The organism is Sulfuriferula sp., from assembly GCF_054605375.1.
In genome coordinates this window covers 115344-173014 of sequence record NZ_JBTSEG010000002.1, presented here as the reverse complement: position 1 = coordinate 173014, position 57671 = coordinate 115344, and the positions used below count along the sequence as shown (strand labels likewise).

Below are 57671 nucleotides of genomic sequence, written 5' to 3'. Positions count from 1 at the left end.
CTTGGCACCTTCCTCGATCACTGTATCGTCCAGCGCGCCACGATCCACCGTGGTATTGGCGCCGATTTCCACGTCGTTACCGATGACCACACGGCCAATCTGGGGTATTTTCAGCCAGCGCCCGTCATCCGGCGCAAGACCAAAGCCATCCGAACCGATCACGCAGCCGGAATGCAAAATAACCCGATCCCCTATTACGCTGCCGTGATACACACTGACATTGGCATACAGCAGACAAGCACTGCCGATGATACTGTCCCTGCCCACCACGCAACCCGCACCGACAATGCTGCCCGCACCGATTCTTGCCCCTTGCTCCACCACCGCATTGGCACCGATGCTGGCGTCGTCGGCGATGCAGGCCTCTGGATGGACAACGGCTGAGGAATGCACACCAGGCACAGCGGCGTATGGCGGGTTGAAAAGCGCTGAAACACGGGCGAAGTAAGTGTAGGGATTATCGGCAATGATGCGCGGTTTGCTACTGGCTTGCGCAGCATCGCGTCCCATTATGAATGCGCCTGCGGCCGACCCGGCTAGCTGACTACGGTATTTCAAATTGGCAAGAAAGCTGATCTGGTGGGGTTGGGCGCTACTCAATGTCGCAATCTGGCTAACGCGTGTGCACGCATCCCCAAGCACTTCGCCTCCCAGGCGCTCAACGATTTCTGCCAATGTGTAAGACACGTCCGGCATAGGGCGTCCGGCCAGGATTATTTGTCGCTTAGTGCGCGAATGATTTTGTCGGTGATGTCGATTTTGGGGCTGAAATAGACCGCCTCTTCAAGTATGACATCGTATTTTTCGGCCTCGCCGTAGGCATGAATTGCCTTACGCGCACGATCCTGCACCTTGGACAACTCTTCATTGCGACGTACATTGAGATCCTCGCGAAATTCACGCAAGGTGCGCTGGTAATCACGATTCAGGTTGGCCAGATCACGCTCCTTACTGCGCCGCTCTACATCCGACTGAATGGCCCCGTCCTTTTCCAGTTGAGCCTGCAGATCACGGGCCTGCTTGGCCATTTTTTGCAAGGCTGCCTCGCGCGGCGCAAATTCCTTTTCCAGTCTTTTTTGTGCCTGCAGCGCAATCGGTGCCTCACGGAATACGCGCTCGGTATTCACGAAACCGATTTTAATATCAGCTGAAGCAATCCCGGACGTCATCACACCAGCACACAATATAATTACTGCCAAAACCTTGTTCACTTATTGCTCCTTAAAACACGGTGCCCAACGTAAACTGGAACACTTGCGTCCTGTCATCAGGCTTGGGATTGAGGGGCTTTGCCAGGCTGAACTTGAGCGGGCCAACCGGGGAAATCCAGCTCAGCGCAACGCCAGTGGAATAACGCAGATCCTTGAAATTGAAACTGGAATAACGCCCCAGATAATCATCTGGCCCCCAAGTCGAGCCTGCATCTGCAAAAACACTCACGCGCACTGACTGATCATCTTTCATACCGGGCATGGGGAAAAACAATTCCGCATTACCCACTACGCGCTTATTACCACCGGCGGCAACCACACCGTTAATCGGGTCATTCAGTTTGGGTCCCAAGGTAGAGGTATCGTAACCACGCACCGAACTCACGCCACCCGCATAGAAATTCTTGAAGAACGGTAGCGGCTTGCCTGCGTAACCATTGCCAAAGCCGATTTCGCCATTCAGCATCAGGGTAAAGTTCTTGCTCAATGGATGGAACCACTGTTGCTGATAAGACAGTTTGTAATATTCAAGGCTGCCCGGCGGTATGCCCACCTCGCCGTAGACTCGCTGCAACATGCCTTTGGTTGGATACGTCAAACTGTCCCGGCTATCGCGTGCCCACCCCAGATCGGCGCGAATGGTGTCGTTACCGCTGCCAAACTGGTTGACGAAATCCTGATACTGCTTGGGACTATTGCTGTCTACCGTCAGGTCAAAGCGCTCGTACGCCAATCCCAGATTGATGCTGTCCTTTTCATTCAATGGGATACCCAGGCGTACTCCCACCCCTTTGGTAGAGTTCTGATAGGTGGCCACACTACTCAGCGAGGTGGTATTGATATCGCGCCGGTACAGGTCATAACCAAGGCTCAGACCATCCGGTGTGAAATAAGGGTTGGTATAAGATACCGAATAGACCTTGTTGATCTTGCCGCTGTTGACCTGCAGGGACAATTGGTTACCGGTGCCGAACAGGTTGTTTTGCGAAATCGAACCCGACAGAATCAGGCCTTCTGAAGACGAGAATCCTGCGCCCACCATGATGCTGCCTGTGGCTTTTTCCGTCACGCCCAGGTCAATATCCACCTGATCGGTGGTACCGGCCACGGCAGGCGTGGTAAGACTTACACCAGGATTAAAATAACCGAGGCGCTCAACCCGCTCGCGCGAACGCTTGATTTTATCGCCCTGATACAATGCACCTTCCATTTGCCGGAATTCACGCCTTACCACTTCGTCTTTGGTGCGGGTATTGCCGGTGACGTTGATCCGGTTGATGTAAACGCGTCGACCGCTATCCACATAAAAAGTGAATGCAACCTGATGTTTCACCCGGTCCACATCCGGCACGGCGTTGACGTTGGCGAATGCATAACCGTCGTTGCCAAGTCGGTCACTGATTTTTTTCGCGGTTTCGGTCAATTTTTCGCGCGAAAATACTTCACCCGGCTTTACCATGATCAACTTTTCAAGTTCTGCTGGCGGAACCACGGTTTCACCCGCCAGCTTGACACTGGAAACAGTGTATTGATCACCCTCGTTAATATTGATGGTGATGTAGATATCTTTCTTGTCCGGTGAAATCGACACCTGAGTGGAATCCACATTGAATTCCAGGTAACCACGGTTCAGGTAAAACGATTTGAGCGTTTCCAGATCGGCCGCCAACTTCTGCTTGGAATATTGATCGCTCTTGGTATACCAGCTGAACCATCCTGGCGTTTGCTCGCTAATCACATCCAGCAGCTGCTTCTCCTTGAAGGCATGGTTGCCAACAATATTGATCTGCCTGATTTTGGCAACATCGCCATCCTGAATATTGAAAGTGATCGCAACCCGATTGCGCTCCTGCGGCGTGACGGTCGTTTCGATTTGTACTGCGTATTTTCCTTTACTGAAATACAGGCGTTTGATTTCCTGTACGGCGCGATCCAGAATCGATTTATCGAAAATACGGCCTTCGGTCAACCCGGCCTGTTTCAGACCGGTAGTGAGTTGTTCCTTGGAAAACTCCTTGTTGCCGATCAGCTCAACCTTGGAAATGGCCGGACGCTCTTCCACCACCACAATGAGCACATTGCCTTGCTGCTCCAGCCGTACATCCTTGAAAAAACCGGTGGCAAATAATGCCTTGATCGCTGCAGAGGCTTTTTCGTCGTCCATCGTCTCGCCGACTTTAACCGGCAAATAGCTGAATACCGTGCCGGCTTCGGTACGCTGGATGCCCTCAACACGGATATCCTTCACTACAAAAGTATCAATCGCATGAGCGGAAACCGCCCACAAGCTTGTAAAGAGTGCAGCCGCAAGTTTGATTTGCATTAGGGTCAGCCTGTAAACAAACGGGAAATATCGTTATAAAAGGCAAAAATCATGAGTGTGAGCAACAGTGCCATGCCAATTTGCTGGCCGATTTCCATCACGCGTTCGGAGACCGGACTGCCTTTGATAAGCTCCGCGATATGATACATCAAATGCCCGCCGTCCAATAACGGAATGGGCAATAGATTAAGCACACCAAGGCTGATACTCACCAGCGCCAGGAAAGTTACGAATGCTGCAGTACCGGTACGCGCCGATTGTCCGGCATAATCGGCAATCGTAATGGGGCCGGACAGGTTGCGCCAGGATACCTCGCCCGTCACCATGCGCCCCATCATCTGCAAACTGAATACCGATGTATCCCAGGTTTTTGCGAATGCCTTGGTGAAGGCTGTCGCTACGCCGTAGCGTGTTTTGGTCAGCATGGCATCAAACACCGCAGGATCCACCTTTGGGCCAATACCGATTTTGCCGACTGCCACGCCAGCTTCCTCCACACGCTGAGGCACCAGCTGGATATCGAGCCTGGCTGCCGGACTGCCACGTTCCACCTGGAGGGTGACCACTTTACCGGGGCGATCACGTACCAGCTTGACCAAGTCCGACCACTCGCTGATTTTTGTTCCATCCATTGCGACAATATGGTCGCCAGGGCGCAACCCGGCACGTGAACCCACACTATCGGGTAATACTTGCCCGATGACTGCTGCAAGCGACGGTTCAAACAAGCGGATACCCAGTTTGGCCGCCATATCGGATTCGCCATCCACCGCCACACCGGCCGCATTCAGCATGCGTGTCTCGCCATCCGTCAATGAAATGCTGAGCGGCTGTTGCGAGGGTAGCTGGCGCAAGAGCGCCCATTGCAAATCTGCCCAGCTGGCCACCGGTTCCCCATTGATTGCACTGATTTCGTCACCGTCATTCAGTCCGGCCTGCGCCGCTACACTGGCTGCAGGCGGCTCGCCTATGACAGGTTTGAGACCCGGTATGCCGTGCATGAACAAACCCCAATACAGCAGAACCGCCAGCAGCAGGTTGGCCAGCGGTCCGGCAACCAGAATCAGCATGCGCGCGCCGACGCTTTGACGGTTAAAGCTGCGATGCCGATCGGCCTCCTGAACGTGGCCTTCGCGCTCATCCAGCATCTTGACGTAGCCGCCCAGAGGAAATCCGGCTATGACCCATTCGGTGCGGTCTTTTCCCCAATGCCGTAACAACAACGGCTTACCAAAGCCTACCGAAAAGCGCAGCACTTTCACACCCACCAGGCGCGCCGCTGCATAGTGGCCGAATTCATGCACAACAATAAGAATACCCAGCGCTACCGCAAAGGCCAGCAAGGTCGTCAATAGCGTCATGTTTTAAGCCTTCGCCTGCAGAGTGTCGAGAAAAGCATCCGCGTCGGCGCGCGCCTGTATGTCGGCTTGTACCAGATCATCCATATCGCCTGGCTCACCGGCTGGCGCACGCGCAAGCGCATATTCAATGGCCGCCGGTATCGATAGGTAGGATGCACGTCCGGCCAGGAATGCCGCCACCGCAGACTCATTGGCTGCATTCAGCACTGCTGGCAGCATGCCCCCGCCGGACAATGCCTCGAAAGCCAGTTTCAGGCACGGGAAACGCGCGTAATCCGGAGGTTCGAACGTGAGTCCGCGCCCGAATAAATCCAACGCTTCCACGCCCGCATCAATGCGTTCCGGGAAGCCCAGCGCATACGCGATGGGGGTACGCATATCCGGGTTACCGAGTTGCGCAATGACCGAACCATCCAGATAATCCACCATTGAATGGATCACGCTTTGCGGATGGATCACTACCTGTATTTGAGCGGGCGTGGCGTTGAACAACCAGTGCGCCTCGATCACTTCCAGCCCCTTGTTCATCATGGTGGCGGAATCCACCGAGATTTTTTTACCCATTACCCAGTTGGGATGTGCGCAGGCCTGTTCCGGTGTGACGTGCGTTAACTCATCAATAGGCGTGGTCCGGAACGGACCACCCGAAGCCGTGAGCAGAATACGCCGTACGCCGCAGGCTGCAAGGTCGCCACAAAAATGGCGCGGCAGCGATTGAAAAATCGCGTTGTGCTCGCTATCAATCGGTATCAGCTCTGCCCCGCCTGCTGTCACCGCCTGCATGAACAGACTGCCAGCCATGACCAGGGTCTCCTTGTTGGCAAGCAAAATACGCTTGCCCGCCCTGGCCGCAGCCAGCGCCGGACGCAGTCCGGCAGCACCGACAATGGCAGCCATCACCGTATCGACTTCAGGTAACGCCGCGATCTGTTCCAGTGCTGCCATACCCCATAGCACTTCGGTCGTACTACCCAGTACCTTGAGCATCTCGCTCAGTCGCGCGGCATTCGCCGCATCCAGCACCACTGCGTAACGGGGAGAATGGGTTCGACACTGCTCGGCCAGTTTATCCAACTGGTTATTGCCGGACAGGGCCACGATATTGAATCGATCCGGGTGGCGTGCCACAACATCCAGAGTGTTGACACCGATGGTACCGGTCGCCCCAAGAACGGTGAGATGACGTACGCTCATACCAACGCTCGTGTCAGTAACTGCCCATGCAACAACAGCAGTGCCGAGACTGGCAAAGCCGAGGTCAGCGCGTCGATACGATCGAGCATGCCACCATGCCCGGGCAGCAAATTGCCACTATCCTTGGCACCGGCCAGCCGCTTGACCCAGGATTCAAACAGATCACCCAATATGCTCAGATAAAATACCAGCCAGACAAATAGCGCCAAAGGCAGCAGCCACTCCGCAGGAGATTGCACCCGTCCCGATGCTGCTGCAATACCCAGCACAATCAGGGTATAGATTGTCACGGCCAACCCCGCACCCGCAGCGCCCTCCCAGGTCTTGCCGGGACTGATTTGTGCAGCCAGTTTGCGTCGGCCGAAACGCTTGCCGGTGAAATAAGCTGCACTGTCCGCAATCCATACAATACCCATGAGCAGCAACAAGCCCAAAGCACTGTAGGCACGCAAATCAAGCAATGAAAGCCATAGCGGCAACAGCACCAGCCAGCCGGCCAATATACGCAATACAGGTTGTTGAAGTCGCCAGCCGAAGGCCAGCCAGAGGGGGGCAACCACCAGCCAGAACAGTGTCGCTGCCAGATAAATCAAGCCATGGTACGCGTCACCCCACACATAAACGAATGCCGCTAGCGCGACACTCGCCACTGCGTAGCCATTTGCTGCCGCCATGGAAAATCCGGACAAACGTCCCCATTCGCGTGCGCCGAATATCAGCGGCACGACCATTACCACTGTCCACGCTGGCTGCGGCAATAAAAACAGGCAGGCCAAAAAACCGGCCAGCAGAGTCAGGGCTGTCGCCCAGCGTTTACTTAGCATGTTCAATCAACTGTTCGCTGGTACGCCCGAAACGGCGTTCGCGGTTACTGTACGAAGCAATCGCCTGATCCAGCGCGGCAGCATTGAAATCCGGCCATAGTGCGGAGGTGAAATACAGTTCAGAGTAAGCCAGCTGCCATAACAGGAAATTACTGATGCGCTGTTCGCCGCCAGTGCGGATAAACAGATCCGGCTCGGGCGCATAATGCATGGACAGATGCGGCGCAAGATCGGCTTCGTCTATAGTCTTTCCTATCAATTCCGGGTGCTTTTCCAGCATCGCATTCATCGCCTGCATGATGTCCCAGCGCCCGCCATAATTGGCAGCGATGGTCAGGGTCAGGCGGGTATTGTTGCTGGTGAGATGCTCCGCCTCGTGGATGAGTTTGACCAGCTTGGGGCCAAAACGGGCGAGGTCGCCCACCACGCGCAGCCGGGCGCCGTTCTTGTGCAACTTGGTGATTTCCCGCTCCAGTGCCAGCGCGAACAGATCCATTAACATGGATACTTCGTCGTGCGGGCGGCGCCAGTTTTCCGAGCTGAAGGCAAACAGGGTAAGGTATTCCACACCGCGGTCGCCGCACGCCTTGATCACATCGCGAACGGTTTCCACACCGCGCTTATGCCCGGCAATACGTGGCAGGAAACGTTTTTTTGCCCAGCGCCCATTACCATCCATGATGATGGCAATGTGCCGCGGCACGTCAGGTGCTTGTGGGATATCCCGGGTAGAGCTGGTAAAAATGCCCACTGAATCAGGCCTAGACCGCCATCAGGTCGGCTTCTTTGGCGACCAGCGCCTTGTCGATCTCGGCAATATATTTATCGGTGAGCTTCTGAATATCATCCTGGGCGCGACGTTCATCGTCTTCGCTGATGGCCTTGTCCTTGAGCAGATCCTTGAACTGCGCATTGGCATCACGGCGCACATTGCGCATCGCTACCTTGGCATTTTCACCTTCGGTTTTCACCAGCTTGATCAGATCGCGACGACGTTCTTCAGTGAGCGCAGGCATCGGTACGCGAATCAGATTGCCCTGGCTGGACGGGTTCAATCCCAGGTCGGCATCGCGTATTGCCTTCTCCACGGCGCCGACCATCTTTCCTTCCCACGGCTGTACGGCAATGGTACGTGCATCCATCAGGGTAATATTGGCCACCTGGGTGATCGCTGTGGGGTTGCCATAGTAATCGACCGTAACATGATCAAGAATACCGGTATGTGCGCGACCAGTCCGCACTTTACCCAAATCCGCCTTAAGCGACTCCAGGCTTTTGACCATTTTTTGCTCAGCAGTTTTTTTGACGTCTGCAATCATGAATAACTCCTGTTAACACTGCGCTAAAACCAGGGTACCTTCATCTTCGCCCAAGACAAATCGCGCCAATGCACCGGCCTTGAAAATACTCAATACCGCTAACGGCATGTTCTGGTCGCGGCACAAGGTGAATGCGGTCGCATCCATTACTTTCAGATCCTTCTGGATCGCCTCATCAAAACTCAGTCGCTGATAACGTGTTGCAGCCGGGTCTTTTTTCGGGTCCGCGCTGTATACGCCATCCACCTTGGTGGCTTTGACCACAATATCCGCGTTCATTTCCATACCGCGCAATGCGGCAGCGGTATCGGTGGTAAAGAAGGGGTTCCCGGTACCGGCGCCGAAAATCACCACGGTGCCTTCTTCCAGATAACGCAATGCCTTGCCACGAATATAAGGCTCGGCAACCTGCTCGATATTGAGCGCTGACTGTACCCGGCTCGGCACGCCAACGCGACGAAATGCATCCTGCAACGCCAGTGCGTTCATTACGGTGGCGAGCATGCCCATATAATCGGCGGTCGCGCGATCCATGCCTGCAGCGCCCGGCGCTACACCACGGAAAATATTACCCCCGCCGATCACTACAGCCACCTGCACACCCATATCGACCACCGTCTTCACCTCGCCGATGATGCGGGCAATGGTGTCGCGGTTAATACCATAGCTGTCGTCGCCCATCAGGGCCTCACCCGACAACTTCAGCAAAATGCGCTTGTACACCGGGGCGTTCATGGTGTTAAACCTTGGCAGCCGCAGCCACTTCGGCAGCGTAGTCCACCACTTTTTTCTCGATACCTTCACCCACCACGAACATGGTGAAGCCATTCACTTTGGCTTTTTTCTCGGCCAGCAATTTTTCTACAGTCTGGTCGGGGTTTTTCACAAACGGCTGGCCCAGCAGAGTCACTTCGGCAAGATACTTGCTGACACGACCTTCTACCATTTTGGCCACAATGTCGGCAGGTTTGCCTGAATCAGCAGCCTGCGCTGTATAAATTTCGCGCTCTTTGTCCAGCAAATCGGCAGATACCTGGTCTTTCGACACGCAAATCGGTTTGCTCGCCGCGATGTGCATGGCGATGTCTTTTCCCAATGCCTCATCGCCATCCAGGTCTACCATCACGCCTATTCTGGAACCATGCAGATAAACGGCCAAACTGCCTGTTGTAGTGTAATGTACGGCGCGACGAATACTGAGGTTTTCACCCAATTTCATAATCAAAGCCTGACGCACTTCCTGAACACTGCCACCAGCCGGCATGGCCATCTCAGACAACGCAGCCGCATCGGTAATTCCGCTTTGTGCAGACAGTTGCGCAACCGACTTGGCAAAAGCCAGAAAATCCTCATTTTTGGCAACAAAATCAGTCTCGCAATTGATTTCCACCAATGCGCCAACCTTACCATCCGCGCTGACAAAAGAACCGATTACGCCCTCCGCTGCGATCCGCCCTGCGGCTTTGCTAGCCTTCGCGCCACTCTTGATACGCATCAGATCTTCGGCAGCACTCATATCACCATCGGTCTCAGTCAATGCCTTTTTGCATTCCATCATGCCCAGACCAGTGCGCTCACGCAGTTCCTTGACCATGTTTGCAGTAATTTCAGCCATGTCCTACTCCTCGGATTCTTAATTCAAAATTCAAAAATTTATTACAAAAAAAGGGGCGTACGCCCCCTTTTTTTCAAGAAGACCAGCTTATTGCGCTGCTGCTTCTCCAGAGGCTTCCACCTCAACAAATTCTTCGCCTTCACCCAGGATTTCGCTGATCACCTGGCTACGGCCTTCCAGCACCGCGTCAGCCATGCCGCGCGCATACAGACGAATCGCGCGATTGGAGTCATCGTTACCGGGGATGATGTAATCTATACCCAGCGGGCTGTTATTTGTATCTACCACGCCAATGACGGGAATGCCCAACTTGTTGGCTTCGGTCACAGCACCTTTCTGATAACCCACATCAATTACCAGCAATGCATCAGGCAGTGCGCTCATATCCTTGATGCCGCCAAGACTACGATCCAGCTTGTCAAATTCACGCTGCAGCACCAGCGCTTCCTTTTTGGTCAGCTTGGAATTGACATCGCCCAGCATGGCTTCAAGGTCCTTCAGACGCTTGACGGATTGCTTGACGGTTTTGAAATTGGTCAGCATGCCCCCCAACCAGCGGTGATCCACATAGGGCATGCCGGCGCGCTCAGCTTCTTCGCGCACAATTTCGCGCGCCGAACGCTTGGTACCCACAAACAGCACAGTACCCTTGTTGGTTGACAGTTTGCGCACGAATTTCAGTGCATCCTCGAACATCGGCAAGCTTTTTTCGAGGTTGACGATGTGGATTTTGTTGCGATGACCGAAGATGTACGGTGCCATCTTCGGGTTCCAGAAACGGGTTTGGTGGCCGAAGTGAACACCAGCCTCCAGCATTTGACGCATGGTAATAGACATAATATTTCCTTTAGGGTTAAGCCTCCAGCCGTCGCCCAACACCCCGTTCGGGGCACCCTAAGCTATTGACGACTGTGCGAATTTTGATGCGCACCATGCACACCAAGGGCGTAATTCTACCACGTCGTCAATCTTCTCGGCAACGCGCAAATGGCTTAACCGGGTGTATGGAATTGAAGTGCAGCCAGGTTGGCGTAAATACCGCCCAATGCAATCAGCGAAGCATGCGTGCCAACCTCCACAATTTCGCCATTTTCCATCACCACTATACGGTCTGCGCGCTGCACCGTGGCCAGGCGATGTGCGATGACCAGCGTAGTACGGCCGGCCATTGCTGCTTCGAGCGCTCTTTGCACCAGCCGCTCGGATTCGGCATCCAGTGCGCTGGTCGCTTCATCCAGCAACAATAATGGTGGATTTTTAAGCAACGCCCGCGCGATGGCGATTCGCTGGCGTTGCCCGCCCGACAGGCGCACGCCGCGTTCCCCCAGAAAGGATAGATATCCTTGGGGCAGGTTTTCGATAAATTCATGCGCCGCAGCCATTTTTGCGGCAGTGATTACCTCCGCATCCGTCGCATCAATGCGCCCATAACGAATATTTTCCAGCGCATTGGCAGAAAAAATCACCGTATCCTGCGGCACAATACCGATGGCTGCCCGCAAGTCATGCAAATCGAGCTGCCGGATATCGACGCCATCCAGCGTGATCAATCCGTGTTGCGGATCATAAAAACGCAGCAACAACTGGAACAGCGTGGTCTTGCCCGCGCCGGACGGCCCCACTACAGCCACCGTCTCGCCCGGCTGGACGACAAGCGACAGCCGACACAAGGAAGCCGTGAGCGGGCGCGAAGGGTAATGAAAAGTGATCTCCTGCAATACCAGCGTAGCGCCATTGTGAGAACGCGCTGGCAATACCTGGGCTAACTCGGGAGATTGAATCGGGGAGCGCACGGCCATCAATTCCAGCAACCGTTCAGTCGCACCCGCAGCCCGCTGTGCCTCACCCAGCACCTCAGATAATGCACCGATGGCACCGGCTACAATAACCGCATAGAGAATAAATTGTGCCAGTTCACCTCCTGTCATCCGGCCCCCCATTACTGCTTGCGCACCTAACCACAACACAAACACGATCGCACCAAAGACCAGAAAAATGGCCGCCAGGGTCAGCATTGAACGCGCACGGATACGCGCCATTGCTGTATTAAAAGCACTTTCAACCGAGTCAGTAAAGCGGCCAGATTCCATGCCCTCATGCGTGAACGCCTGAACCGTTGGTATTGCATTCAGGATTTCACCCGCCATTGCCGATGCATCCGCGATACGATCCTGCGAGTCACGTGACAGTTTGCGCACACGCCGCCCAAAGAAAACGATCGGCAACACCACCGCAGCCAACAGCACAATAATGATGGACGACAGCTTGATGCTGGTGACAAACAACATCACCAGGCCGCCCATAAACAGCAAAGTATTGCGCAGCGCCATGGAGATGCTGGTGCCAACCACAGCCTGGATCAGCGTGGTATCCGTGGTCAAGCGTGACAACACTTCCCCACTCTGGGTGGTCTCAAAAAATTGCGGGCTTTGTCTCACCACATGCCAGTAAACCGCGCCGCGAATATCAGCAGTAACGCGTTCCCCCAGCCATGAAACCATGTAAAAACGCGCAGCAGTAGCAATTGCCAGAATGCAGGCCACACCGAACAGTGCAAGGAAATAGGTATTCACATGCCGGATACTTTTTGAACCTGTTGCGCCAAAACCGAGGTCGATCATTTGCCTGAACGCATACGGAATGGCAAGTGTCGCGCCTGCGGCGACCAGCAGCGCAATACCTGCCAACAGAAATTCTCTTTTGTAGGGTGCCAAAAAAGGCAGTAGACCTTTAAGGGTAGACAAACTGCTTTTGGGAAGGGTCGAAGCAAAAGACATATCGTTTAATTAATTATGAAATAGTTCAACGCTCAATCAAAAATTCGTCGTCATTTGGCGACACAAAAAATACAAATACAGCTTTGATTTATAAGGTTTATACAAAAAAAATAAAATGCCTTTGAATTTATCGTCGCTTTGCAGCGACAAACCTGATCCTCTTGGCCATACTCGATGCCCGTGTTAATAAAATATCCAATTGTTTATTCTACATATTTAGTAAATGGCGCACATTTTGCTAGGAGATTAACGAATCACGGCTGCTCCCTACCGTGGCAATTCCGCGACTCAATCCTAGCGAGAGGACGATACACATGCTCAAGAATTTCATGCAACCAGCCCATGCCAAAACCACTCATCACAGCATGAATAATTCGTTAATGGATACTCCCAGCAGGCCGTTGGATAGTACGCCCAAATCACTTGAAACACCCACGAGCGTAAAATCGACTTCCAATAATGAGGAAGGTAACAAACTGACGGTAGGCCCAAACATCAAACTGAAAGGTTCAGAAATCACCGATTGTGAAATTCTGGTTGTAGAAGGCAGGGTGGAAGCCTCCATGAATAGCCGTGACATTCGTATTGCTGAAGGCGGGGTCTTTTCGGGCACGGCAGAAATCGACGTTGCGGAAATTCGTGGCCATTTCGAAGGTGAACTCACCGCCCGCAAGCGCCTGGTGATTTACGCGACCGGGAAAGTCACAGGGCAGATTCGTTATGGCGCGTTGAAAATCGAGGAGGGTGGCGTGCTCTCGGGAGACATCGCCACACTCTCAACACCCCATGCCAGCCTGGTTAAAACACCTGAGATGCCCATAGAGGACAAATTGGACGCGCTTCCAGAAAGCGCCCCAGCTTCAGTGCTGGCCAAAAATTCGGTGGGCAGGCGCTAGGATTCCACTTTTGCCGTATTTGTCATAAACGTACCCGCCGCTTTGCGGGTACGGTTCCGTCCTCATTAAAATCTGCTCGCTAGATTCGGGGGCCACCCCGGCGATTTTTAATTCGTGACAGCAGCGTCTTGCAATTGACCTTGACGATGTGTTTGCGCGAAAACAGATTCCGGTGGACAAAGTCTTCGAGTGCCTTGTCATCATCGGTCAGCGTATGAATATGCAAGCTCGTCATGTCACTCATGATGTAAAGACTGCGTACTTCCGGCTGCCGGGCGAGGTCTTCAGCCACGGCCTCTATCCCTTGCGGGTCAACTTGAACATCGAAAAACGCCGACACCGTGCTGCCAATTTTTTCCGGATTGACGATCAGGGTAAACTTCTCGATCACACCATCCGTGATCAGTTTTTGCACGCGGTCTCGCACATGCACCCTGGACACTCCCAACTCACGCGCAATATCCGCAAAACTTCTGCGTCCGTCATCGATCAATATCCGTAATATTGTTTGATCCAGCTCGGTCACAGCGTTCCTTAAAAATTTTATCCTGCCAGCTCGACAGCAGCCCAAATTTCAAATGTCCATCGAGCTATCCGCCGAACAGCATTTGCAGTGCAACTACCAGCAGCAGTATACCGAAAGCGCGCTTCAGCTTCGCTACCGGCAAATGATGAGCCAGCCGAACCCCCATTGGAGCCACTATTACTGAAGTCACACCTACCGCGAGCAACGCCGGCAAATCAATATAGCCAAGAGTCCATGCAGGCAACCCCGGATGATGCCAGCCGGACAGCACAAAACCCGCTGCACCAAATAAAGCGATGGGGAAACCTAAGGTGGAGGAAATTGCGATGGCCCGTTTCATCTCGACATTGCAAGCGTGCAGGAACGGCACGGAAATCGTGCCACCGCCAATTCCCATCATGGCAGACAACGAGCCTATACCGAGGCCCACCCCCCAAAGCCCTTTGGGCCCCGGCAGCGTCCAGTGAGCTGCGGGTTGCCATTTGGCCAATAATTGCAGCGACACCATAATCAGGAATACCGAAAAGATCATTTTGAGCGTCTGTGCCGGTATGAAACCGGCCAGATAGCCGCTTACCAGCCCGCCGATCAGCGTCGCGGGGACCAGCATGCGAACTACCGTCCAATCTATCGCGCCACGCTTTTGCTGCGCAATGATTGCTGACAAGGAGGTGAATATAATACCCGCAAGCGAGGTGCCAATCGCAAGATGCGTGAGCACATCAGGCTGCACCCCTTCATGCTTGAATATCCAGATCAAAGCGGGCACAACCACAATACCGCCACCCACTCCCAGCATCCCGCCCAGCAGACCGCCTACCACACCCAGGCCAAGATAAAAAACAATAAACGTCATGCAAGCTCTCCACTTTCATCTACACACACAAAACAATACTCGGTGCTCGTAACGACTCAGACCATCTAGAAGCAGGCGACACCTCCGTCACTGCGCGGATCAGACGCTCCCTCCAACATGCCGTGCGGATGTCGAATGATCGCGCCAGCGTGTCCCATGGCTTCATCGAAATCATGCAATATCTCGATTTGGTGACCACGCTGGCGCAAGGACTGGACAACTTCACTACTAAAGCGCGCCTCGAGTTTCAGGCTATCCGAAGACTGGCCCCACGTACGGCCTAATAACCAGCGCGGCGCAGTCACCGCCTGCTGCAGGCTTTGCCCATAGACAATAGCGCGGGTAAATACAGCTGCCTGGGTTTGCGGCTGACCGTCGCCGCCCATCGTGCCGTAAACCATCACACGCCCGTCATGCAGTCGCGCCAGCGCCGGGTTCAAGGTATGAAAGGGTTTGCGCCCTGGTTTCAGTTCATTCAGCGCACCTTTTTGCAAGGAGAAACTGCACCCACGGTTTTGCCAATTAAGGCCACTCTGTTCAAGCACCACGCCACTTCCGAACTCATGATAGATACTCTGAATAAAACTCACTGCCCGTCCCTGACTATCCATTACACCCATCCATACGGTATCGCCTGGACCGCGACCTTTACCCCACGGCAGCGCAAGATCGAGATCGATGGCTTTTGCCAAAGGATTTAAAAATCCGGGCTGCAGACAAGCCTGGGCGTCGATACGCATATCCCGGGGATCAGTAATGTAAGCATCACGAACTTTAAATGCCTGCTTGGTGGCCTCCACCACGCAATGCACGTAGTCGGCGCTGTCCGGTTCCATTTGGCTCAGCCCCATCCGGTCCAGAATCCCGAGGATCATCAGCGATACCAAGCCCTGCGTAGGCGGGGGCAGATTGTAGAGTTTGCCCAGCGTGTGCTCCAACGCCAGAGGCTGGGTCAGCTCGGCTCGATAGCCATTCAGGTCGGCCAGAACAAGCGGGCTGCCGCATGCGGCCAGATCCGCCGCAATGGTCTGCGCCAATTCGCCGCGATAGAAATCATCCAGGCCTGCATGGCTAAGATGGCGTAAGGTTGCAGCCATTTTGGACTGAAAAAACAGGCTGCCTTCCTTGGGCGTTGCTCCATCCACCAGAAAGTGTTCGCGGAAGCCAGGCTGGCATTCCAGTTCTGTTTGCTTGGTCCGGGTACTGCGCATTTGACTGCCGGTAACGGCTACGCCCTGCTCTCCATGATGAATAGCATCGGCAAACAGCCTGGACAAGGGCATACGCCCGTCCCAGCGCTGCTTGCTCAATGCCAGCGCACGCTCCCAGCCTGACACCGTGCCAGCTACGGTATTGACTGCCAGCGGCCCACGCACCGGGATGCTGTCCAGCCCAAGCCTGGCATAAAACGATGGACTGGCGCCCGCAGCCGCTCCACCGCAGGCATCGATTGCAACCGGTTCTTGTCCCGGCTCATGAATCAACCAAAATGCATCCCCTCCAAGTCCGGTCATATGCGGGTATACCATCGCAATCGTGGCCGCAGCAGACACCATGGCCTCAATCGCGTTGCCGCCTTCCCTGAGCACATCAATCGCTGCCCGTGACGCCAAAAAATGGGGGGCAACGGCCATTGCAGTATCGGTACCCGATGTATTTATCATGGAATGATATGATCCAATCTATCTCCTGTGTTCAGAGTTCATACACCAAGCTTCAGGCTAGGGCGGGAGCCATTTCAATGCGCTCGGAAGCCATCCGTTTACGCCACGACTTGAGCACGAACAATGCAAGCAGCGCGGTAGCCACGTCCATTACGCTCACAATGCCAAAGATGGGCACCCAACTGTGTGTTGTTTCATGCAGCAACGCCGCGACCGGTGCGCCCAGAATGGCGCCCACGCCCTGGGCCATGTACAGGAAACCATAGTTGGTCGTTGCATTGCCAGTACCGAAAATATCGGTCAAGGTAGAGGGAAACAATGAAAATATTTCACCCCATCCAAAGAACACTACGCCCGACAGCAGCACAAACGCCACAGCATTCTCTCTAAAGGCCAGCATCATGATGATCGCTGCAGCTTCCAGCATGAATGCCACCGCCATCGTGTTCTCCCTGCCGATATGATCGGATATCCAGCCAAAAAACGGGCGGGTCAATCCGTTGGTAAATCGGTCAATTGACAGCGCCAAGGGCAGTGCCGCCAAACCGAATACCAGCACGTCGCTCACACCAAAATCCTTGGCGAAGGCACCCATCTGCGATATGACCATGAGGCCACCCGTAGACATCATGGTCATCATCACAAACAACAGCCAGAACACCGGCGTTTTCAGCATCTCGCCAGAGGTGTAATTACGCGTGCTTTGCGAAACCGCCTTACTGGCAGCTATAACAATATAAGCAGGCAACTCGAGAGGTTTTGGCGCACGTCGCAAGCCCTGCGCCACCACCAGTCCGACCAAACCTATGACAATGCCGAAGACTGTCAAGGTGTGTGCGTAGCCCGCATCTTTGATCATTGCGGCAATAGGGAAAGTCGTCAATATCGCTCCAAAGCCATAACCGGCAGCCACCAACCCAGTGGCAAGACCCCGTTTGTCAGGGAACCACTGCACCATCAAACCGACAATACCCACATAGACGATCCCTGTTCCAAGCCCTCCCATGACCCCATAGGAAAAATACAAACCCGCCAAATCATGAACATAAGCGGCCGCCACCCAACTGCCGCCAGTCAATATTGCGCCGGCGGATATCAGCAATCGCGGCCCAAATTTTTGAATCAGGTACCCCTGAAGAGGCGACAACCAAGTCTGCAATACAACAAATATGGAGAAGGTCACCTGTATAGCCGCCAGGCTCGTATCAAGCGAAGACTGCAACGGCTTTACAAACAGCGTCCATACATATTGAGAGCTTGAAATGGACATCATCGCAACCAGGCCAAAAACAAGCTGCCACCATCGATTATGCGGCAACCGGGAATCCCCTACAGGGCTTACTGTATTCATTTAATTCACCTCGCTGGATATTAGACCTAACAAAAGATCAGGACTCTCAGGAGGCTTTAGCAAAATACGAGCCACATATAAATAATATTGTATTTCAATAAATTAGGCAATTAACATGCGAGGAAATTTTGATATTCACATCAAATTGATACCGCTTTGGTGCACCTACCTCCAAGGCCGTGCGCTTATCATATGAACATATTTTCGTTATAATGGTTAACATTTGACGTATTTCTGGGTATTTTCTGCCAAAAATTTGCACAAATAACCACTACTTCATAAACATTTGACTGCCGGTTTGATTTAATGGATTTTTTTACGCACCGGGGAGGTGCAAGGAAATAGTGTATCGCGCGAACATTTCGGACTACATAAGCATAGTCGTATACCAACTCACTTGCGGACTATATCCTTCAATGCCGGACTCGGTGCATCCACGCTAGTACTAAGGGAAACTTCTGCTTTATGCTGACTTCCGATAAATGGAATATAGCCATAGATAGCCGCCAATCCAAGAAGGCTAAAAACCGTCAGCAAAATCCCGGCTAGCACCAAAATTAAATATAGATTTTTTTTGATGATCTCATCCCGAATCTCTGTGTAAGCAGTAGAAAAAATTTAAATCCCAGCTCTATATACGCACGCTAAGATTATTCACTACATAAGAAACACCTTGTATATCCGCAGCTAGCGCGACAGCCAATTGCTTCTGCATGACCTTGCACACCCAACCTGTCAATTCCACTCCACCAGCAAAGGTTTCCACATGAATAAAAATATCGCGCATTGAAGGATGTTGTTTGAATGCAACCCTTATATTCGCAGTAATGCTTTGGTCATCAACCATCTTTAGCACCTGAATTTTCGAATCAAACGGCAACCTATGGGATTGCATCTTCATTAATCAATTTCCTCAGGCTAATTAAACAAAGGCGATCAATATCACGCCATCCTTAGAATTTGGGGTCTCCCGCTTTAAATCCGGACAAGCCAGCCTATTCAGCATTTTTTGGGACCAAGCTATTGATCACCTTGGTAACACCCTCAATACCCGCTGCAATCCGACCAGCAGTCACGGCTTGTCTGGCACTGTCTACAAATCCACTCAACAACACCGCCCCTTTATAAGTTTGCACATGTATCTGCAACCCTTTAAAAAGCGAATGCTTGATGAGCCTCGTTTCCACCTTCGCTGTGATGACACTGTCATCGACGTACTTTGCCATCTTGCGGCGGTCGCTTAGGGACTGCGCCCTGACGAATTCATCTTTGCCCAACTTTGCGGCATGATTGGAATCGGCTTCATCAAACGCCCCGGATGACATTTGGCGAGTGGTGGCTGCCTCGACTTTGCTCGCAACGTCACTCTGGTGCCTGTCGTACCATGCGAATGTGGTATCTCTACCGGTGTCCGCGGCATGCAGAGTAGTCATTATTATTGGCGCCATAGCCATAAAAATACCCAGAAAAGCAGTGGAGACAACACTTTTTGTTGGTGTATCTACAAGGTATTTCATGGCCTTAACTCCTTTTGCTTGATTTCAATGAAACCGCTCAACCAATCAAGCATCCAGAATCATCAAACAATCGATCTCAATTCATGCCAAGGAGAAAATGAAGCACACCAACCAACGCCTCACAAAATTCCGCAAACAAGTCAAACCAAGGTACGTGCCCCGCAGAAATTATCAGTACTTGGGCGTAGTTCCCGATGGCGGCATCGTTGGCGCATCTGCCGAAGGCGCGTCTGTCGCCATGGCGTTGGCAAGCTCTTCGGGACTTAACTTGCCGTCATGATTGGCATCAGCCTTTTTAAAATCCTGCGCAGGCATACCCTGTGCTGCAGCTTCCCTGGAACTGACAGAACCATCATGATTGGTATCAAACAAAGCCATGGCGGGAGAAACATTTGTTTTGGGCGCTGTTGCAGCGTGACCTATCCCCGCTCCACAAATTACCAATGCGGTTCCGAGCAGGAACGTTTGAACTGTTTTATTTCGACAAATCAAGGCAGCGTTACTCATCCGTATCTCCTGAAACTTGCAGCGACATTGCTGTATATTGTGAAGATAGCAATTGCCATGCCATATAAAATAATCGATATAGAACAATGTGTTAATATCGAGTCTGTATGGTTTTATTACTCATGTGTCGTCTCGCAACAACACGAATCGGATATCCAGCAATTAACTTGCTGAAAAATAATGAAATATGGCTTGTCGCCGAACGGTGACGAGTGATGGAAAAAAATCAGGAAGGCTTGAATGCAGACGCATCCAGTTGGTGTCTCTGCAGCAATTTATAGAATTCCGTACGGTTGCGCTTGGATAGGCGAGCCGCCTGTGTAACGTTGCCGGAAGTAATCTTCAACACGCGGACCAGATATTCTCTTTCGAAGCGCTTGCGGGCCTCTTCGAACGAAACCAATTGTTCTTCTTCCTTATGCATGGCGTCATATACCAGCACCGGCGAGATCAGCGGTGTGGTGGACAGGACAATGCATTGCTCAACAATATTCATCAACTGGCGCACATTGCCGGGCCAGGACGCGCTTACCAGCATTTCCATCGCTTCGGGTGCAAAACCATTGATGTTTTTTTCATATTTCAAGGCAAGTGAGCCAAGGAAATGATTTGCCAGCAAAGGGATATCTTCGCGTCGTTCCGACAATGACGGGATTGTTAACGCCACGACGTTCAAACGATAATACAAATCTTCACGAAACCCTCCGGTAGTGACTTCTGTCCGGAGATCACAGTGAGTGGCAGAAATAATGCGCACATCCACAGGAATTGTCTGCGCCGAGCCCACCGGGCGTATCTGCCTTTCCTGCAGTACTCGCAATAATTTTACCTGAAGCAGAAGCGGCATATCCCCGATCTCATCGAGAAACAGCGTACCCCGCTCTGCTATCTGAAACAGTCCTTTATGGTCGCGCACAGCGCCGGTAAAAGCTCCTTTGACATGCCCGAACAGCTCTGACTCAAGTAACTGTTCCGGAATAGCCGCGCAGTTGACCGCCACAAAGGGTTGATTCGCTCGCTTTCCCGCATCATGAATGGCATGCGCAAACAATTCCTTACCCGTGCCGCTCTCACCATGAATCAACACACTTGCATCACCTTCAGCGACAAGCTGCGCCTTGGTAAGAATATCTTCCATCGCCGCGCTTTGCGTGACTATACCTGCCCTCCATAATGCTTGTGGCGCTTCGGCCAGCGGCGTAATACCGGGTGAAAGCCTGAGTGCCTGAGCAATCTGCGCCAGCAGTGTCTTGCTGTCAAAAGGCTTGGCCAGATAGCCAAAAACGCCCTTTTGCGCAGCTGCAACCGCATCCGGGATCGTGCCATGCGCGGTCAGGATGATGACCGGCAATGTCGGGGTAGTGCGATGAATGTGTTCGAACAAAGCCATACCATCCATACCACCCATCTGCATATCGGTAATCACCAACTGAGGACGCGATACATCGAGATGATTGAGCGCGGCCTCCGCACTTTGCACCGTATCCACTTCATAACCGGCAGCAACCAGCCGGATCGAGAGCAGCTCCAGCAGGTCGGCATCGTCATCAACAACCAGAATTTTTAATTGCGGCTCACTCATGGCTTTGCATTAATCCCGCGCCTATCCCTGCGGATAAGATTTTTTTCCATATTTTTAATACCATCCACCTGCGTTTGCAGCGTATCAGCGCGTTTTTGCTCATCCTTGAGCTTTTGCGACAGATCATCCGCAGTATTATTGGCACGTTGTTGTTCGGAGATCAGCATCGTCATCATGCTGACCAGGCCGCGCATGCTCGGCGGCGCTTTGGCGTCCCTGCCGACCTCGTTAAGTAAACCGGATGCGGCGACCGTATCGTGGAAAGGCGTATTCGGCATTGCAAGAAGCAGGGCGACACGCATCCTGCTCACATCAGTTTTTGCTTGCGCAAGATTCTGCCGTGCCTTGTCATATTCCTTTACGAGTTCCGGTAGCGGCTGTTTGCGTAAAAAATCGTAATACATCATCAGCTCTTCGACCTGACTGGTCACGATCAACGGTGGCGACCAACCGCCAGCTCGCGGATGTGACGGGTTTTCCGGAAAGCTTGTGCACGCCGCCAGGGATACCACCATAATCACGGAAACAAGCCCGAATCTCGACAACATATCAGGCATCCGTATCTTTCGCCTGACCGACAGGCAGTGAAAAACAAAAATTCGCCCCGGCACCGGCCTCTGTCAAAAGCACAATATCGCCACCATGCACGCGCGCATATTCACGCGCAATAGACAATCCCAAACCAGTCCCCTGAACATGCATATCAGGTGCCTTGCGTCCCTGATAAAAGGGCTCGAATACTCTGGCGTGGTCAGCTGCCTCTACACCGGGGCCGGAATCCACTACATCAATTGAAACCAACTCGCCTACCTGACTCGCATTAATTTTAATATGCCCCCCGTATGGAGAAAACTTCACTGCATTCGACACGAGATTATCCACAATAATGCTGATCTTTTGTTGATCACATTCGACCGACAGGTCAGGGCAAATAAAATCGACTTGCAAATCCTTATTCATGATCGCGAGGTTCTGATCCTGCAGCACATTTTCTACAATTTTTCTCAGTGCCGCCGTGCGTTTTACCAAGGCTGTCTTCCCGCTCTGTAGCGCACTGTAATTTAACAAATCCTCGATACGTTTTTGCAATTGTATACTGTTGGTGTAAAGAATATTCGCTATCTGCCTTTGCTTCGTGGTCAACTCGCCGGCCACCCCCTCCGCGAGCAGATCAGCGCCTTCCCGCATAGCCGTAAGCGGTGTTTTGAGTTCATGCGAAACATGGCGCAGAAAACGGGTCTTCTGTTCTTCAACTTCCAGCAGGCGGCGACGCATCCAGTCCAGTCTCTGGCCCAGATACCTCAGATCCTGAGGCCCATCCACACTCACCGCTTTGGAAAGTTCGCCTTCTCCCATCGTCCTGATGGCAGCATCAATCTGTCGAATCGGGCGTGCAATCAAAATCGAAAAACCAAGTGCCAGCAGGATTGCAAAAGGTACCAATGCCAGCAGTTGCCATACCACGATGGATCGGGCATGCCATGCCATGTCCTGCATCGCGGCCACTTCATGCTCAATCAACGCATAACCACCGGATGAAAATGTGCGAGCCGTATCCAGCAAAGGCACAAAATCACTGACGATATCCTGCAAGCCCTGTGATGATCGATGCGCAATAGATATCTGCTGAAAAATGGTCGATTCAGAAGCAACCAGTTTATCCAGCACCTGCTTCTGATCCGGGCGCAAAGACAGTGCCGAGAGGCTGGTTGCCGTACTCATGAATTTCGCGTGTGCCTGAAAGTAACCCTCCAGCAAAGATGCGTCGCCGAGGATAAGCGTTTGTCGCACACTCCGCTCCATGGTCGAAATTTCATCCAGCAAGACGCGGCTGCCATGTGCGATCTGCGCTGCCTGATAGACAGCTCTTCGGCTCTGTTCCGCCAGTTTGTCAATGGATACCGCACTATTGATAAGGGCTATAATCAACGGTAGCGCCACCAAAACAAAGCCTATGAGAATCAGTTTCAGAAAGGATTTTGGATTATGGCGCAGCAACCCCTTTGCAGCAGGGGTGGACTCATCTTCCAGCGCAATGGGAGACGTATTTTCCTTCATTCACTGAATCCTTTGCCAGGGTTTAGGTATTTCCAGCATGCATCAATTGCCTGGCAATCGCCACAACCCGGACAAACTCAACGATGCCTATTCAGCCGGTACGAGCGGGCAAGACAGTACGACCTGCCCGCTGATTCATTAACGGAATCTGGCCAGTTCCGGGTCATCTATTTTCTGTTCAGGCAATCCTGTCATTCCTGGTAGTTCCGACAGTTTTGGCATGCCATTCTTGACCAGGACCTTGCCGCTTTTATCCTTCCACACAATACCTGGCGTGCCGTTAAAGCCGAATTTTCGCATCAACTCGGCATTTTTCTCCAGTTTCTTGGCGATCTCCGGATAAGCACTGGCAGTGAATTTGGCAGGCGGATTTTTCTCCTTGCCAAAATGCTGTTCGTTTGCGCGAAATGCCGCGGTAGGGTTAGTCGAGGCCAGCATTTCTATGGCTTTGGGCAGGCTACTTGGCGCAAGGTAGGCAACCGGTACCCAACGCACTTGCAGGCCAACAGCTTCATATGGCTGCAATGCTTTCCAGGTCATATGGCAAAAAGGGCAGTTTGGATCGAAAAACGCGTACAGGATGCTTTTAGGCGCCTTGGCACCTTCCACGATCATCGTGGACTTTTCCAGTTCCTTGAATTCAGCAGAGAAATCGGGCTTGGGAATATATTTTTCAGCATATTCCTGCGACAGATTGGCCCCACTCTCTCCGATCATCAATCCTGCCACCAATGTTTTATTGTCTGGCGTGGTAAATACGATGGAATATTGCCCTTCTCTGGAAAGCACCCAGCCGGTCATGCCGGATGCTGCAGGAAAAGATTTTGTCACCTTGACGCCCTGATTGACGGCCGTCTGAATAACCTTAGGGTATTCGGCAGCCAATGCACTGGCGGCAAAGCCAAAAACCAAACTGAACGCGACTGCTTGTTGTTTTAAAGATAATTTCAATTTCATTCCTTATTGATGGAGGGGAGTCGGATAACAAGGGGTCATTTCACCATCCAGTAGCGAATACCTTGAACAGCGCTCTCCGATTAGGGAAAGATAAAGTAATTTAGTTCATATTGAAATAATAATTGTCTGATGTTACAAAAGACCCGGACCTTTCGACATGATTTGATTCTATCCTGAGATCGTGAACGCGGCGATCACAGCGCCTGTTAGCGCCACTGCGGCCCCGATTCGCATGGCAGCAGCAAAACCCGATAACGCATACAGAGCACCCAGCACCGCCACACCCAGGGTCGCGCCCACCATCCTGGCAGTATTCAACAGAGCAGCAGCGATCCCGGAACGGGATGACTCGACAGAGGCCACCGCGACAGCCAGAACCGGTCCGGTATTCAGTGCCATGCCTATCCCGGTCAACAGCAGCCCGAATATTGCAAGCCCTAGAGGCCGGCCTGATTGAGTAAGGGCCAGGGCGCCGATTCCGCAGCCAATCAGCGCCATGCCTCCTGCCATCATGCGACGCGATCCAAAACGATTGCTCCAGGCACCCGATTTGTGGGATAGCGCGATAAATGCCAGCGACATGGGTAACAATGCGACTCCCGCCCAAGTGACACTTAGCGTACCAGACAGTTGCCAGACCATGGGCAACAGAAACAGCACGCCGTACATACCGAAGGTCATGGCTGCCGCGACCACAATGGCTCCACTGAACCTCCGATTGCGGAACAACCGCAGCGGCATCATTGCAGCCGGTCCGGCACGTTTTTCGACCAGCAGAAATAACAGCAGACTAAGAGCGCCAACGACAGCGCTGATACTTGCAATCCTGCCATGCTCGATCACCGCCATGGCCAAGCCTGCCAGTGTCAGCCCGGCGAAAATTTGCCCCGACAGATCCATCCGCCTCCCTTGTGGATCAGAGGACTCAGGGATGACACGCGGTGCCAGCCATAGCACCGCCAATCCAATCGGGGCTATCAGCAGGAATACGCTACGCCAGGTGGCAAATTTAATCAGCAAACCACCCAATGTGGGGCCAATCGCGAGCGCCGCGCCATTCGTACCTGCCCAGATACCAATTGCATGGGCACGCTCCCTGGGCTCGGTCCAGATGACCCGAATGAGCGCCAGAGTACTGGGCAGCAGCAACGCAGCCCCGATACCTGCAACGACACGGCCACTGATCAGAACTTCAGAACTGGTAGCCAGACCACACAAAACGGTACCCAGTGTGAAAATTGCTGTGCCCAACATGAGAATGCGTCGACGCCCAAACAAGTCTGCCAGCACCCCGCCCGACATCAATAGCACCGCATAAGTCAGGTTATAACCATCCACGACCCATTGCAGCGCCGTCAGGGGTGCATGCAAGGCAACGCTAATGGCATGCACTGCGAGATTGACCACGGAGGTGTCTACTTGAACCAGCAAGACACACAGGCACAAGGTAAATAAAATCCAGGTTCGATCTTGTCCACTTGCGTCGGAATTTTTTAACGCTGTGGTCATAACCGTCCTCGCGTCCGTCAACTGACTGGATTCATTTATCTGATGAGAGCCAGAGTCCCTATGCCTTATTCTTGATTCCTGCCCCGCTCATCGCCCATGCCGGATTACCTCCGGCACTGCCCGGCGCAAATAGTAAGCCATCGACCACAAGGTCAGCACAGCTGCCAGCCAGATCAGCCAGGTGCCGATTTGGCGGGTATTCAGGCCGAGTAAAGGCTCATTGAATAACAGCAACAGAATGGCGATCATTTGCGCCACGGTTTTGAGTTTGCCTACCATCGATACCGCGACACTACCTCGCGCACCGATGCTGGCCATCCATTCGCGCAATGCCGAGATCGTGATTTCGCGGCCGATAATGATCAACGCAATGAGCGCATCCACACGCCCCAGCTTCACCAATACGATCAGTGCTGCAGCGACCATCAACTTGTCCGCCACCGGGTCGAGAAAAGCCCCGAAGGCCGAGGTCTGGTTGAGGATGCGCGCAAGATAGCCATCCAGCCAGTCGGTAATGGCGGCAACGCCGAACATGCCAGCTGCCGCAAGATTGATTTCACGCACGGTGAGCCAGCCATCGGGCAGATAGAACACGGCGACGATCAGCGGTATAAGAATGATTCTGAGCCAGGTAAGCAGGTTGGGAAGGTTCAGCGGCATGATGTTAATTCAGTGAGGGGTCAGCCTAGTGTAATTCACGATAGATCTTTTCGGCCAGCGCGTGGCTGATTCCGTCAATCTGGGCAATCTCTTCCACCCCGGCATTTTGCAGGCCGCGCAGACCGCCAAAATTCTCCAGCAGCCTTTGTCGGCGCTTGGGGCCCACCCCTGGAATATCTTCCAGGGTCGAGTGGGTGCGCGCCTTGCCACGCCGGGCACGGTGGCCGGTAATGGCGAAGCGATGCGCCTCGTCACGGATCTGCTGGATCAGATGCAGACCGGGGTGGTCGCTGGGCAGGCGCGTGGCGCGGCCATCGGTACTGATGAGTTGCTCCATACCCGCTTTCCGCTCAGCACCTTTGGCGACACCGATCAACTCGATGTCAGCAATGCCGAGTTCAGCCATGACCTCGCTGGCGATATTGAGCTGGCCGGCACCGCCGTCGATGAGGATCAGGTCGGGGCGCCTGGCCTCAGTCTGCTGGATTTTAGTGTAGCGACGGGTAAGCGCATCGCGCATCGCCGCGTAATCATCGCCGGGGGTAATGCCGCTGATGTTGTAGCGCCGGTATTCACCATTCTGCATCGTACCCTTGTCGAATACCACGCACGACGCCACCGTCGCCTCGCCCATGGTATGACTGATATCGAAGCACTCAATGCGCTGCAAATTAGGCAGGACAAGCGCTTCCTGCAGCGCGGTGAGACGCGCCTCTTGCGTGGCTTTTTGCGCGACCTGGCGGGTGATGGCAATGCGCGCATTGCCTTGCGTCATGGCCAGCCAACTGCGGCGCTCGCCGATAGGGTTGACCTGGATGCTGACCTTGCGCCCGGCCTGCTCGCTGAAAGCTGCTGCCAGGGCGTCTGCGTCAACCGGTTCGGAAACGATAATCTGCGGTGGAACGACACGATTGAAATAATGTTGGGCGAGAAAGGCTTCCATGGCTTCTTTGGGGGTCACGTCCTGAGCATTTTGCGGGAACAGGCTCTTGTCGCCCAGATGCCGCCCGCCGCGTATCATCAGCAGGTTAACACACAGCAGACCCTGCTCGGCCACCACAGCCACCACGTCCACATCCGCCTGACTCTGGCTGGCTACAAACTGCTTTTCGCGCACCGCGGTGAGGCTCTTGATCTGGTCACGATACAACGCCGCTTCTTCATAGCGCATGGCATCCGCAGCCAGCTGCATTTTTTCGGTGATTGACTGCAATACCTCATTTTCCTTGCCCTCCAGAAACAGCGCGGCATTCTTCACGTCGGCGGCGTAGTCCTCGGCGCTGCTTAAATCCACGCACGGCGCAGTGCAACGCTTGATCTGGTGCAGCAGGCAGGGACGCGAGCGATGATTGAATACGCTATCCTCGCACGTGCGCAAACGAAATACCTTTTGCAGAATCTGGATGCTGTTGCGCACTGCGTAGGAATTCGGGAACGGGCCGAAACAGCGGTCCTGGCGCTGCGGCGTACCGCGGAAATACGCCAGGCGCGGATAGCGGTGGCCGCTGAGCACGAGATAGGGATAGGACTTGTCGTCGCGGAACAGGATATTGTAGCGCGGCGACAACGCCTTGATCAGATTGTTTTCCAGCACCAATGCTTCGGATTCGGAGCGTGTGACGGTGATCTCCACGCTGGCGATTTTCGCCACCATCAGCCGGATACGCGGACTCTGGTCAGTCTTCTGGAAATACGAGGCCACGCGTTTTTTCAGGTCGCGCGCCTTGCCCACATACAGCACTTCGCCATCCTGCCCTAGCATGCGATACACGCCGGGTAATCCTGGCAGTGTGGCGAGAAATGCCTTGCTGTCGAAACTTTCAGTCTTCATCCAGCAGTTTGCCCGCAATTGCCCAGTTTTCTTCCGGCAACTCATCGAAGGCAATGTATGTATAAGAGGCAGGCTTACCCGCCACACGCTCCAGCGTACCGGTGATTTCTTCGGCGATAGTCTGTTTTTGTTCGCGGCTCAAACTGCCTGCGATGCGGATATTCACATAAGGCATGGCTCATCTCTCCTTGTCGGCACGGATACGCGCAAATACGGCACGGAACATGTCCGGCGTCAGGCGGCGCGTATTGGTATTGTAACGGCTGCAATGGTAGCTGTCGTAGAGCGTGCGGCCATCGTCCAGCGCATGCACCGCGCCGTGGCCGAACGTGTGGGATTTGGCTTTCAGCCCCAGCGCCATCAGTACGGCGGTATGGGCGACGCTGCCCAATGCGAGAATCGCCAGATCATTGGGCAATGCCACAATTTCATTGGCCAGATAATGGTTGCACTGACGAATTTCGGCGGTTTCCGGCTTGTTGGCAGGCGGCAGGCATTTGACCGCATTGGTGATGCGGCAGCCGTGTAATTGCAAACCGTCGTCTGTACTCACGGAGGTGGGTTGGCTGGCAAAACCGTAGGCGTGCAGGGTTTCGTAGAGCAATATTCCGGCATGATCACCGGTAAACGGGCGGCCGCTACGGTTGGCGCCATGCATGCCGGGCGCCAGGCCGACGATCAACAGCCAGGGATCGGCATCACCAAATGGCGCGACCGGACGGGCATGGTAGCCGGGATGGGCAACGCGTACCTCATCGAGAAAACCGGCAAGACGCGGGCAGGCACGGCAGTTCAGATCGAAAGACGTCATCAATGATTGTGGCGCGGATAAAACGGAATGCCCACCTGTTCGAGTTGAGCGGCGGGCAGTTCCGGCTGCAGGGTCACGTGGTCGATATCAAAGCGCGTGTGCAGCATTTGCCGTGTGCTGTGGAGAATACCCGGCCAGTCCTGCATGGCGGGAATTTCCAGATGCGCAGACAACGATACCTTGCCCGAAGCCAGTGTCCAGATATGCAGGTCATGCACCGAGGTCACACCGGCCGTTTGCGCCATCGCCAATCCCACTTCGGGCAGATCGAGATTTTTCGGCACGCCTTCCATCAAAATATGCAGCGCTTCCCGGAGCAGTCGAATGCTGGAAACCAGAATCAGCGCCACCACAAACAGCGACAGCAGCGCGTCAATCGGCAGCCAGCCGGTGAAATAGATCACCGCGCCCGCGGCCAGCGCCGCCACCGAGCCGAGCATGTCGCCCAGCACATGCAGCAACGCGGCCCGCACATTGAGGGTCTGTTCGCCGCGCGACAATTGATAAGCGACAAAAATATTCACCATCAGTCCGATTGAAGCGATCACCATCACCGTTCCACCCTGCACTGGCTGCGGTGCATTCAGGCGTGCGATGGCTTCCCACACGATGCCCAGCATCAGCGCCAGCATCAGCACACTGTTGACCAACGCCGCCACCACTTCGGCGCGTACCAGACCGTAAGAATGCCGGTACGATGCCGGGCGCAACGCCAGCCAGCCGGCAAACGCCGCCAGCCCCAGCGCCAGCGCATCGATCAACATGTGCCCGGCGTCGGAAATCAAGGCCAGCGAACCTGCCCACCAGCCTCCCCCCGCCTCCACCGCGGCAAATCCGAGGGTCAGCCAGAATGCGATGCCCAGGCCACCGCTCCCATGATGGTGATGGTTGTGCCCATGGTGAGCGTGGTCATGCTCCTGATGTGTCTCTTCAACCTTTGCCACAAGTGTTGCTCCTGTCTGTTGCCCATAAATCGGCGCTGCCATGACCGATACCGGCGAGCGTGTGAACGGCTGCTGCATAGCGTGTCTGTTCACGCAATTCAGTCATGCCGGGAGGATGCTGTTTGCCACGCATACGCGCGATGCGTGTAATGCTGATGGCCGGCATACAGTAATCCAGTCGGGCCAGAACCTCATCGGCCGCCACACAATCGTTGCAGACCAGCGCCATATCGCACCCCGCATTCAACGCTGCCGCCACGCGTGCCACCATATCGCCCACTACGCCGGCGCCTTTCATGGAAAGATCATCGCTGAAAACCGCGCCATCAAAGCCCAGTTCACCACGTAATATCCGTTTTAACCAGATAGAAGAAAACCCGGCTGGCTGGCTGTCTACCGCAGGATAAATGACATGAGCAGGCATCACCCCGGTCATGCCATAGCCTGCCATACGGCGGAACGGCACCAGATCGGCCTGTTCGATATCGGCATAGCTGCGTTCGTCCACCGGGATTTCCAGATGCGAATCGGCGCGCACGAAACCATGGCCGGGGAAATGCTTGCCGACGCTGCCCATGCCTGCGTCCTTGAGGCCGAGCATGAGCTGATGCGCGAGGTCGGCGACGGCATCCGCATCGCTGTGAAAGGCACGGTCGCCGATCACGCCGGATGCGCCGTAATCCAGATCCAGCACCGGCGTGAAGCTCAGATCCACACCGTGCGCGCGCAACTCGGCGGCCAGTACATAGCCGCATTCGCGCGCCAGCCGTCGCGCTTCGGCGGGATGCCGATCCCAGATCCGCCCCAGCTCTCGCATCGGCGGCAGCACCGTGAAGCCCTCGCGGAAACGCTGCACCCGCCCGCCTTCGTGATCCACTGCGATGAGCAGATGCGGCGTGCGCAGCGCATGGATTTCGGCCGTCAGCGCAAGCAGTTGCGCGGAAGACTGATAATTGCGCGCAAACAGAATCACGCCGCCCACCAGCGGATGCGCAAGGCGGCGGCGGTCGTCGCCGGTGAGTGCCACGCCGGGCACGTCGAGCATGATGGGACCCAGGATCATGGTGTGGTTTCCAGTATCACAAAGGCTATAACGTAATCGGATTCGTCGCTGATGGAAAGATGCGCGCGCGCCACGCCCCGTTCAGCCAGCCAGGTTTGCAGCTCAGGCGCAAACGCCAGTTCGGGTTGCCCCAGCGGGGTATGTTGCACGCGGATATTGCTTAGCGCCACCGGGCTGCGCAGGCCGGTACCGGCCGCCTTGCCCAGCGCCTCCTTGGCGGCGAAGCGTTTGGCGAGAAAGCGCGCGCCGTCAGACTTGCGCGCAAATTCCGCCCATTCTTGCGGTGCCAGAATACGCTGCACCGCACGCTCGCCGTGACGCGCCAATAGCCGCGCCATACGCGCCACCGCCACCATATCCGTGCCGATGCCGTAAATCATCAGGCACTTACTTTCACGGCCAGCCCGCACGCGCGGATTTTTTCCGCAAACGCTTTCAGCCAGTCTGCCGGCAATGCCGACAAACGCGGCGCTTCGGGTTGCTGCGAGAGCCGCGCCAGACCGTACAACAGCACACCCTGCACCGGCACGCCTGCGCTTACGATGCGTCGCACAAAATCCAGATAAGCCTGCTGTTCCGCCTCCGGCGGCGCAGCGCCATCGATCGCAAACAGACAGGTTTGCAGCCAGGTAGCACACAACCCGGCGGCAGTTTGCAGGTTGGCAAACACCCGCTCCGGGCTGAGTTCGGCGTGATTGATGCGGCGCAAACCTTCACGCGTGGCGCTGTCCAGCTTGAACCAGACTTCGCCGTTGAGCGCACGCATCTGTTGCAGCCCCGCTTGTACGTAGGCCTTGTCCAACAGGCTGCCATTGGTGATGAGGACCAGCTTGATTTTACCCGTGAGGTCGAAACGCGCCATCACACGGCCTATCAGCTCTATCACCTCGACAAAGGCTTTGGCGCTGGTCGGCTCGCCATTGCCGGACAAGGCGATATCGTTAATGCGCCGCGCACTCTCCGGCACGCGCGTCGCCATGAAGTCGCCCTGCAGCAGCTCGTGCAGAAAACCGCTCAGTTCGCGTTCGAGCAGCGCCAGGTCGATTTCCGGCGCCGCGCCGCGCGTGAGCCCCGGCACCTGGCAGTAAATGCAGCGCCAGTTGCAGGCATTGTTGGGATTGAGATTGATGCCCACCGATACCCCGCCCGCGCGTCGCGACACCACCGGATAGACGTAAGTCATGCCGGCCGCATCGCGCGAATGATCAGTGAGTGTCAGAGGTTTATTCGATGTATCCACAATGATAGATGGCGTGACAAGTCAGCCATGCCTGAATTTGTAACCATTCAAAAAACGTTATCAGAAGTACCCGCAAACGCGCTGCGCTTACCGGTCTGAGGATGGGCGCAATTGTATCATCGCAACAGGCTGCGAGCGCTGCTGGATGCGACTTGCGCCAAAATACAAGCATTGTTTCAATCATCTGTGCCGGATGAATCGGTGCCCGCCGAACCCATGTCCGCCACCATCCGCAACAATCCGCTAAACACCCTGTAAACACGAGGTTTAACCGATATTATTAGCCGCACAAGTCCGCCAAAGTTTCCTACAATCCGTGCTGCAGGGTAAGTATAGAAGTAAGTACAGGTAAGTATGGAGGACGGCGCGGCAATCTTTACCTGAGAGTAAAGGGCAACGCCAGATCATGGGTTTTCAGATACAAGCAGGCGGGCAAGGTGCGCGAAATCGGCATGGGCGCGACGCATACCCGCACACTGGCTGATGCACGCGATAAAGCCGCGCTGATGCGTCAGGCAGTGGCAGACGGTACCGACCCCGCGCACGTGATACGGATCAAGCCTGATCCTGCCGCCATGACGTTCAAGGATTGCGCGCTGGCGCTGATCGAAGCCAGGCGCCCAGGCTGGCGCAATGTCAAACACGCCAAGCAGTGGGTAACGACGCTTGAGCAGTTCGCTTATCCGGTCATAGGCCACAAGCTGCCCACCGATGTGGGTCTGGCCGATGTAAAAGCAATCCTCTTGCCGATGTGGGCGACCAAGACCGAGACAGCCAGCCGGGTGCGCCAGCGCATCGAGGCCGTGCTGGACTATGCAGCGGTTCACGATGACAGCGACCGCCGCAACCCTGCACGCTGGAAAGGCGTCATGGACAAGGTTCTGCCTGCACCGACAAAGGTCTATAAGCGCATCCACCACCCTGCCGCACCTTATACCGATGTACCGCGCATCATGTCCGCATTGCGCGATAAGACTTTCCTATCGGCCTATTGCCTGCGCTTTACGATCCTGACAGCAGCACGTTCAGGCGAGACACGCGGCGCACTATGGGGCGAGATAGACCTGGACGCCAAGGTCTGGACGATACCAGCCAGCCGCATGAAGGCAGGTAAAGAACACCGGGTTCCCTTGTCCGCCGAGGCCATGGAAATCCTGAACACAATGCAGCAATGGAAACAGCCCGGCAATGATCGAATCTTTCCCGGAGAGCGCGGCGGTTTATTGTCCGATGTAGCAGTCAACAAGACACTGCGCACTGTTGCCGATGGCGTGACCGTTCACGGGTTCAGATCATCATTCCGCGACTGGGGCGCTGAACAAACATCTATCCCCCGCGCTGTTATGGAGGCCGCACTGGCACACAGCAATCAGGACAAGACCGAAGCCGCGTATATGCGCAGCGACCTGTTCGAGCGCCGCGTGGAGCTTATGGGCGCATGGGGACGCTACTGTGCTGGCGCTGGTAACGTGGTGCGGCTGGTAAGCGCCGCATGATGCGGAAACCATAGGCAACTAATGATAACGCTTTACAATACTAACGCAGTGCAATACCATAACCCATGATTCAGACTTTCGCTGACAAGCAGACCGCCGCAATCTTCCATGGCCTTGAAGTGCGGAAGCTGCCCAAGACCATCCAGGCTACGGCCCGCAGAAAGTTGAAACTGATTGACGCGGCGGCAATGCTGGAAAGCCTGCGGGTGCCACCCGGCAACCGTCTGGAACAGCTCAAGGGCAACCGCGCAGGACAATGGAGCATTCGCATCAATGACCAGTGGCGTATCTGTTTCGCATGGCGCGATGGTCATGCGTTCGACGCCGAGATTGTCGATTATCACTGACGAGGTAACAAAATGAGTATTGATCGCAAAGATTTAAACAAAGCGGACTTTCGCGCCGTGGCTACCGGAAAGCGGCTCGCGCCGGTACATCCCGGCGATGTGCTGATGAATGATTTTATTGAACCCATGGGCATTACCCGTTACAAGGTCGCCAAGCTCATCAATGTACAGCAGCGGCGCGTCGATGAGATTTGCGCCGGCAACCGCGCAATCACGGCAGATACCGCCTTACGGCTGGCTAAACTGTTTGGCATGGATGCGCAAACATGGATGAATTTACAGGCTCAGTACGATCTGGAAACCGCAGAGCTGGAACTCGGGGAGCGGATCGGCCAGGAGGTTTCACCGCTGGCGGCATAAGGTTTTAACCGCAGCCTGACGGTATCAGGCAAAGCGGCTGGAGTCTGCCGTGTTGCTGTGAGGCAGGAGGACACAGTAAGCAACTGACCACAGCAAGACCAGCAAAACAAACCCGCCCAATGTGGCGGGTTTGTTTTGACTGGCTGACAGCAGGGGCGCACAGGCAACGGCCAGCGTGGCAGCGCAAGGGGTAACGGCGACGGTGCGCGGCCTGTACCCCGAAAGCGTGCTGCGCTGCCACGCCTTCCCGCACCTAGCGCGCCAATAGGGGAACCCGAACAATGCGACTCTGCACTTACACCACTACCGCCCTGCGGAGTTTCGTTGCGTATGTGAGCCCCAAGTAGCTGGTTGGCGATACAACCCGTACTGAAGCAACCAAGACTTATTTGTAAGAAATCCCTATGCCAGCACCCGGATACCAGTGGTCTTCAGGCTTTTCGGAAAAAAATATAAATTTCCTTCCTTGCTCCCTAGAAAATCGAGAAGGACTATCTGTGACATGGGAGTTGTCGCCCAAAATTACTGCACGATCTGATAATTTCTCAGCAACAGTCAAATATTCCCGATATTCGTACTCATCACTGTGGTCACTATCGTTGACGAAGAGATCAATATTTTCATCGAGCTTCTTAAGTGAAGTTATTGAGTCGTCATAAAGAATTTTTCCGACCGTTGCATATTTCCCGCAGAATAACTGTCCTGCCTCGGGACGGATCTCAGTTCCATAGTATTTTCCTTCATGGCCTTCTGCGATATTACGAAGTAACGCACTCGCGAGAACACATGACCCAACACCGTGATCGACGCCTGTTTCAACAACAACCTTTGGTTTGAGAACACGAACAAACGTATACCAACCCAAGCGCCTACCATAATCAATTTCGATATCGTTTCCGTATTGAGTGCCCTTAAGCACATGCTCCAAGTGCTTACGCAACTCAACGTCACCTTCTAATTCTTCAAAATATTGGACAATTTTTTCGTAGCGCTCCGCTGTAACGCTCGAAATAAGTTGAGCGAGGTGGTCTCGATTAAATGGCGTTAATTTGTAGTAAAAATTCGATGTTTCAGTGTCTCGCCAAACCCAATTATTGATCATCTCGAGTTTCTTGGAGTAGTAGCCCATTGCTATAGAGCGACGGCGACGAAGGTTCAGAAATTTCTGAATTTAAACTTTGACAGGTGTTGGCAGCTTTTTAGCAAGCGTTCTTGTCATTCGATGTTCCCCGGATACGAAAAGGCGGATTCAACATTGTAGGCTGTGTCGTTGCTGTGCGGCCGTAGGGCCTGCATGAACGGCGCTGTGCACGTAATACTTACCACTCCGCCACTTACTATCTGCTTACCGCTTGGTTTTGGCCTTACGGTGCGCTGGCGCTGATTTCGCCCTGTATGGGGTCAGTTACAGGGGCTTTTGTTGCCGCCTTTTCATAACGCAGAAAATTCTCTAACTTGTTGTTTTTATTGGCGGAAGCTCAGGGATTCGAACCCTGGATACCTTGCGGTATGCTAGTTTTCAAGACTAGTGCAATCGACCACTCTGCCAAGCTTCCTTTTTACTACCTACAACAAATTTCAAGACCGGTGCAATCGACCACTCTGCCACGCTTCCTTGATTTGCCTGGATTGCTGCGATGCGGCCCACATTTTAGCTGTGGATGTTCAGATTAGCCAGCGCGAATGCTGATGACATGTGGATTAAAATCCGGAAAACTTGACCGGGCATGGTGCATGGGGATGAAACATTGTTATCATTTGCGCTCTCTCCACCCACAATCAATCCGGGCTGAATCACCAGCAAACAAGCGCTGATGACAAAAACCAGCATTTACATGCCTTCTTTTTTCTGCATTTTCAGGAATCGTGCTGTCCGCATCAGGGCGCACGCCTTGCTGTGCCTCTGTGTATTGTACGGAGCCAACGCACGGGCTGTGACGATTATCGTGAACCCCAGCGTAACAATCGCTTCCGTATCACAAAACGCAGTTCGTTCCATGTTTGCAATGAAATTACTGCAATGGCCGGATGGTCAGCCGGTCAGGGTATTCGTATTGCCGGACGACAACCCATTGCATAGGGCTTTCTGCAAGGAAGTTCTGGACGTTTATCCATATCAACTGCGTCAGACATGGGACCGGCTGGTTTATTCAGGTACAGGTCAGGCACCAATCGAGGTTAACTCTGAAGAAGAGATGCTCAAAAGCGTTGCACACACTCCAGGCGCCTTGGGTTACCTGAAGAAAATAAAACCGGGTGAACGGGTGCGCACTCTTTCTGTGGGTAATTCGGCCAGAACCTTATCGGGGGAGTGATGGAGTGATTATGAATCGAGCTAACATCAAGATACAGGCGGTTATTTTATTTGCTCTTGCAGGCCATGGGATAAACGCAAGTGCTGACAGCCTCCCGGATGGTGTTCAGATACATGGCTTTGCCAGCCAGGCCATGATCAGCACCGACCATAATAATTTTTTCGGCAATACCGAAAATAAAGCCGGTTTTGACTTTACCGAGTTAGGGGCGAATATCTCCTGGCGTCTCAACCCGAGCCTGCAGCTGTCTGCACAGGCCATTTCGCGGCGCGCAGGTGAAACCGACAATGGCTCGCCGCGCCTCGATTTCGCAACCGTTGATTACACCATTCATGCCAGTGAGAACGCGCGCTACGGTGTGTATCTGGGCAAGATTAAAAACCCTTACGGTTTGTACAATGAAACGCGTGATGTCGCATCCACCCGCCCCAGCATCCTGTTGCCTCAATCCATTTATCTGGATCGCATCCGCAACTTTGTGCTGTCTTCCCCTGGGGTGGCAATTTATGGCGACAATACCTTGCCGATAGGCAACATCAGCTATCAATTCAGTGTCATTAAACCGGACGCATCCGACGGGGAAACAGAAGGCACCTTTCTTGGCGCCGATAGACCCGGAAAAATCAAAGCGGATACTTCGTATATTGGCCGGATTCTTCTGGAACCCGGCAACAGCCGTTTCAAGCTGGCCTTGACCGGTGTCAGTATGCGTGCGCATTATCTGCCGGGGACTCCCGATGCGCTTAATAGTGGCAATATCCGCTTTGACGCATGGGTACTGTCCGGACAATACAACGCGGAAAACTGGGTATTTACAAGTGAGTATGCGCAAAATCGTATTGATGCCCATGGTTTTGGCACTTTTTTTCTGAATCGCACTGCAACCGGCAGTAGCTACTATATACAAGGGGCTTATCACTTCACTCCAAAATGGTCGGCCCTGGCACGTTACGATGTCACCTACCGGGATAACAATGACAAGGATGGCCGGGTATTCAGCACGTTGACCGGCGCACCCGCGTTTAGCAGGTTTGCCAAAGACATGACCGTTGGTCTGGGCTACAAGCTTGACAATCACTGGCTGCTACGCGGCGAATTTCATCACGTGAATGGTACCGCTTGGCTACCCTATAGCGACAACATCAATCCTGCAACCACTACACGGCATTGGAATATGTGGCTATTTCAGGCGGCTTACCGTTTCTAGACCCATGCTCGATCAGTCCGCAAAACTCAGGCGTTTTTTCAGCCTAAAGTGGAAAATCATTGTGCCACTCAGCATGGTCTTGCTTATCGTGAATGCCTCGCTGTCCTACATTAACTACAGCAGTCAGCGCGCCCAGTTCGAGCACGCGCGCATTGCGAGCGAGACGCAAAGCCGGCGTTTCGCCGCTGAAGTGATTACCCAACTGGGTGTGCATCTGGAAACCTCTGCCAACCTGATTCCCAACCTGACGGATGTACACAGCGCTATTGCTGACGGTGATAAAGCCGCTTTGCAACGTTACTATCAGCGATACTGGAGTGCGCTGCATCTCAATAGCGGATTGGAACAAGTGCTGTTTTTCAAACCCGATGGTCAATTGTTTGCCAGCTGGAAGGATGACGCCATGCAGGTGGACGAGTTCGCCCTGTCAGCACTGGTCAGGCAAGTCATTGCGGAGGAGCAGCCGCAACGCCTGCTGGCATGTGCAGAAACCTGTCTTTATTATTACATCATCCCGGTACTGGATAATGGGCGCTCTGTCGCAGCAGTGGCTGTCGCCGCCTCGCTGGTTGATACGGTATTATCCTTCCAGCGCATGACTGGCAGCGACATGGCGCTCGCCATTCTGGCACCCCACTTTGGCAACTCGGCCAGCGACGACTCCCGGCAAACGCAAGTGCCAGCGCTCAAAAGCAGAGTCCTGGCCATATCGGGTGGCCAGGACAGTCTCGACATTCTGCGTAACATACCTGCAGGCAACTCGGTGGCTGACCATCGTATCAACGTAACTTACCATGACCACTACTATGAAATTTTACCGGTATCGGTATTGAGCGGCACCCTCACCGTAGGCAAGCCTTCCATGCTGGTGATTTTTGATCGCACTCGCAATCTCCAGCACCTGCACAGCGTGGCCTGGCAAAGCGTCGGCATTGGATTACTAGGCTTGATCATTTCGGAGCTGATACTGCTGGCACTGTTATGGATCCCGATGCGGCGCCTCAAGCATACCGCCGAAACTCTGCCTTTGCTGGGACGCGGTGAATTCGAGACTGTCCGCTCCCGTCTGGAAAAACCCCGCCGTAAGGATACGGTCCACGACGAACTTGATACGCTCGATGCCAGTGCGCTGGACCTGGCTGACCGACTGGAAGACCTGCAGGAAAAAAACCATTCACACAGCAATGAACTGGACGAACTGGTACGGCAACTCTCACGCGAACGCGATTTCGTTTCCGGGCTGCTGGATACAGCACAAATGCTCATCGTCACGCAGGATCGGCAAGGCCGCATCCTGATGGCAAATGCCTACGTACTTGCGTTGACCGGTTTCGACTATATGGAATTGCGCGGTGCCAAACTGACGGATTATTTCAGCCAACCACAGCAAGCTATTGATACCAGAAATGAACTAACCGCATTACTACAATCGGACGGCGCCAGTTTGCGCCAGGAAACTGCGTTGCGTTGCAAAAATGGGGATTCACGCGATGTGGTCTGGATACACTCTTCGCTTGGCGCTGAAAATACCGATGACGCGGCCATTTTGTCAGTCGGGCTGGATATCACCGAATTGCACCGGGTCGAAAAGCAGGCAAGTTACCTGACTGAATATGACCCATTAACCGGCCTGTACAATCGTCATCGCTTCCAGGAAGCACTACAGGAAATCCTGTCTCATACCGAGGCACAGCCCAGTGGCGCTCTGATTTATCTTGACCTGGATGAATTCAAATCGCTCAACGATACCACAGGGCATGGTGCAGCCGATCAGGTGTTGCATGCCGTCGCCAGCCAATTGCAGGGTCTGCTTCCCACCCCCGCTCTGATCGGGCGATTGGGGGGTGATGATTTTGGCGTTTTTTTCAGCCATCTGGACGCCCCGCACGCAATGCAACTGGCACGCCACATCCAGCACAGCCTATCCAAGATTACGCTGGCGGAAGTACCCCTCAGCCACAAGGTTTCTGCATGTATTGGCATTACGCTGTTTCCCGAACACGGCACCGTTGCCCAGGAGCTATTGGCCAATGCCGATCTGGCCCTGTTCCGTGCCAAGGAGAGCGGCCGGGGCAATTTGCATTTGTATGCCCCTGATGAAGGTTTGATGGAGCGTGTCCTCAATCGCGTGTACTGGGTGGACAAGATCGAACAAGCATTAGCAGACAATGAATTTGAGCTCTATTTCCAGCCCATCATGTCATTATCCAGCAATACCGTGAGCCATTACGAAGCACTGGTACGCATGCGCAACCTCACAGGTGATCTATATATGCCGATGGAGTTTATCGGCATTGCCGAGACCACCGGCCTGATCCGGGGCATCGACCGGCTGGTACTGCAAAAGGCAATCGCCGCGTTAACCGAACTGCAGCGCAAGTCACCCAATATCAAGCTCTCGGTCAACCTGTCCGGGCGCAGTTTCAGCAACCCGCGCTGGCTGGAACTTTTGCAAACCGAATTGGCCGACTCACAGATCAATCCAGCAAGCCTGATCTTTGAAATCACTGAAACCGCTGCGGTTGAAGATCTCGCATTGGCCCGCGCGTTGATGGAAAAAATTATTGCACTGGGGTGTGCATTCAGCCTGGATGATTTCGGCGTGGGATTTGCCTCGTTCGAATATCTAAAGCAACTCCCGGTCGAGTACGTCAAGATCGACGGCTCCTTCATCCGCAATCTCGTCACCAATACCGACGACCAGCTATTCGTCAAAGCCCTGGTACAGGCAGCTCACGGTTTTGGCAAAAAAACTGTCGCCGAATTTGTTGAAAATGCCGAGACTGTTGCGTTACTGCGTGAATATGGCGTCGATTATGCTCAAGGCTATCACATCGGCCGGCCTGATCCTGTTTTCGGGTGGCCTGCTTTGCCGCCACAGCATCCGCTGTCGGCTTCCTGACACCAGTGTCCGGGTTTCGCCTCACTTTTCGGGCCTTCAATACCCGACACCTTGTATTTAAGTCTTTGCCAGCCATCTTGTAGCTATCCCTCGGCTGGCACATATCGTGCTGAATATTTGGAAAATAACCATTTATTCATCAGGCAATGAGCGCGTTCACAAAAATATTCCAAAAATGGCTGCCGGGATCACACCATGAGCGTACGCCTTTCGCGACATTGCATGGCACCCGACACTGGATAGACCAGTTGCAGTTTCATCATGAGTATGAAGCGCATCAAATGGTCGTGGAGGCGCTCCACCAATTCAATCTGTCCAGCATTGTTCTGGATGAACGCAGATTGCATGTGCTCGCGTTGCTACGCCATGCCGGTTGCAAGCTGCAGGAAGGCATGGTGACGCAGTATCTGAAGAACCAGACGGCCTTCCGTTACGCCGGAAAATCACTGTGGCAGGAAGTTTTTGCTTTTTACTGGCAATTGGCGCTGGCCTATCAGAGCTTCGTCAAGGCCGCTACTCACGGCCAGCCGGTATTGGATCAGCAACTCCCGGCGATTACATTACTGGCGCTGCATTATCAAGGCAAACTGATGCAGTGGCGTTACATGCGTTATGAAACACCCACGCAGGATGCATGGCGTAACGTGCATGCACTGTATGCCATTGCCGAATACAACGGCTTTTCCGGGCTACGGCTGAACATCAACGATACCGAAACCAGCTGCACACATACTTATGCCCATATCCTGCTGCTTAGCCTGATTAATCCGATTGGGCTGATTCCATGGAAAATCGAGCTGGCTACGCATTGGGTTCATAACTGGTGTCGTCACTTGCAGCCAGCTTTACAATTCGATATGCAAGTGCACACCCACTGGCTTGATCTGGCAGGTTGTACGCCACTGCTCCAAATTGAAAAGCAAGCAGAGCAAGGCACTGCGCCGCGCTACTGGTCTCTGCAAAGCACCTTGAAGGCATTGGAAATCACCCGCGCTCAATTAATCAATCCGCCGCCAAGCAAGCTCGATGGCATCAAGAATGAAGCCGATGTGCCCACGCTGCTGGATGATATCCAGGCCACACTCAGCCGAGGCGGCCCGCTACGCCACACCCCGCGCCAAGAGCAACATTCCCCGGTACATCTAACCTGCGGATTCGAGCACGTGCTACATACTCTTGGTGTGCCTAATAGCACGCACACAACACAATCGGAACCATGGAGCTTGCAGGATGAAGGTGAAAATGGCTATGGCCTGACCCACTATAGCAACCCCGACATCCTCCCCGAACATGGCTCTCTGATCAGTGTGCGCAGCGGAGAAAGAAAACACTCATGGGTGCTCGCAGCAGTACGCTGGCTTGATATACAGCCTGACCAGCCGATCAAACTCGGTGCGGAACAACTTGGCTCAGCGCCAAGGCCAGTTGTTTTGCATGGTGTCAACCACCTGATGTCCGAGAGGATTTTCAGCATGACCAATCCGCCCGCGGATTGTGTGCCCACCCCCTGTATTTTTCTACCTGCACAGGATGAACGCAGAATCAGCAGTGCATTGGTGGTCGGAGATATGAGCATCTCGTCTGCACGGATTTATGACATGCTGGATGGAGAATATATTTATCGTATCCGCATCACGCATGAACGTGGCCGGGGCCGGGATTGGTTGCTACTGAAATTCAGCATCCTGACGCGGCATCATGTCGAGACGACCGGCCTTGAGCACTCCGCATGAATAACCCGGTTTTATTGAATGTGGGGGCTTTCAAAGAAATCGCGTCCTGCCTGCAAAAAACACTTCGTCTATGGGTAGGTAATCATGCTGAATAGAAGAAATGGTGCCAGCCTCCTGGCAAGCAATCTGGAGCATGGGCAAGCAACCATACGTCTGGTGATGACAACCAGCATTTTTACATTAATGCTGCTTATCAATATGTACAATACCGCCATCAAGCTACCCGGGCTGGTAGTGATGATGGCGTTCTACATTTTTGCCATCGTACAATACCTTTGGATCACGCTGCAGCCCGCAAGGCCCGACAATACCAGAAAATTTATTGCTATCCTTGCCGACCAGTCATTCGTTTCCGGGATTGCCATTCTGGGCGGCGAATCCGCAGCACTTTTCCATTTTGTCTTTCTATGGATTTCTGTCGGAAATGGCATGCGATTTGGAAAAAAATACATGTATCTATCCAATCTGGCAGGCACAATAGGCTTTGCAAATGTACTGATATTTTCTCCTTATTGGCAGGGTATGTGGTCAGTTGGCATCGGCGTGATCATCGGGTTGAATTTAATCCCTCCTTACGTTGCAGGACTGATCAAAAAACTTGAGGATGCACATAATGAGCTTACCCATATCGTCTCGCATGATCCGTTGACAGGCTTGCTAAACAGGCGGGAACTTGGCATGCGTGTCACGGCAGCCATGGCGCGCACCGGTAGAAACCAGCAGTACATGGCGCTCATTTATCTGGATCTGGATGGTTTCAAGGAGGTCAATGACGAAGCCGGGCATGCCGCCGGTGACCGTTTGCTGCAGAGCATTGCCAAAAAAGTGGGTAATCGCCTTCGCAAAGGCGATACCTTTATCCGTCTGGGTGGCGATGAATTCATCGTTATTGCAGAATGTCTGACCACACCATCAGATGCATCCGTTCTTGCAGAGACGATCATTGCCGAAGTCTCGAATACGCAAGTATCTTCGGATGGCCACAAGAAAATAATTTCCACCGACCCGGCGAAAACTCACAATTCCCGGACCTATCGGGTTTCCGCGAGCGCCGGGATCGCCATATTTTCCGAAACGGATGACAAGAGCATCTCTGCGGATACGCTACTCGGTCAAGCTGATTCAGCCATGTACCTATCTAAGAAAAACGAGACCAGCAAAGTAACTTTTTTCGGGCAGGTACCGGGTTAGATTATTCGATCCAGAGGATAAGGTCCCGTCAAAACGCGCGCAGCCATTTATTTTTATCACGCAACCTGCGTAAACATGGCTTTCAATCCTGGCTTAGCGATTCCTGCGCTCTATATCCCCGATATGAAAACCAAATGCGCCATTGCGGCGGTCGGTAAAATACGCCCGCAAGGTTTGCTCGATAGTGCGAAACGCAATCTGATCCCAGGGTATCTCATCTTCGCTGAACAACCTGACTTCCAGACTTTCCGGACCCGATGCGAAATCCAGATCAAGCAAGCGGGCGCGGAACATCAAATACACCTGACTGATATAAGGCAGGTTGTAGAGCGTAAAAAGATGTTCGATTTCGACACGGGCACCCGCCTCCTCCATGGTCTCTCGCAGCGCCCCCTGCTGGGTAGTTTCGTTGTTTTCCATGAATCCGGCCGGCAAGGTCCATAGCCCGTATTGCGGCTCGATTGCCCGTTTGCATAGCAAGACTTTGTCTTCCCACTCAGGCAGGCAACCCACCACCATTTTCGGATTTTGGTAATGGATCGTGTTGCACTGGCGACACACATGGCGCAAACGGTTATCCCCGTCAGGGATGGTGTGGATCACCCCGCTACCGCATTCGCTACAGAAATTCATAATGGTTTTCCAGATAATATCCCGAGAACTTAACAAAAAATGCGCGTGACGGCTAGCTTGGTTTTATGCTGGAACCTGTTATCGTTATATCTGTCCCGGAAATATAACCCCTATAGCGCCACGCCACCTTCGTGAACGCAGACTACTACGCCATTCGCCAGCTTTCTCCCTACCGCGGCATGTTGTTTGTCGTCGACATCGACTGCGCACTGGCGCACAGTACCAATGGGCATCGTTGGCAGGTGCATTGCAAAAATCCGTTCCGCCGTTATTGGCCGTCCGGGGAATGGGTAGAAGGCGAAGGCGGTATACTCAATAACTGTCAGCACGCGGCTGCAATCATTGCGGCACTTGAAAACCATCCACCGTTGCCTTTTATTCCAGAAGATACACTCGAACTCTGGTTGCTGGACAAAGCCCGCAGCTTGCCATTGGCCCTGCTCAAAACCCAGCGATCTCATGCAGCGCCTGACAAAGTCGGCGACCCAACCTGGTATCCATTCGCATTGACTGACACCCTCTTCACTGCTCACTGCCTGGCAGAAACCGATGTCAGACGCGATCCGCGCGCCTGGCCGGTGAAGCATCGCGATGTACTGGCGCGCCAGATCAACGATGCCGCCCGTCCGCTGCCGGCTGCACAATGGTTTCGCCGTCACCCTGACGGGGGCGGCGAAGGTCTTGACGCCGGTTTGCGGCTGGACCCTTCATGGACCGGACGTCACCTGGCTGCCGGTGTGTTCCCGGAACTGCCGGTGCGGGAACGCTGGTCGCAACCAATCCAGCGCGAACTGGTGCGTGAATATCACCACTGGATCGCCAGCCTGCTGCTCACCCAGCCTGGGTTCTCGGTAGCAACCCGGCAGCGTCTTGAGGACGCCGCGCTACGCCACCCGGAACAGTTATTGGAGGTATATCGCGTATTACCTGAAATCACCAATCCGGCACGTATCCACGCCGCACTGATCGCTACCCGCTTAACCCAGGTTGCCCCTTCAACTATTTAGGACACGCCATGCGCCCTGCCCATATTCTCACCATTCTCGACCGTGAATTCGCGAGTGCCCGGCATCACACGCCGGTGATGCTGTGGGGGCCGCCCGGGGTGGGGAAATCCCAAATGGTGGCGCATATCGCCGCACTTCACAGCGTGCCGCTGATCGATATCCGGCTGTCGCAAATGGAGCCCACCGATCTGCGCGGCATCCCGTTTCGCAGCGGTGACCTGGTCGAGTGGTCCATCCCTGCCATGCTGCCGGATGCGGGTCGCCACGGCGCAGCGGGGATATTGTTTCTGGACGAAATCACCTCTGCACCGCCCAGTGTGTCGGCCGCCGCCTACCAGCTCATTCTCGACCGGCGCCTGGGCGACTACCGCGTGCCGGAAGGCTGGGCCATCTTCGCCGCCGGCAACCGCCAGGGCGACCGCGGCGTGACCTATGCGATGCCCGCGCCGCTGGCCAACCGCTTTACCCACTACGAGGTCGAGGCCCATCTCGACGACTGGGTGGCGTGGGCGCACACTGCTGGCATGGACGAGCGCCTGATCGGCTTTCTGCGCTTCCGCCCCGACCTGCTGTTCAGCTTCAACCCGGCGCACAATCCGGTCGCTTTTCCGAGCCCGCGCTCGTGGGAGTACGCCCATCGCGCGCTGCAAAAATTCCGCGACATTCCCGACCTGATGCTGGATGCGCTGCAAGCCTGCGTGGGGCAGGCCGCCGGGGTGGAGTTCAAAACCTTCATCGACAACATGATGCGCCTGCCCGACATCGAAGCTATCCTCGCCGGGCAAGCCGCTGACGTGCCGGAAGGCATCGACCTGCAATACGGCGTCGCGGCCGCGCTGGTGCGCCGCGCCGTGTTGGCGCGCGAAACCCTGGAAGCCAACCGCGTGTTCGGCAATATTCTCGACTATGCGCGACGCTTCCCGCAGCGCGAAATGGGCGTGATGCTGGTCACCGACATGCACCGTTCAATCGGCAAACCACTGTTTGCGGTGCCGGAATTCGAGGACTGGGCCAACACCATCACGGATTTGATGCTTTACGATCTGCAATGGTCGCCGATGCGCTAAAACTGAAAGCGGCCCTTGAATCTGCCCACACACACTGCCGATGAAATTGCTACCAAGCTTTCTGCCGCCCGCACCCGGCTGATTCTCGAACGTCCTTTCCTGGGCGCTTTGGTGATGCACCTGCCATTGCATGCGGTAGACGCCAAAACCTGCGACAGCGTCGCCACCGATGCACGCGCGCTCTATTATTACCCGGCTTATATTGAACGACTGTCGCTGGCGCAAACCCAATTTGTTCTCGCCCATGAGGCGCTGCACTGCGCCCTCGGCCATTTCGCGCGGCGTTCGCACCGCGTCATACAACGCTGGAATATCGCTTGCGATCACGCCGTCAATTTACTGTTATTGAGCGAAGGCTTGCGACCACCGCCCAATATCCTCGCCAACGACGAATACCGGGGGTTGTCCGCCGAGGAAATCTATCCGCTGATTCCTGAAGACAGCAGCGAACAGACCCTGGACAAGCACCTGTTCGACCAGACCGAAAACGATAGTGGCGAGCAAGATAACGACCAGACCCAACAGGAATCCGCAGACGGCGCAGATGAGAGCCAGGGTGAAGGCGACGACCAGCCAGAGGAAGGCAACAGCGAACCAAGGCAGGACATGCCTCGCTCTTCCCCCGGCGGAGACGGCAGCAATCCCGGGCAACCCCAACCGCGCACGAAACCCAGTCCGCACGGTGGCCCCGGCATGGGCGACATCACCCCTACTACCCAGCGTGAAGAACTGGCCCAGCAATGGCGCGGCCATCTGGCCTCTGCCGCACAACAGGCACGTATGGCCGGGCGTCTGGGCGAATCCTGGTTGCGTCTGGTCGATGAACACATTGCCCCACGGCTGCCCTGGCGCATGCTGCTGGCGCGTTACCTGATGAATTCGGCGCGCGAGGACTACAGCTTCCAGCGAGTGTCGCGACGCGAAGGCGCCGCATTGTTACCCAGCCTGTACAGCCGCCGTATCCAGCTCATTGCCGTACTCGATACCAGCGGCTCAATCGCCGACGCGGAAATGCACGAGTTCGCCGCCGAGATCGATGCATTGAAGAGCCAGGTCAACGCCCAGGTGACCCTGCATGCCTGCGACGAGCGCCTGGCTGAAACCGGCCCGTGGTGCTTTGAGCCGTGGGAGGCGGTTACCCTGCCGGACGGCTTCGCGGGCGGTGGCGGAACGGATTTTCGTCCGCTGTTTGAATGGGTTGCCGCTGAGCAGTTGCACCCCGACTTGCTGGTATATTTCACCGATGCCGAAGGCGAATTCCCCGAGTATGCACCCGACTACCCGGTGCTGTGGCTGGTCAAGGGCAAAGCGCCAGTCCCCTGGGGCGAACGGGTACAATTAAACTGACTGCTCCTCCAATTCAAGTACTCCACAGAATTTTCTGTTGTAATCGTATGGTCAATTTTTTTGTGAAAGCTCGCATTACATGAAACTCGGCACCCCCCTCTCCCCTTCCGCTACCCGCATCATGTTTCTTGGCAGCGGGGAACTCGGCAAGGAAGTCATCATCGCCCTGCAACGCCTCGGCGTGGAAACCATTGCCGTAGACCGTTATGCCAATGCACCCGGTCACCAGGTCGCACACCGGGCACATGTGATCGACATGACCGATCGCGCTGCCTTGCGCGCCTTGATTGAGCAGGAGCGGCCTCATCTGGTGGTACCGGAAATCGAAGCCATCGCGACCGATGCGCTGGTGGAAATTGAGCTCAGCGGGCTGTGCGAAGTCATTCCCACTGCACGCGCCGCACAGCTCACCCTGAACCGTGAAGGCATCCGCCATCTGGCTGCCGAGGAATTGGGTTTATCCACATCACCTTATTGCTTTGCCAACAGTATGGCTGAATTGCAGGCTGCGATTGATAACGGCATCGGCTATCCATGCGTCGTCAAGCCGGTGATGTCGTCTTCCGGCAAGGGTCAAAGCAGGCTGGACAGCCCGGCTGACGTGGCCAACGCGTGGGGCGTTGCCGCCAGCGGCGGACGCGTGGATCAGGGCCGGGTGATTGTCGAGGGCTTCATTGATTTCGACTACGAAATCACCCTGCTCACAGTCCGCGCGCTAGGCGCATCGGGTCAGATTGAAACCTGTTTCTGCGAGCCGATCGGCCACTTGCAGATCAAGGGCGACTATGTCGAATCCTGGCAACCGCAGGCGATGTCACCAGTGGCGCTGGCGACAGCACAGATGATCGCCAAAAAAGTCACCGACAACCTCGGCGGGCGCGGTGTTTTTGGTGTGGAACTTTTCGTCAAAGGTGATCAAGTATGGTTCTCGGAAGTGTCGCCGCGCCCGCACGACACCGGTATGGTGACGATGTGCAGCCAATATCAAAGCGAATTCGATCTGCATGCCCGCGCCATCCTCGGCCTGCCGGTGGACACCCACCTGCGCGAGGCAGGCGCTTCCGCAGTGATTTATGGCGGCATGGAGGCCAGCGGTATCGTGTTTGACGGCGTTGCCGAGGCACTCGCCGTACCGCGTTCCGATATTCGATTGTTCGGCAAACCCGAGGCGTTTGCGCGACGGCGCATGGGCGTGGCACTGGCCTGTGCAGATACCACCGATATTGCACGCGATCGCGCCAAATTGGCTGCCAGCAGGATCAAACCTGTGGCTGCATAGCAGCATTTAGTAACCAACAAAAAAGGCGCATTCAGCGCCTTTTTTGTTGGTTACCCGGACTGATCGTCCGGGAAATGACGGCCGATCAACTCCAGGAACGATTACCGTTACTGCGGTTGCCACCAGTGTTGCTCTGCCCATCACGTCTCGTGCCGGAAGCAGCAGGGCGCGACGTCGTTGGACGCGCGGCCCCATCACGGCGGCCACCGGCGTTGCCGCTATTATTGCCCCAACTATTCCCGTTGCTGTTGCCATTGCTCTTACCCGCGCCAGAATTGGCATTCGAGTTGTTGCCATAGCCTGAGCTACGCCGCTGTTCGCCTTGGCCGGAAGGACGGCCACGGCTCGCGCCAGGACGTCCGCCGGGAGCAGCACTACGCGGCTTCAGTTTGGGTTCAAGACCCACGATGACTTCAGCCGGAATCTGCTGGCCGGTAAAACGCTCAATGCGCTTCAGCTGCATGGAATCGCGCGGGCTGGCCAGCGATATGGCGATGCCCGAGGCACCCGCACGACCGGTACGCCCAATCCGGTGCACATAGTCTTCCGGATTTTTCGGCAGATCGTAGTTGATCACGTGTGTGATGCCCGGCACATCCAGACCACGCGCGGCGACATCGGTCGCCACCAACAGACGGATATTGCCCTGGCGCATCTGGGTGATGGTACGGTTGCGTGCGCTCTGATGCATATCGCCGTGCAGCGCAGCGACTTTGTGACCCTGCGCCTGCAGGTCGTCGGCCAGGCTATCGGCGTCGCGTTTGGTTGCGGTGAAAATAAGCGCCTGGTTGATGTCCACGTCGTTGATGAGGTGCGTCAGCACGCGATTCTTGTGGGAAAGGTCGTCCACATAGTGCATATGCTGGGTAATGTTCTCGTGGCGTGCCTGCTGGTGGGCGATTTCGATACGCTTCGGGGTTTTCAGCAATTGCTGGGCGAGACGCGCGATGTTGCCTTCAAAGGTGGCGGAGAACATCACCGTCTGACGGCTGGCTGGCGTGGCATTGGCAATGCGTTCCACGTCGTCGAAGAAGCCCATGTCCAGCATGCGGTCGGCCTCGTCCAGAATCAGCATTTCCAGACGCGAAAAATCAATGCGGCCGCGCTCGATATGATCGATCAGACGGCCAGGTGTGGCTACCAGCACTTCAAATGGCTGCGACAGCATTTTGTTCTGTATCGGGTAAGGCATGCCGCCCAGAATGCTGACCACTTTCACGCGGCGCAGATGCTTGCTGTATTTTTCGGCAGCCGCGGTGACTTGCAATGCAAGTTCGCGCGTCGGGGTCAATACGAGGATACGTGGACCGCGGCCGGCAACTGCGCTGGGCTGGGACAATTTCTCCAGCGCCGGCAACATGAATGCAGCGGTTTTGCCGGTACCAGTCTGCGCCGAGGCAAGCAGATCTTCGCCTGCCAGGATAAGCGGAATAGCCTGTTCCTGGATCGGGGTGGCTTGAGTATAGCCCGAATCAACAAGCGCTTTTATTAGGGATTCATTAAGACCGAGGTTTTCGAAGGACACGAAGTTTTCCTTTAATAAGCAAATAGCAAGCCAACGGGGACAGGCTTAAAAAAGCCATCCACTGCCGGCGCGGAACATCGTCGCTAACCGGGTGGCGCTGCGCTTTCAGGAAAAATCGTGCTGAAACGCGATGAGGTCAGGGATCGATGGCGTGTTATAAAACACGCGTCCAAACCTTGATTAGCACTGCATAAAAGCTGCAGCTCATGGTGGTTTGGAGAATTAGATTATACTGAAATTCTGAAAATACACAATCACATGTTATACTTTTTCGTTTGCCCAATACCGGAAACGACCATGTCCCGCGCGCTCAGAAATATCGCCATCATCGCCCACGTTGACCACGGCAAGACTACCCTCGTCGACAAACTGTTGCAACAATCCGGCACATTTGCTGCCCACCAGGCCGTCACCGAACGCGTCATGGACAGCAACGATCTGGAAAAGGAACGCGGTATTACCATTACCGCTAAAAACACTGCCCTTGATTATGAAGGCACCCATATCAATATCGTCGACACACCCGGACACGCCGATTTTGGTGGCGAGGTGGAACGCGTATTGTCCATGGTCGACGGTGTGCTGCTATTGGTCGACGCCGTAGACGGCCCGATGCCGCAAACACGTTTTGTGACACGCAAAGCGCTCGCACTGGGTCTCAAACCCATTGTGGTGGTCAATAAGGTCGACCGCCCCGGGGCACGTCCGGATTTTGTTGTTAACGCTACCTTTGACCTATTCGACAAGTTGGGCGCTACCGAGGAACAACTGGATTTTCCGGTAGTTTACGCATCGGCGCTGAATGGTTTTGCCATGCTCGACATGAGCGAAAAAACCGACAGCATGCGCGCGCTGTTTGAAACCGTACTCAAACATGTCCCGTCACCGGCAGGCGATCCGGATGCGCCGTTGCAGTTGCAGATATCGGCACTGGACTACTCCAGCTTCGTCGGCCGGATCGGCGTCGGCCGCATCAGCAATGGCCGCATCAAACCCGGTCAAAACGTAGTGGTAATGGCTGGCCCGGACAGCACGCCGAAAGCCGGCCGAATCAATCAGGTGCTCGGTTTTCAGGGGCTGAACCGCATCCCGGTGGACGAAGCCCAGGCAGGCGATATTGTGCTGATCAACGGCATCGAGGACATCGGTATTGGTGTGACCATCTGCGACCGGGAGAATCCGCAAGCGCTGCCCATGCTGAAAGTGGATGAGCCCACGTTGACCATGACTTTCCAGGTCAACAGCTCACCCCTGGCCGGCACCGAAGGAAAGTTCGTCACCAGCCGCCAGATCCGTGACCGCCTGAACAAAGAACTGCTTACCAACGTCGCGCTGAAAGTAGAAGATACTGCCGACGCCGACACATTTCTGGTTTCGGGTCGCGGCGAACTGCACCTGACCATTCTGCTGGAAAACATGCGCCGGGAAGGCTTTGAAATTGCCGTATCCAAACCCCGTGTCGTATACAGGGAAATCAACGGCGAAAAATGCGAGCCTTATGAAGCGTTAACAGTTGATGTGGAAGAAGTCAATCAGGGCAGCATCATGGAAGAACTCGGCCGCCGTCGTGGCGATCTACAAGACATGCAATCCGACGGGCGGGGCCGCGTGCGTCTGGAATACCGTATTCCGGCGCGTGGTCTGATTGGCTTCCAGTCTGAATTCATGACCCTGACGCGCGGCACCGGCATCATGGCGCACGTATTCGATGATTACGGTCCAATGAAGGCCGACATGCCAGGACGTCGTAATGGCGTGCTGATTTCGCAGGATCAGGGTGAAGCAGTAGCCTATGCACTGTGGAAACTGGAGGATCGTGGCCGCATGTTCGTGGCGCCTGGTGACAAGTTGTATGAGGGGATCATCATCGGCGTGCATAGCCGCGACAATGACCTGGTCGTCAACCCCATCAAGGGCAAGCAGCTTACCAACGTGCGCGCCTCCGGTACCGACGAAGCCGTACGGCTGACACCGGCAATCAAGATGACACTGGAATCTGCCGTGGAATTCATTGAGGACGACGAGCTGGTGGAAATCACGCCACAGTCAATCCGCATCCGTAAACGCTTTCTCACCGAAAACGAACGCAAGCGCAACCGCTCGGCGTAAACACATCTGACACAATAAAAACCCCGGCTCATTTTGCCGGGGTTTTTCATTGCGTCACGTTTGCGCTGGATTAAAATACAGGCATTCAGTTACCGTTCAAGTAATGATCTTCATTTCACAAAATGACTATTCAAACCACGCTTAAAATGGGCGATGCGCGTCTGCTGCAGGCAGCCGCTCCGGTCACTGCATTCGACACGCCCGAATTGCACGCGCTAATTGCAGATTTGCGCGACACCATGGTTGCACTCAACGGCGCAGGACTGGCTGCACCCCAGATCGGCATCGGCTTGCAAGTCGTCATTTTCGGTGTGCATAGCTCACCACGCTACCCGGACGCCGAGCCAGTGCCCGAAACGGTGCTGGTCAATCCAACGCTGACTGCCATTGGCACCGAACAGGATGAAGCGTGGGAGGGCTGTCTTTCAGTGCCGGGAATGCGCGGCCTGGTACCCCGCTACACGCACCTGCATTATCGCGGGTTCGACCAGTTCGGCACCGTTATCGAGCGCGCCGTGTCTGGCTTCCATGCGCGCGTGGTACAGCACGAGGTTGACCACCTGCTGGGCATACTGTATCCGATGCGAATCCGCGATTTGCGTCATTTTGGCTTTACCGAAGTGTTATTTCCGGAACAATCCGGCGCCGCTGAATAGGCCTCAGGTTTTCAATACCGCAAGCAAATCGGTTTCCAGTAGCATGAGTGATTTTTGCTTGGCCAACACGCCACCTTTGATCATGAAAGTGTCTTCCGCACGCTCACCCAGCGTAGTGATTTTTGCTGCATTGATATGCACCTGGTGCTGATGCAGTATTTGGGCGATGGCGGAGAGCAGCCCGGGGCGATCACCTGCGACAATGCTCAACATATGGAACACGCCCTTTTCATCAGGGCGCAAGGTGATTTCCGGGGCGATGGGAAAATGCTTGAGGTGGCGGCTGATACGCCCGAGGCCCGCCGGCCGGAATACATTTTTTGTATCCAGCAATTTAGCCAGTTCGTGCTCGATATAACTCAGAAAATCCCGGTATGGCACTTTGCGCTGTGCTTCGTCCATCACCAAAAAACTATCCAGCGCATAGCCATTGCGGTTGGTATGAATTTTTGCATCCAGAATGGTGTAGTTAAGCCGTTCGAAAAACCCGCAAATACGCACGAACAATTCTTCCCAGTCCGGCGTATAAATCATTACCTGCACACCTTCGCCAATCGGGCTCAGGCGAGCCCGCACAATTGCCTTGGGACTGCCAACATGATTCCAGAGCAGGCGCGTATGCCAGGCTATTTCCTGTGCTTCATGGCGCAAAAAATAGCTGTCATCCAGACTGCCCCACAAGGCATCCTGAACACCGCTTTCCAAACCATACAAACGCAAGATACGCTGCGCCTCAGCCTTGACTGACGAGATACCCCCGGGCTGCGCAGCATTACTTCCCAGGACACGCTGCGTAGCGTAGAAAATATCTTCCAGCAGCTTGCCTTTCCAGGCATTCCACACTTTTGGACTGGTGCCGCGGATGTCGCATACAGTGAGCAGATACAGCGCGATCAAATAGCGCTCATTGGGTATCGGGCCGGCAAATCCGGCAATCACGGCAGCGTCCGATAAGTCCTGTTTCTGCGCAGTGGCGGACATGGACAAGTGCTGTGATACCAGCCAGGCAACCAGTTCGGTGTCGTTGGACGTCAAGCCATGCTGGCGGCAGAAACGTCGTGCGTCCACAGAACCCAGTTTTGAATGATCGCCGCCGCGTCCTTTGGCGATGTCATGAAACAATGCCGCCAGATAGAGCACTTCCGGGCGCTCGAAACCGCTGATCAAGCGGCTGGCCAGCGGGTATTCGTGCGCCAGTTCAGGCACATTGAGGCGGCGCATATTGCGCAATACCTTGAGGATGTGTGCATCAACAGTGTAGATATGAAACAGGTCATGTTGCATCTGCCCCACCACCCGGCCGAAGGCCGGGATATAGCGCCCCAGGATTCCGTAACGGTTCATGCTACGCATAGCCCAGGTCAGTCCGCGCGGCTCGCGCAGAATCGCCATGAAGCGGGCGCGATTGGCAGGGTCACGCCGAAATGCCGGATTGATGCGATCACGTGCCCGCCACAGGGCACGCAATGTATCTGCCGTCATGCCTTGTAATTCGGGATGGCGTTGCAACAGATGGAAACACTCCAGTATGGCGCCGGGCTCGTGTTCGAACAGCCCTTCGTCTACCGCCTCCAGCATATTGCCGCGCACCTGAAAACGCGCATTCAGTACAGTAAGCGGCAATTCTGTCAAAACGGGAAACACGCGCGCACGCAGACCGGGAATCAGAATGTCGCGCATCTGCGCGACGATCGTGACGCTGCGATAATAGCGCTGCATGAGCAATTCGCTGGCGCGTCGCGTGGCCGTTGCCGAAATCCCGTATTGCACTGCCAGAGCATATTGATGATCGAATATCAGGCGATCTTCGCGCCGCCCGGCAAGATAATGCAAACGAAACCGTAGTCCGAACAAAAAGCGTTCCAACGCCTGTATCTGGCGCAATTCACCCGCGTTCAGCAAGCCCGCTTCAGCCAGATCGCTCCAGCGTCGCCCGATACCGGCAGCCTGCGCCAGCCACAACAGATTATGCAAGTCGCGCAATCCGCCCGGGCTTTCCTTGAGATTGGGTTCCAGGCTATAGGCACTGTCATTAAAGCGTGCATGGCGCTGATCCTGTTCCAGCATCTTGGCTTCAAAAAACACTTGCGGATCAAGCCCGGCGCGGAACGTCTGTTCAAAATGGCGGTACAGGGCACGTTCACCACATAGATAACGCGACTCCAGCATGGAGGTCTGCACCGTGACGTCTCGACGCGCCTCTTCCAGGCATTCCGTGACGGTGCGCACGCTATGCCCTACTTCCAGGCCGATATCCCAGAATAAACCCACGAGCTGCTCTATCGCCGCTTGCGTACTGGCATCGGGGTCAGCCTCGAGCAAAATCAGCACATCCACATCCGAATACGGGAACAGATCACCGCGTCCGTAGCCGCCGACCGCCACTAACGCAGCCGGGGAAGGCAGCCGCACTGATGCCCATAACGATTGCAGCACCTCATCCACCAGGCGCCGGTAACGCATCAACAAGGGGCGTGTGGCCACTTTACCGTCAAAGGCATGCCTGATGGCATCCCGCCCCTGGCTTAGCGTTTCACGCCAGCCGCGCGGATCAAGGCTCTCCGCAACCAGAGGTGAACCTGCTTTCATCAATTTTAAAGTAAGTTAATCAGGCGGCTTGTGACAGAAAAGCCGGAACCGGCGGTGTACCGGCAGAAACGGTGAGCACTTCGTAACCGCTTTCAGTGACCAGCACGGTATGTTCCCATTGTGCAGACAGACTATGATCCTTGGTGACAATGGTCCAGCCGTCGTTCATCTGTCGAATGTCGCGTCGACCTGCATTGATCATCGGCTCGATGGTAAACGTCATGCCCGCTGCCAGTTTCAAACCGGTACCGGAACGTCCGTAATGCAGCACCTGCGGTTCTTCGTGAAAAACGCGACCGATACCATGTCCGCAAAACTCGCGCACCACGCTGCAACCCTGCGATTCTGCGAATTTCTGGATAGCATAGCCAATATCGCCCAGATGAATACCCGGACGAACCATGGCAATTCCATGCCACATGGCCTGATAGGTAATTTCGCATAAACGGCGCGCCTGGATGGAAGGCTCCCCCACATAGAACATGCGGCTGGTATCGCCATGCCAACCGTCCTTGATGACAGTGACATCAATATTCACAATATCACCATTCTTAAGCAGCTTGTCGCCAGGCACGCCGTGGCAGACTTGATGGTTGACCGATGTACAGATCGAGCGTGGGTAAGGCTGGTGACCGGGCGGTGCATAATTGAGCGGCGCCGGGATGGTGCCCTGCACATTCACCATATAGTCGTGGCACAATCGATCCAGCTCGCCGGTCGTCACGCCGGGTTTGACAAAAGGCGTGATGTAATCCAGAACTTCGGAACCCAGACGCCCTGCAATCTGCATTTTTTTGACGTCGTCGGGGGATTTGATGCTAACGGACATATGCGCTTGATAGAACAAAAAAAAACAGTATTTAGCATAGTGGATTGCCTATGCCCGGTCAATCCGGACGTGCAATAGCGCTTGACAAAAACCCCTCCACCATTACAATGCGCATCTCGTTGACGCGGGAATAGCTCAGTTGGTAGAGCGATACCTTGCCAAGGTATAGGTCGCGAGTTCGAGTCTCGTTTCCCGCTCCAGAACACCGGGGAAAGCTTCCAGCTTTCCCCTTTTAATTTTGGTTGGATATATAGTTTCCAACTGATTTCAGCGCTGGTTACATCAAGCACCCCTGGCGGGGTGGCAGAGTGGTTATGCAGCGGCCTGCAAAGCCGTGGACGCCGGTTCGATTCCGACCCCCGCCTCCATTCCGCCCGGATGGTGGAACAGGTAGACACAAGGGACTTAAAATCCCTCGCCGCTAAACGGCGTGCCGGTTCGATTCCGGCTCCGGGCACCAGCAAATTCAAGCGCTTACTGAAA

At 54.5% G+C, this 57671-nt stretch carries 53 protein-coding genes and 4 tRNA genes (1 of these 57 only partly in view); 19 read left to right on the top strand and 38 right to left on the bottom strand.

Annotated elements, in window-relative coordinates; translation table 11 throughout:
- The 12 genes from lpxD to ACYCZJ_RS02380 all read right to left on the bottom strand — a co-directional run.
- Positions 1-687, bottom strand: the 5' portion of a protein-coding gene (gene lpxD, locus ACYCZJ_RS02435) for a UDP-3-O-(3-hydroxymyristoyl)glucosamine N-acyltransferase (RefSeq protein WP_461552695.1). The gene continues 351 nt to the left of window position 1, outside the view; 687 of the gene's 1038 nt are visible here — the first part of the coding sequence; the start codon lies at positions 685-687; its stop codon lies off the left edge, out of view.
- Positions 688-713: 26 nt separating this feature from the next.
- Complete coding sequence (locus ACYCZJ_RS02430) at positions 714-1211, bottom strand: OmpH/Skp family outer membrane protein (protein WP_461552629.1); 498 nt, start codon at positions 1209-1211, stop codon at positions 714-716.
- A 10-nt stretch (positions 1212-1221) separates the two neighbouring features.
- The gene (bamA, locus tag ACYCZJ_RS02425) at positions 1222-3534 is read right to left on the bottom strand and encodes an outer membrane protein assembly factor BamA (protein WP_461552628.1); all 2313 of its coding nucleotides are present in this window, start codon (positions 3532-3534) and stop codon (positions 1222-1224) included.
- Positions 3535-3539: 5 nt separating this feature from the next.
- Positions 3540-4895, bottom strand: a complete 1356-nt coding sequence (rseP, locus tag ACYCZJ_RS02420) for an RIP metalloprotease RseP (RefSeq protein ID WP_461552627.1) — start codon at positions 4893-4895, stop codon at positions 3540-3542.
- Positions 4896-4898: 3 nt separating this feature from the next.
- Positions 4899-6089, bottom strand: a complete 1191-nt coding sequence (ispC, locus tag ACYCZJ_RS02415) for a 1-deoxy-D-xylulose-5-phosphate reductoisomerase (RefSeq protein ID WP_461552626.1) — start codon at positions 6087-6089, stop codon at positions 4899-4901.
- Complete coding sequence (locus ACYCZJ_RS02410) at positions 6086-6913, bottom strand: phosphatidate cytidylyltransferase (RefSeq protein ID WP_461552625.1); 828 nt, start codon at positions 6911-6913, stop codon at positions 6086-6088. Before ACYCZJ_RS02410 ends, ispC begins: the two co-directional genes overlap by 4 nt.
- A complete protein-coding gene (gene uppS / locus ACYCZJ_RS02405) occupies positions 6903-7664 on the bottom strand; it encodes a polyprenyl diphosphate synthase (RefSeq protein ID WP_461552624.1) in 762 nt (253 codons plus the stop codon). Before uppS ends, ACYCZJ_RS02410 begins: the two co-directional genes overlap by 11 nt.
- Positions 7665-7674: 10 nt before the next feature.
- Complete coding sequence (gene frr, locus ACYCZJ_RS02400) at positions 7675-8232, bottom strand: ribosome recycling factor (RefSeq protein WP_461552623.1); 558 nt, start codon at positions 8230-8232, stop codon at positions 7675-7677.
- 12 nt (positions 8233-8244) lie between these two features.
- Positions 8245-8967, bottom strand: coding sequence for a UMP kinase (gene pyrH / locus ACYCZJ_RS02395; RefSeq protein ID WP_461552622.1), 723 nt, complete (start codon positions 8965-8967; stop codon positions 8245-8247).
- A 4-nt stretch (positions 8968-8971) separates the two neighbouring features.
- Complete coding sequence (gene tsf, locus ACYCZJ_RS02390; RefSeq protein ID WP_461552621.1) at positions 8972-9847, bottom strand: translation elongation factor Ts; 876 nt, start codon at positions 9845-9847, stop codon at positions 8972-8974.
- Positions 9848-9934: 87 nt separating this feature from the next.
- The gene (gene rpsB, locus ACYCZJ_RS02385; protein WP_461552620.1) at positions 9935-10684 is read right to left on the bottom strand and encodes a 30S ribosomal protein S2; all 750 of its coding nucleotides are present in this window, start codon (positions 10682-10684) and stop codon (positions 9935-9937) included.
- 155 nt (positions 10685-10839) lie between these two features.
- Positions 10840-12624 (bottom strand): ABC transporter transmembrane domain-containing protein, encoded by a 1785-nt coding sequence (locus tag ACYCZJ_RS02380; protein WP_461552619.1) that lies wholly within the window; start codon positions 12622-12624, stop codon positions 10840-10842.
- 314 nt (positions 12625-12938) lie between these two features.
- Between ACYCZJ_RS02380 and ACYCZJ_RS02375 the strand changes: the two genes are divergently transcribed.
- Complete coding sequence (locus tag ACYCZJ_RS02375) at positions 12939-13520, top strand: bactofilin family protein (RefSeq protein ID WP_461552618.1); 582 nt, start codon at positions 12939-12941, stop codon at positions 13518-13520.
- 79 nt (positions 13521-13599) lie between these two features.
- Here the strand turns inward: ACYCZJ_RS02375 and ACYCZJ_RS02370 are convergent, their stop codons facing one another.
- From ACYCZJ_RS02370 to ACYCZJ_RS02275, 20 genes are all read right to left on the bottom strand, one after another.
- Positions 13600-14046 (bottom strand): Lrp/AsnC family transcriptional regulator, encoded by a 447-nt coding sequence (locus ACYCZJ_RS02370; RefSeq protein ID WP_461552617.1) that lies wholly within the window; start codon positions 14044-14046, stop codon positions 13600-13602.
- Between the two features lie 64 nt (positions 14047-14110).
- Positions 14111-14902: a sulfite exporter TauE/SafE family protein gene (locus tag ACYCZJ_RS02365; RefSeq protein ID WP_461552616.1), complete on the bottom strand. Its 792-nt coding sequence runs from the start codon at positions 14900-14902 to the stop codon at positions 14111-14113.
- A gap of 65 nt (positions 14903-14967) precedes the next feature.
- Positions 14968-16536 carry a gamma-glutamyltransferase family protein gene (locus ACYCZJ_RS02360; protein WP_461552615.1) on the bottom strand — a complete coding sequence of 523 codons (1569 nt, stop codon included), beginning with the start codon at positions 16534-16536 and terminating at the stop codon, positions 14968-14970.
- Between the two features lie 82 nt (positions 16537-16618).
- The gene (oxlT, locus tag ACYCZJ_RS02355) at positions 16619-17917 is read right to left on the bottom strand and encodes an oxalate/formate MFS antiporter (RefSeq protein WP_461552614.1); all 1299 of its coding nucleotides are present in this window, start codon (positions 17915-17917) and stop codon (positions 16619-16621) included.
- A gap of 631 nt (positions 17918-18548) precedes the next feature.
- Positions 18549-18818, bottom strand: coding sequence for a BON domain-containing protein (locus tag ACYCZJ_RS02350; RefSeq protein ID WP_461552613.1), 270 nt, complete (start codon positions 18816-18818; stop codon positions 18549-18551).
- 94 nt (positions 18819-18912) lie between these two features.
- Entirely contained in the window at positions 18913-19434 is a 522-nt protein-coding gene (locus ACYCZJ_RS02345; protein WP_461552612.1) for a BON domain-containing protein, read from the bottom strand.
- 171 nt (positions 19435-19605) lie between these two features.
- Entirely contained in the window at positions 19606-19941 is a 336-nt protein-coding gene (locus ACYCZJ_RS02340) for an EF-hand domain-containing protein (protein ID WP_461552611.1), read from the bottom strand.
- Between the two features lie 226 nt (positions 19942-20167).
- A complete protein-coding gene (locus tag ACYCZJ_RS02335; RefSeq protein WP_461552610.1) occupies positions 20168-21523 on the bottom strand; it encodes a sigma 54-interacting transcriptional regulator in 1356 nt (451 codons plus the stop codon).
- Positions 21520-22071 (bottom strand): dihydrolipoamide acyltransferase, encoded by a 552-nt coding sequence (locus tag ACYCZJ_RS02330; RefSeq protein WP_461552609.1) that lies wholly within the window; start codon positions 22069-22071, stop codon positions 21520-21522. Before ACYCZJ_RS02330 ends, ACYCZJ_RS02335 begins: the two co-directional genes overlap by 4 nt.
- A 1-nt stretch (position 22072) precedes the next feature.
- On the bottom strand, positions 22073-23521 hold the full coding sequence (locus ACYCZJ_RS02325) for a HAMP domain-containing sensor histidine kinase (protein WP_461552608.1): 1449 nt from the start codon (positions 23519-23521) through the stop codon (positions 22073-22075).
- A 198-nt stretch (positions 23522-23719) separates the two neighbouring features.
- Entirely contained in the window at positions 23720-24532 is an 813-nt protein-coding gene (gene dsbG / locus ACYCZJ_RS02320; RefSeq protein WP_461552607.1) for a thiol:disulfide interchange protein DsbG, read from the bottom strand.
- Between the two features lie 174 nt (positions 24533-24706).
- The gene (locus tag ACYCZJ_RS02315; RefSeq protein ID WP_461552606.1) at positions 24707-26047 is read right to left on the bottom strand and encodes an MFS transporter; all 1341 of its coding nucleotides are present in this window, start codon (positions 26045-26047) and stop codon (positions 24707-24709) included.
- 87 nt (positions 26048-26134) lie between these two features.
- Positions 26135-26707 carry a CDP-diacylglycerol--glycerol-3-phosphate 3-phosphatidyltransferase gene (gene pgsA, locus ACYCZJ_RS02310; protein ID WP_461552605.1) on the bottom strand — a complete coding sequence of 191 codons (573 nt, stop codon included), beginning with the start codon at positions 26705-26707 and terminating at the stop codon, positions 26135-26137.
- Between the two features lie 25 nt (positions 26708-26732).
- Positions 26733-28538, bottom strand: a complete 1806-nt coding sequence (gene uvrC / locus ACYCZJ_RS02305; protein ID WP_461552604.1) for an excinuclease ABC subunit UvrC — start codon at positions 28536-28538, stop codon at positions 26733-26735.
- Positions 28528-28713, bottom strand: a complete 186-nt coding sequence (locus tag ACYCZJ_RS02300; protein WP_461552603.1) for a tautomerase family protein — start codon at positions 28711-28713, stop codon at positions 28528-28530. The genes uvrC and ACYCZJ_RS02300 overlap by 11 nt, the downstream gene beginning before the upstream one ends.
- A gap of 3 nt (positions 28714-28716) precedes the next feature.
- Positions 28717-29349, bottom strand: coding sequence for a uracil-DNA glycosylase (locus ACYCZJ_RS02295; RefSeq protein WP_461552602.1), 633 nt, complete (start codon positions 29347-29349; stop codon positions 28717-28719).
- Entirely contained in the window at positions 29349-30293 is a 945-nt protein-coding gene (locus ACYCZJ_RS02290) for a cation diffusion facilitator family transporter (protein ID WP_461552601.1), read from the bottom strand. Before ACYCZJ_RS02290 ends, ACYCZJ_RS02295 begins: the two co-directional genes overlap by 1 nt.
- Complete coding sequence (gene nagZ / locus ACYCZJ_RS02285) at positions 30280-31356, bottom strand: beta-N-acetylhexosaminidase (protein ID WP_461552600.1); 1077 nt, start codon at positions 31354-31356, stop codon at positions 30280-30282. Before nagZ ends, ACYCZJ_RS02290 begins: the two co-directional genes overlap by 14 nt.
- Positions 31353-31736 (bottom strand): holo-ACP synthase, encoded by a 384-nt coding sequence (acpS, locus tag ACYCZJ_RS02280; RefSeq protein ID WP_461552599.1) that lies wholly within the window; start codon positions 31734-31736, stop codon positions 31353-31355. The genes nagZ and acpS overlap by 4 nt, the downstream gene beginning before the upstream one ends.
- Complete coding sequence (locus tag ACYCZJ_RS02275; RefSeq protein WP_461552598.1) at positions 31736-32539, bottom strand: radical SAM protein; 804 nt, start codon at positions 32537-32539, stop codon at positions 31736-31738. Before ACYCZJ_RS02275 ends, acpS begins: the two co-directional genes overlap by 1 nt.
- Before the next feature lie 168 nt (positions 32540-32707).
- On the opposite strand from ACYCZJ_RS02275, the gene ACYCZJ_RS02270 reads away from it, so the two are divergent.
- From ACYCZJ_RS02270 to ACYCZJ_RS02255, 4 genes are all read left to right on the top strand, one after another.
- The gene (locus ACYCZJ_RS02270; protein WP_461552597.1) at positions 32708-32854 is read left to right on the top strand and encodes a hypothetical protein; all 147 of its coding nucleotides are present in this window, start codon (positions 32708-32710) and stop codon (positions 32852-32854) included.
- A 74-nt stretch (positions 32855-32928) separates the two neighbouring features.
- The gene (locus tag ACYCZJ_RS02265) at positions 32929-34092 is read left to right on the top strand and encodes a tyrosine-type recombinase/integrase (RefSeq protein ID WP_461552694.1); all 1164 of its coding nucleotides are present in this window, start codon (positions 32929-32931) and stop codon (positions 34090-34092) included.
- 65 nt (positions 34093-34157) lie between these two features.
- Positions 34158-34439, top strand: coding sequence for a type II toxin-antitoxin system RelE/ParE family toxin (locus tag ACYCZJ_RS02260; RefSeq protein WP_461552596.1), 282 nt, complete (start codon positions 34158-34160; stop codon positions 34437-34439).
- Positions 34440-34451: 12 nt separating this feature from the next.
- Positions 34452-34799 (top strand): HigA family addiction module antitoxin, encoded by a 348-nt coding sequence (locus tag ACYCZJ_RS02255; RefSeq protein WP_461552595.1) that lies wholly within the window; start codon positions 34452-34454, stop codon positions 34797-34799.
- A gap of 385 nt (positions 34800-35184) precedes the next feature.
- On the opposite strand, the gene ACYCZJ_RS02250 is transcribed toward ACYCZJ_RS02255, so the two are convergent.
- Positions 35185-35901, bottom strand: coding sequence for a class I SAM-dependent methyltransferase (locus ACYCZJ_RS02250; protein ID WP_461552594.1), 717 nt, complete (start codon positions 35899-35901; stop codon positions 35185-35187).
- A gap of 366 nt (positions 35902-36267) precedes the next feature.
- Positions 36268-36355: transfer RNA gene (locus tag ACYCZJ_RS02245), tRNA-Ser, on the bottom strand.
- Between the two features lie 258 nt (positions 36356-36613).
- Between ACYCZJ_RS02245 and ACYCZJ_RS02240 the strand changes: the two genes are divergently transcribed.
- The 5 genes from ACYCZJ_RS02240 (at position 36614) to ACYCZJ_RS02220 (ending at position 44147) form a co-directional block, all read left to right on the top strand.
- Entirely contained in the window at positions 36614-37114 is a 501-nt protein-coding gene (locus ACYCZJ_RS02240; protein ID WP_461552593.1) for a type 2 periplasmic-binding domain-containing protein, read from the top strand.
- Positions 37115-37124: 10 nt separating this feature from the next.
- Entirely contained in the window at positions 37125-38321 is a 1197-nt protein-coding gene (locus ACYCZJ_RS02235) for a porin family protein (RefSeq protein ID WP_461552592.1), read from the top strand.
- Positions 38322-38382: 61 nt separating this feature from the next.
- On the top strand, positions 38383-41223 hold the full coding sequence (locus tag ACYCZJ_RS02230; protein WP_461552591.1) for a bifunctional diguanylate cyclase/phosphodiesterase: 2841 nt from the start codon (positions 38383-38385) through the stop codon (positions 41221-41223).
- Between the two features lie 146 nt (positions 41224-41369).
- The gene (locus tag ACYCZJ_RS02225; protein WP_461552590.1) at positions 41370-42956 is read left to right on the top strand and encodes a hypothetical protein; all 1587 of its coding nucleotides are present in this window, start codon (positions 41370-41372) and stop codon (positions 42954-42956) included.
- Between the two features lie 237 nt (positions 42957-43193).
- Positions 43194-44147: a GGDEF domain-containing protein gene (locus ACYCZJ_RS02220; protein WP_461552693.1), complete on the top strand. Its 954-nt coding sequence runs from the start codon at positions 43194-43196 to the stop codon at positions 44145-44147.
- 93 nt (positions 44148-44240) lie between these two features.
- Here ACYCZJ_RS02220 and ACYCZJ_RS02215 read toward each other — a convergent pair whose 3' ends face one another.
- Positions 44241-44780, bottom strand: a complete 540-nt coding sequence (locus tag ACYCZJ_RS02215; protein ID WP_461552589.1) for an NUDIX hydrolase — start codon at positions 44778-44780, stop codon at positions 44241-44243.
- A gap of 131 nt (positions 44781-44911) precedes the next feature.
- Here ACYCZJ_RS02215 and ACYCZJ_RS02210 point away from each other — a divergent pair, with 131 nt between their 5' ends.
- The 4 genes from ACYCZJ_RS02210 to purT all read left to right on the top strand — a co-directional run bounded on the left by ACYCZJ_RS02210 (position 44912) and on the right by purT (position 49480).
- Entirely contained in the window at positions 44912-45787 is an 876-nt protein-coding gene (locus tag ACYCZJ_RS02210) for a hypothetical protein (protein WP_461552588.1), read from the top strand.
- An 8-nt stretch (positions 45788-45795) separates the two neighbouring features.
- On the top strand, positions 45796-46854 hold the full coding sequence (locus ACYCZJ_RS02205; protein ID WP_461552587.1) for an AAA family ATPase: 1059 nt from the start codon (positions 45796-45798) through the stop codon (positions 46852-46854).
- Positions 46855-46869: 15 nt separating this feature from the next.
- Positions 46870-48201 carry a vWA domain-containing protein gene (locus tag ACYCZJ_RS02200; protein WP_461552586.1) on the top strand — a complete coding sequence of 444 codons (1332 nt, stop codon included), beginning with the start codon at positions 46870-46872 and terminating at the stop codon, positions 48199-48201.
- 79 nt (positions 48202-48280) lie between these two features.
- Positions 48281-49480 (top strand): formate-dependent phosphoribosylglycinamide formyltransferase, encoded by a 1200-nt coding sequence (gene purT, locus ACYCZJ_RS02195; protein WP_461552585.1) that lies wholly within the window; start codon positions 48281-48283, stop codon positions 49478-49480.
- Between the two features lie 85 nt (positions 49481-49565).
- Here purT and ACYCZJ_RS02190 read toward each other — a convergent pair whose 3' ends face one another.
- Positions 49566-51005, bottom strand: a complete 1440-nt coding sequence (locus tag ACYCZJ_RS02190; RefSeq protein ID WP_461552584.1) for a DEAD/DEAH box helicase — start codon at positions 51003-51005, stop codon at positions 49566-49568.
- 297 nt (positions 51006-51302) lie between these two features.
- Between ACYCZJ_RS02190 and typA the strand changes: the two genes are divergently transcribed.
- Together typA and def are read left to right on the top strand one after the other, a co-directional pair.
- Complete coding sequence (gene typA / locus ACYCZJ_RS02185) at positions 51303-53114, top strand: translational GTPase TypA (RefSeq protein WP_461552583.1); 1812 nt, start codon at positions 51303-51305, stop codon at positions 53112-53114.
- A gap of 122 nt (positions 53115-53236) precedes the next feature.
- Positions 53237-53770, top strand: coding sequence for a peptide deformylase (gene def / locus ACYCZJ_RS02180; protein WP_461552582.1), 534 nt, complete (start codon positions 53237-53239; stop codon positions 53768-53770).
- Between the two features lie 3 nt (positions 53771-53773).
- On the opposite strand, the gene ACYCZJ_RS02175 is transcribed toward def, so the two are convergent.
- A complete protein-coding gene (locus tag ACYCZJ_RS02175; protein ID WP_461552581.1) occupies positions 53774-56359 on the bottom strand; it encodes a [protein-PII] uridylyltransferase in 2586 nt (861 codons plus the stop codon).
- A gap of 19 nt (positions 56360-56378) precedes the next feature.
- A complete protein-coding gene (gene map / locus ACYCZJ_RS02170) occupies positions 56379-57188 on the bottom strand; it encodes a type I methionyl aminopeptidase (protein ID WP_461552580.1) in 810 nt (269 codons plus the stop codon).
- Positions 57189-57312: 124 nt separating this feature from the next.
- Here map and ACYCZJ_RS02165 point away from each other — a divergent pair.
- From ACYCZJ_RS02165 to ACYCZJ_RS02155, 3 genes are all read left to right on the top strand, one after another.
- Positions 57313-57388 (top strand) — tRNA-Gly (locus ACYCZJ_RS02165).
- 94 nt (positions 57389-57482) lie between these two features.
- Positions 57483-57556: transfer RNA gene (locus ACYCZJ_RS02160), tRNA-Cys, on the top strand.
- A gap of 4 nt (positions 57557-57560) precedes the next feature.
- Positions 57561-57648 (top strand) — tRNA-Leu (locus ACYCZJ_RS02155).
- Positions 57649-57671 lie beyond the last annotated feature (23 nt).

Coding starts and splice junctions, on each gene's coding strand:
- bamA (WP_461552628.1), bottom strand. CDS start 3,534: ATGCAAATCAAACTTGCGGCTGCACTCTTTACAAGCTTGTGGGCGGTT.
- map (WP_461552580.1), bottom strand. CDS start 57,188: ATGTCCGTTAGCATCAAATCCCCCGACGACGTCAAAAAAATGCAGATT.
- ispC (WP_461552626.1), bottom strand. CDS start 6,089: ATGAGCGTACGTCATCTCACCGTTCTTGGGGCGACCGGTACCATCGGT.
- ACYCZJ_RS02380 (WP_461552619.1), bottom strand. CDS start 12,624: ATGTCTTTTGCTTCGACCCTTCCCAAAAGCAGTTTGTCTACCCTTAAA.
- ACYCZJ_RS02295 (WP_461552602.1), bottom strand. CDS start 29,349: ATGACGTCTTTCGATCTGAACTGCCGTGCCTGCCCGCGTCTTGCCGGT.
- tsf (WP_461552621.1), bottom strand. CDS start 9,847: ATGGCTGAAATTACTGCAAACATGGTCAAGGAACTGCGTGAGCGCACT.
- ACYCZJ_RS02260 (WP_461552596.1), top strand. CDS start 34,158: ATGATTCAGACTTTCGCTGACAAGCAGACCGCCGCAATCTTCCATGGC.
- ACYCZJ_RS02225 (WP_461552590.1), top strand. CDS start 41,370: ATGAGCGCGTTCACAAAAATATTCCAAAAATGGCTGCCGGGATCACAC.
- acpS (WP_461552599.1), bottom strand. CDS start 31,736: ATGATTTACGGCATCGGCACGGATATGGTGGCGGTGGCGCGTATGGCG.
- ACYCZJ_RS02205 (WP_461552587.1), top strand. CDS start 45,796: ATGCGCCCTGCCCATATTCTCACCATTCTCGACCGTGAATTCGCGAGT.
- ACYCZJ_RS02300 (WP_461552603.1), bottom strand. CDS start 28,713: ATGCCTTATGTGAATATCCGCATCGCAGGCAGTTTGAGCCGCGAACAA.
- ACYCZJ_RS02315 (WP_461552606.1), bottom strand. CDS start 26,047: ATGACCACAGCGTTAAAAAATTCCGACGCAAGTGGACAAGATCGAACC.
- frr (WP_461552623.1), bottom strand. CDS start 8,232: ATGATTGCAGACGTCAAAAAAACTGCTGAGCAAAAAATGGTCAAAAGC.
- ACYCZJ_RS02220 (WP_461552693.1), top strand. CDS start 43,194: ATGATGGCGTTCTACATTTTTGCCATCGTACAATACCTTTGGATCACG.
- ACYCZJ_RS02375 (WP_461552618.1), top strand. CDS start 12,939: ATGCTCAAGAATTTCATGCAACCAGCCCATGCCAAAACCACTCATCAC.
- nagZ (WP_461552600.1), bottom strand. CDS start 31,356: ATGATCCTGGGTCCCATCATGCTCGACGTGCCCGGCGTGGCACTCACC.
- ACYCZJ_RS02410 (WP_461552625.1), bottom strand. CDS start 6,913: ATGCTAAGTAAACGCTGGGCGACAGCCCTGACTCTGCTGGCCGGTTTT.
- ACYCZJ_RS02350 (WP_461552613.1), bottom strand. CDS start 18,818: ATGAAGATGCAATCCCATAGGTTGCCGTTTGATTCGAAAATTCAGGTG.
- ACYCZJ_RS02175 (WP_461552581.1), bottom strand. CDS start 56,359: ATGAAAGCAGGTTCACCTCTGGTTGCGGAGAGCCTTGATCCGCGCGGC.
- ACYCZJ_RS02275 (WP_461552598.1), bottom strand. CDS start 32,539: ATGACTTACGTCTATCCGGTGGTGTCGCGACGCGCGGGCGGGGTATCG.
- ACYCZJ_RS02250 (WP_461552594.1), bottom strand. CDS start 35,901: ATGATCAATAATTGGGTTTGGCGAGACACTGAAACATCGAATTTTTAC.
- ACYCZJ_RS02340 (WP_461552611.1), bottom strand. CDS start 19,941: ATGAGTAACGCTGCCTTGATTTGTCGAAATAAAACAGTTCAAACGTTC.
- pgsA (WP_461552605.1), bottom strand. CDS start 26,707: ATGCCGCTGAACCTTCCCAACCTGCTTACCTGGCTCAGAATCATTCTT.
- ACYCZJ_RS02215 (WP_461552589.1), bottom strand. CDS start 44,780: ATGAATTTCTGTAGCGAATGCGGTAGCGGGGTGATCCACACCATCCCT.
- typA (WP_461552583.1), top strand. CDS start 51,303: ATGTCCCGCGCGCTCAGAAATATCGCCATCATCGCCCACGTTGACCAC.
- ACYCZJ_RS02335 (WP_461552610.1), bottom strand. CDS start 21,523: ATGAGTGAGCCGCAATTAAAAATTCTGGTTGTTGATGACGATGCCGAC.
- def (WP_461552582.1), top strand. CDS start 53,237: ATGACTATTCAAACCACGCTTAAAATGGGCGATGCGCGTCTGCTGCAG.
- ACYCZJ_RS02235 (WP_461552592.1), top strand. CDS start 37,125: ATGAATCGAGCTAACATCAAGATACAGGCGGTTATTTTATTTGCTCTT.
- ACYCZJ_RS02360 (WP_461552615.1), bottom strand. CDS start 16,536: ATGGCCGTTGCCCCCCATTTTTTGGCGTCACGGGCAGCGATTGATGTG.
- purT (WP_461552585.1), top strand. CDS start 48,281: ATGAAACTCGGCACCCCCCTCTCCCCTTCCGCTACCCGCATCATGTTT.
- rseP (WP_461552627.1), bottom strand. CDS start 4,895: ATGACGCTATTGACGACCTTGCTGGCCTTTGCGGTAGCGCTGGGTATT.
- oxlT (WP_461552614.1), bottom strand. CDS start 17,917: ATGAATACAGTAAGCCCTGTAGGGGATTCCCGGTTGCCGCATAATCGA.
- ACYCZJ_RS02345 (WP_461552612.1), bottom strand. CDS start 19,434: ATGAAATACCTTGTAGATACACCAACAAAAAGTGTTGTCTCCACTGCT.
- ACYCZJ_RS02365 (WP_461552616.1), bottom strand. CDS start 14,902: ATGACGTTTATTGTTTTTTATCTTGGCCTGGGTGTGGTAGGCGGTCTG.
- ACYCZJ_RS02240 (WP_461552593.1), top strand. CDS start 36,614: ATGACAAAAACCAGCATTTACATGCCTTCTTTTTTCTGCATTTTCAGG.
- ACYCZJ_RS02255 (WP_461552595.1), top strand. CDS start 34,452: ATGAGTATTGATCGCAAAGATTTAAACAAAGCGGACTTTCGCGCCGTG.
- ACYCZJ_RS02330 (WP_461552609.1), bottom strand. CDS start 22,071: ATGTTGTCGAGATTCGGGCTTGTTTCCGTGATTATGGTGGTATCCCTG.
- pyrH (WP_461552622.1), bottom strand. CDS start 8,967: ATGAACGCCCCGGTGTACAAGCGCATTTTGCTGAAGTTGTCGGGTGAG.
- uvrC (WP_461552604.1), bottom strand. CDS start 28,538: ATGAAGACTGAAAGTTTCGACAGCAAGGCATTTCTCGCCACACTGCCA.
- rpsB (WP_461552620.1), bottom strand. CDS start 10,684: ATGTCTATTACCATGCGTCAAATGCTGGAGGCTGGTGTTCACTTCGGC.